We start from the raw sequence: 57,671 nt of genomic DNA on the forward strand, positions 1-57,671 counted from the left end.
ACTGATTACCCAAAAGGTAAAGGAGCTGACGGCAAATCCGGGAATGTCTGAAATTATCAATGAAACATACGCCTCTCTACAGACAGAAAAAATGGAGCGTATCTCTGCCATTGAAAAAACACTGCAAGATTTGACGAAGGAGCCCCATATCCCCGCTGTTGCAATCAAACCGGGCTTTCAAACCGCACTGGATATTCTGAATGAAGTGTTGGAGCAAAAAAGCCTGACCCGGACGGACATTGAGGTACTCGTAGAAAAAATCATCGTAGACAAAGACGGAAATGTTGACATCTATTTGAAACACGGCCTCGGCAATCTGGCGGCCTATGATTTCAAAGCCGACAAGGAAAATCTGAAGCTCACCATGATGATAGATGCAATCCGGCTTCTGGAAAAGGACGAGACAGGTTTTACCTCTGTAAAATTCCTGGCAGATAGCCTGAAAGATATGGGATATCCCATGCACAAGAAAAAGTTTGCCACCTACATGGAGCATCTGCTGGACCTGGGGCTGGTGGAAAAGACGGGAATCTACCATTATCCATACAGAATCGTGGCTTCTAAGGAGAAATTGACGTGTGTGGAAAATATGTTCATCATGCTAGGGCAGACTGGCGGTATGCCGGAAATGATTTTTGAATACATCTTAAAGAAAAACGGCATTGATCCCAGGACGGATCTGACGATTGACCAGAATATCGACTTTGGCCTCACCGCCGCCGCCTTTACGAGCAGCGACGCGGACTACACCGTCGAATTTGAGCCCTTTGCCACGGGACTGGAGCTGGAGGGGAACGGGACTGTGGTCGCCTCCCTCGGCGTGGACTCCGGCTATGTGCCTTACACGGCCTATTCGGCAAAGAAAAGTTATATTGAAAAGCATCCCGAGGTTATCCAGGGTTTTACAAATGCCATCCAGAAGGGGCTTGAATACGTAAACAGCCATTCCGCTGAGGAGATTGCCAAAACGATTAAGCCTCAGTTCAAAGAAACCGATGAAGCGACCATCGCCGCCATTGTTGAGCGCTACAAGGAGCAGGATACCTGGAAAAATGATACGATTTTTGAGGAAAGCAGCTTTGATCTTCTTCAGAATATATTGGAGGAGGCGGGTGAGCTTAAAGAAAGGGTTCCCTATGAGAAGCTGGTGACGACGGATTTCGCTGAGAAAGCCGGGAAGGTAAAAAAATAGATACAGGAAGATATATTATTGCAGGCTGTGGCTTGTCGTGAGGGGGCCGCCAGAAGTCAGCTTCCATATCCAACAGGACCCCCGCTCCCGCTCGGAGAAAAGCGCAGAGGTACTAAGCTCGTAAAGACCTCGCTGAATACCGGCGGTCTTCTACGGGGTCCTGTTGGATATGGAAGTCAGGCGCTTTTTACTTGCGAATTAAAAAACGGTGTACTAGACATAAAACTCCCCTCCCTCGCGCATTATGGTCTGCCTCCCGCCCCTTTAGCCGCCTGTATACATAACAACCACAATCACACTGTCCCCTCATACCGTTCCTTCACCTTCTGAAACGCCTCCAAAAGCTCCTGCTGCACATCCTCTGGCCCGAGCAGGAGCGCCTTGTCCCGAAAGCCCATCAGCCAGATCACAAGGTACTCCCTGTTTCTGAAACTCCGCTCAAATAACAGCCTCCCGTCCGGCTGCTCCCGGAAGCTCTCCGGGCCGTATTCCTCCATCAGCCTCCATTTGCATACAGCGTCAAACAGTATACGCGCCTTTACCGCGCCGGGAAACACAGCGCTGCTGCCGGACCCCGGAAGCGGTACAGTGCGCGCGGGAAATGTCCTCCCGGACAGGCACAGGCCGTCCATTCGGTTCAGCTTAAACATCCGGAAATCACCGCGCAGCCTGCAATATCCCCACACATACCAGCTCGACCAGCGAAAGAGCAGGTAAAACGGCTCGATCGTCCGCTCGCTTTCCCCGTTTGGCGAGAAATAGCAAAAGCAGACCTCCAGCCTGTTGTCAATTGCCTGCTGTAAAAGCTCTATCTTCGGCGCGAGGGATTCTTTATACCACGACGACAGATCAATCAGAACCGACTGTCCCCCTGTCAGAAAGTCAGAAGAGCCCGCCGACAGCTTTTCCATAAGCTGGCCATAGCGGTTTGTCCCATTGATGCTGTCCAGCCCGCGCAGCCCCGCGAGAATATCCCGCATTTCCGTACTCGTCAAAAGCGCGCGGTTGAACTTATAATTCTCCATAATCGAGATACCGCCGCCTGCTCCCTGTCTGGTCATCACAGGAATGCCGGCCTTGCACAGAGCTTCAACGTCCCGGTTAATGGTCCTTCTGGATACCTCAAACTGCTCTGCCAGCTCAGGCGCGGTCGCGGTCTCCTTTTGCAGAAGAACCGATAAAATGCCTAAAAGACGGTCAATCTTCATAGCAGCGCCGCCTCTCTGTTGCGGCAGCGTTTAAGGTATGGCACATTTTGAATGGTCTTTCTGTTTGTCAGACATCGATTGGCAGTACATAGATCACTCTTTTTAGCAAACAGGGCTGCTGACATATATGGTTACCTGATCCTTTCTATCTGTAATGTACTTTAGAAGTAACAGCTCCGGTTGTCTGAACGGTTGCCTTCAGCATTATTATAGATGATCCCCCTGGATTTACAACTGACATTCTTGCTGCCGAACGCCGATCCCGGCGTCCCGTGCGCATAAAAAACAGGCCCCAGCCCGCTAAGCGCGTTCCAAAGCCTGTTCACCGAAAATCCAAGTCATCCATTGTCAGAGGATTTCTGCATCTCAAAATAATCAGGATATAACTTTTCCATTGTCCCAATATCATCCAGCACATAATCCAAATGCCGCTTCAGCAGCCCGCGGTAGCTCTCCTTATCCCGCTGCTTCACATACTCAATCAACTGCTCATGAACCGAAACCGTCCGTTCCCGAAATGCTGATTCCAGATCCACCAACAGCCGGATCCGGTTATAATGAACCATGGTATTGGAAATAATTTCAGCCGCCAGCCGCTCACCGGCCGCCATATAGCTCACCGCATGAAAATCATTATCACACATCAGATAACGATAAGCCGACTCATGCGTCTTTGGCTGCGCTCTTAAGAGGTTCATCTCATGATTATAATCCTGCATCAGCGAAATATCCGGATCGCTGACTTTATCAAAAAAACGATCCACCATCCCCAGCTCCAGCGTCCGCCGGACAAACCACTCCTGTCTCGCCCGGTGGACGTTAATCCTGGAAATCACGGATTTGGACTGGGGAAAAATATCCACCAGTCCCTCTGCCTTAAGCTTAACCAGCGCCTCCCTGGCCGGCGTCCGGCTCACATGGTAGCGATCCGCCAGCTTCGCGGCTGAAACCGGTTCCCCCGGCTTACATGCGAACGTCATGATGTCTTTTTTAAACCGGTCATACGTCTCCTGATTAAGCGTTCTCTCCATCACGTTCTCTCCCGTAATGCGTATCAGCCACGGATTTTATGAACCAGATCCACGGCCTCCCTGGTCATCTCCTCGATCTTGTCAAACTGCCCGCTGTCGATCAGATCGCCTTTTACCATCCAGCTTCCGCCGCAGGCAACGATCTTCGGAACCGATAAATATTCCTCTAAATTCTTCGCGCTGATTCCGCCGGTCGGCATAAATTTCACCGTCGTATAGGGAGCTGCCATTGCCTTGATCATCGCCACGCCGCCGGCCTGCTCAGCCGGGAAAAACTTCAGGACCTTAAGCCCTCTCTTCACGCCCTGGGCCACCTCGGACGGAGTGATGCACCCCGGAAGAACCGGAATCTTCTTTTCGATACAGTAGTCCACAATCTCCGGATCAAAGCCGGGGCTTACAATGAACTTCGCGCCTGCCCCTACCGCGCGATCCACCTGCCCGATAGTCAGCACTGTCCCGGCTCCCACCAGCATCTGCGGGAAATTCTCGGACATGATGCGGATCGATTCCTCTGCAGCCTCGGTTCTGAATGTAACCTCCGCACACGGAAGTCCGCCCTTGCAAAGCGCCTCTGCCAGAGGCTTTGCATCCTCTGCACGGTTTAATACCACAACCGGCACCACGCCGTATCCGCTCAGCTCTTCAATAATTGTACTCATGATTTTTCTTCCTCCTGTTTTGTCTTGGGAAATGATTATGACTGCTAACTGACATGTTACTTTCTTCTCTGCCCATCATATCACGAATGGGGCGGGATTGCAAGGATAGAGTTTGTGGAATATTTTTAATTTAGGAGCGCAAAGAGGCCGCCAGGAACAGGTTCCATTGCTGGCAGGCCATAAAGTCAACAACCCCGCTGCAAGCAACGGGGCGTCAAACTTGCAGCGCTGCAGAGCAGCGGGGTATTTGACCCTCGCGGCAGTCGCCAAATGTGCATGCAAGCATGCCCACTTGGCTCGTTGCTCGCGGGAATCAATACTGCCCCGTCTCCCGCAGATATTCCTCCATCTTCATCAGCCGCGCCTCATTCTGCTCTTTATTCCTCCTGCTCACCAGCCCGGTGAGCACTTCCATGGCCATGACCATAGCGGCATAGGAATTATAAAAGGACAGGCCGTCCGTGGAGCTTAATATTACCGCCTCCGCTCCCGCGCAGAGAGGCGAGGTATATTTATCCGTCAGGGCTATGATATGGCTCCCGGCCTTTCTGGCCATCTTTGCCGCAAAAGCTGTCTCGCTGGAATAGCGTTCATATGACATGAGCACCACAGCGTCTTCTTCGGTCAGATCCACCAGCGCGTCGATCAGCGGGCGGCTGCCCTCAACCGCGTAAACGCCGGGGCGCACACAGCCCAGCATGACGTTCAGCGACATCGCAAAGCCTGCGCAGGCGCGGAATCCCACAACAAAGACCTTCGCCGCCCCTGCGAGCAGGGCGGCCGCTTTGTGATAGCTGTTATAGTCCGCCGCGGTCTGATCACGCTCAATATTGCGCAGCACATTTCCTTTGATCGCCGTTATCAGCTCCTCCTCTGACAAATCTGTATAATCCTTTATCCGCTCATAGGGAATCTGCTTCTTATCCTTCTGCCTCTCTCTCGCCAGCTCCTCCTGCAGCGCGCGCCTAAACATGCTGAAGCTCTCAAACCCCAGCTTTGCCGAGACGCGGACCACGGAAGAAGCGCTGATCTCCAATTCTTTCGCCAGCTCCGCGGAGGTCATGAAGCACGCTGTCTCCTGGTTTTTCATGATATATTCCAGCGCCAGGCGATCCTTTGCGGTCAGTTTTGCCCCGGCAATCCGTTTTCTGATCAGATTTCCGCCGCTGTCCTGCAAAGTGTTGTCCATCTTATTTTGTTCCGTCATTTTGTTCAGTATTCCTCTCACCTAACCTCAGAGTAGCAGTTCAGACAGGTCTGCGCACCTGCTGCGCTGACCGTACGAAAACGCAGCGGCAGCAGGCATCTGCCCCATCGCGAAGCGATTTTCATGGGCAGATGCCGTAACAATTCAGGTTGTCTGAACTGTCACACCCCAGATGACCTCTGAATCGTTACTCTCACACTGTCTTGACAATCCTTCTGAAACCTCCTATAATTGATTTTATAAAATCATTATTAATTTAATATGATTTATAAAAATCATTATAATCATTTTAACCTGAAAAATCAAGGGGGAATATGTACGATGGCAAGAGATATGACGCAGGGAAATATTACAAAGCACCTTCTGGTGTACGCCGTGCCGCTGGTATTCGGCAATCTGTTCCAGCAGCTTTATCACACGGTTGACTCTGTGGTTGTGGGACATTTTTACGGGAAAGACGCTCTGGCGGCGGTGGGCACGGCCGGCCCGATTATGAATATCCTGATTTTCCTGATTGTGGGCCTCTCGATGGGGGCCTCGATCCTGATGGCCGGTTATTTCGGGGCAAAGGATTATTCCGCTTTAAAGGAGGAGCTTTCCACCTCAGTTCTGGCCGGGCTGATTCTGACCGTGTTTCTGTCCGTTCTCTCGTTTCTGGGAAGCGGCCTTTTCCTCCGTCTCACACGCACGCCGGATGCCATCTTCGCGGATGCCGCCATATATCTGCGCATCATTTCCGGCGGGCTTATCTTTACCTTTTTTTACAATGTGCTCTCCGCCGCCCTGCGGGCCATCGGCGACTCCAGAGCGGCCCTTTACGTCCTGATCCTTACAACCTTTGTCAACATTTTTCTTGACATTATTCTCGTCGGCGTCCTGAAAATGGGCGTTTCCGGGGCGGCCTTCGCGACAATCATCTCCCAGGCCGTATCGGCGGCGGCGCTTCTCGCCTATATTTACGCCAAGGCGCCGATCCTGCGCCTTGCGCGGCGGGAGCTTCGCCTGAATCCTTCCTTTTTAAAGAAAACGGTCGATTTCAGCTCCGTGTCCGCAGTCCAGCAGACCATGCTTTACGTGGGACGCCTTCTGGTGCAGTCCGGCGTCAACTCCCTGGGCGTGGACGCCATCGCGGCGTTTAATGCCGTTTCCATTATTGACAGCTATGTGCTCGCGCCCGGGGACAGCCTGGCCTCCTCTTTAACGACCTTCTCCGCCCAGAACCTGGGAGGAAAACAGTATGACCGTATTCCCAGGGGCTTAAAGCAAATGCTTGTGATCGCCGAGATCTATACGCTCCTTGTCGGGATCCTCGTCCTTGCCGGAAGACGCCCTCTGCTCGGCCTCTTCTTAAAGCCAGAGGATACGGAAGCTATCCGGTACGGCTTAAGCTACATCATCCCCATGGCCTCCGTCTATTTCCTGACCGGCATAACCAACACCTTCCAGGGGTATTTCCGGGGAATCGGGCGGCTGATGATCACGCTGTTTGCAACCGTCGTCCAGATCCCGATCCGGGTCGCGGTTACATACCTGCTTCTGGGTCGCTTCGGCGTACAGGCCGTGGCCATCGGAACCGCGATCGGATGGTGCTTCATGATCCTCTACCAGCTCATCAGCTACCGGAGAGTCCGCCCGGCTGAAAGCCGCCTTTAAAAAGGCTGCCGGGACGCCGCCTGCACAGACGAACTGCCGGGACGTAAATCCCCGCGCCCTCTCCGCGCAGGCTGCGTCCCGGCAGCTCCTTTTAAATGGCAAAGTCGTCCCGTATCACCGACCACGCGGCCTCTGTGCTGAAATGGCGGCGGATATAGTCCTGGGCAGCGTCAGAAAGCGCCTCCAGCCGATCCAGATCCCCGTAGAGCGATACCACGGCTTCTGCGAAAGCCTCTGCCGTGTCTTCGATTACAAGCGCCTGTCCGACATCCGGTATGCCCTCGCTCCCCACAGAGGTCGTCACCACCGGCGCGCCGTTATAGACAGCCTCAACCACCTTTCCCTTGACCCCGGCTCCGTACCGTAGGGGCACGACCACGATCCGGCAGCTCTGATACAGGGCGGACAGTTCCTCCTCTGACACAAAGCCCTTCACCACGATCCCGTTTCCGGGACTCTCAAGCGCCCGGATCTCCTCTGTCACGCGGGAGCCGACCACATAAAAGGTCACGGTAAGCCTCTCCCGGATCCGCGGAAATACCTCTCTGGCAAACCACAGCACCGCGTCCGCATTCGGCGGGTGCGCGAAGCCCCCTACAAACAACAGTCCCTCTCTTTTTGCAAAGGCGCGGTTGACGTTCTCAAGAAATTCATCAAATACATAAGCTGTGATCGCCTTTACCGGAACCGTCTCATCCAGCGCGCGGATCGCCTGAATCTCCACGTCAGACGGGTAGTACGACACAGCCGCCTTGTGCATCAGGGAAAATTCAACGGACTTCCAGTATTCTGAATCTCTCCTCTTCTTCAAATCCCCTGTCAGCTCATACTCCCTGAATTCTCTCAGGAAATGAAGGTCATGGCCATAATAAATGATCTTCATATCCGTGTGCTCGGCAATGTAATCCACATATTTCGAGGCGATATGCGGCCGGTTTAAGTATGCAATGGCAATCTCTTTCCCGTTCCTGTCCAGCCAGTCCCAGATCCCGGCCACATATTCCCGGCCGTACAGCACCTCAACGCCCATCTGCTGCAAAACCGTGGTATACGGCTCTTCGCGCAGGAAATTATCCCCCAGGAATTTCACCGCATAGCCCATTTTCAGGAACATCTTTAAATACTGGAACGTGGTCTTTGAGCCGGCATCCTTATCAAACGTGGGAACATAGTGATCCACGACCAGAATCACCGGCTTTCCCATGCTGCGCTCCCTGGCCCGGAAGGGGTTGGGACTGCCGGTATTGACGCACTGTCTTTTAAATTCCTCACTCCACTTTTCCTTAAGCTTCCTGCTGTTTTCCACCTGATAGCGCTTTAAACCGCTTCCGTGTACGTCCGTCCCGTTCGAGACGCCCTCAAAATGGATCACCTTTGAAAGCGGCTGGTATACAACGCGGTATCCGGCCTTCCTGACCTCAAAAGCCAGATCCGAGTCCTCACAGTAAGCCGGGGCAAACCGCTCGTCAAAGCCCCCGATCTGCTTCCACAGATCCGCATCAATCAGGATCGCCGCGCCGGAAATATAATCCACATCCTTCACATAATTATATTCCGCCTTATCCGGGTCATCCATCCGCCCGTAATTCCAGCCGGAACCATCGCTCCAGATGATCCCGCCCGCCTCCTGCAGCCGCCCGTCCGGATAGACAAGCTTAGAGCCAGCCATGCCGATCGACGGATCCGACTCGATTAACGTTATAAGAGAGCTGAGCCAGCCATCCGTCACCTGCGTGTCATTGTTCAAAAACATCAGGTACCGACCCCTCGCCGCCCGGGCCGCCTGGTTGCAGTTTCTAAGGAATCCCTGGTTCGTCTCATTGCGCCGTATCACAAGGTTTTCGGCGAATTCGCCCAGATGTTTTGTCGCGTCTGAGGACACATCGTCCGCGATAATCACTTCATAGCTCACATCCGGCGTGTGCAAAAGGATGGACTGCAGACACAGATACGTATAACGGATCTGGTTGTAAACCGGGATAATGATCGAGACCGTGGGATTCTCCTCCCGCGGGAACAGGAGCTTTCCGCCCGTCAGGTATTCCTCCCCGATCTCAAAATCACCTTTCATCCGGTTTTTCCCCTCTTCGGTCGTATACATGCGGATGGATGAAACGGGATGAAGGAGCGTCCTCCTAAAGTAGCCAAGGATCTTGCGCTTTCCCGTCCCCTTCGGATACCGCTTATTAAATGCCTGCCCCAGCTTTCTACGAAGCTTAAACACAAGCGCCTCATGGCGGTTTAAATAGGAAAGCGTCTTCCCCATTTCCCCTATCTCATGGCGCAGATCGCCGATCATGGCCTCTAAGTTCGCCACATGGTTGTCTGTAAGCCGCTTCACCTCCCGCTCCCGCCTAAGCTCCGTATCCTTATCGGCGAGCATGGCCTTCAGTTCCTCAAGCCGTTTCTTTGCGCGCTCCAGCTCGCCGTCAATGGCCGCAAGCTCCCGGACATTCTTCGTTCGGACCATGAAGTCCTCCTGATACGTCCTCTGGTTCTCGCCGTGGACATACTCCTGAAAGCCCCTCTCCATCCGCTCATAGATGGAAAGCCGCTTCTCATCCGCCTCCTCCATCCCGTATGCGCGCAGGAAATCCGGAAACGAGGCGTATTCCATCAGGCTGCTGTATTGGCGGTAAAAATAGTACAGCGTCCGGTAGCGGACAAACCCGGCCGGAACCGGAAACAGGAACACCCACTCATAATCAATCGCGCGGATCCCGTCCCGTGTCGCCAGCATATTTTCAAACAGGGCGTCAATATTGGAGACGGTAAATGCCGGGCCCGCAAGCTCCTCCTCCGCCAGATCCGAAAGCTCGCCCAGCGTATTAAACACCTCCATAAAGTCCGGCGTCAGACGAAACGTTCCCTGCGCCTCGGGGCGCGTGTCATAAAGCGCGTCCATCGCCGCGCGGACCGCCTCCAGAGGAGACGAAAAGGCGGCTATATCTGTATCCGCCCCGTCCACGGAGGTTTCGCCGCAAAGCGCGCGGGCCAGCGCTTTCCCATCCCCGTTTACGGCCTCCCCCAACAGCTCCGCCAGGGTTCTCCCCTCCAGCCACGGAAAACGCGCCCGCCTCCCGTCCTCTGCGATCTCCGTTTCCACGGGCCTGACGCGCCGGCTCTGCCATGCCAGCCTCTCGTATTTTTCCTGAAATGAACGGATGTGGGCCGCGCCCTCCGGACAGAGCGCCGCCTTTTCCACCACATATGCGCCGCCCTCGCGCCTGATCTCTGTCTTTATCTGAAACCGTTCCTGGCGGGTCCGGTTGTATTTTACATAACACACCTCTGCCATGCCGTCTTTACTCCTTTTTCCACGCGACGAGAAACGAATTGGCAAACTGGCCGAACTGCCCGTCCCCGCATACCGCGTCATACGCGGCGCCCACATCCATCAACAGATACCGGGGATAATCATACAGCGCCAGCGCGCCTGTCAGATCCCCCTTCTTTGGGAGATACGCATCCGAATAGATCTCCCCCGGCAGCCGGTAATCCGGCATGGGATAATAAAAAACGCCTCCCGGGAGCAGCGCCTCAAGCTCCCGCCTCGTCATATCCACATCGTCCGCCGCGGCTCCGGCCAGGTATTTAAGCCCAAAACGGTTGCGCGCCGCCACAAGCAGCACGCCCCCCGGGGCCAGAAGGCGCATGGCCTCTTTTACCTGCCTCTCAATCGGCGCCTCCTTTTTCAGCGAGCCGATAAGCGTCACATAATCATAGCGCCTGTCCCGCCAGCTCCCGGCTGTTTTGTCTGAAATCAGGCTTTCCTGTATACACGAAAGCCTCTCTTCTCCCGGATACCTGGCTTTTACGACCTCTAAACTCTCCTCTTCCTCATCCAGCACATCCACAAAGGCGCAGCGCCTCAAAAGAAGCCCTGTCAGCGCCCCAAAATCGGCCCCAACCTGCAGAAGGCGGCCGTCCTTCCTGAAATCATACCATTCCAGAAGATTCTCCCGCAGAGGCGCCAGGGCGTAGAGATACGAAAGCCGTTTATTCTCCCGGAGCGCCCGTTTCGTATCCGTCCCGTATTTCTCAAGCAGCGCCCGAATTTCACTCCTTATGTCATCCATTTTCCTCACCATCCGCCGCCGTAACCGCTCAGACAGCCTGAACGGTCATCCGCCGCCGTTCAGCACTGTCTTTACCTCCGGCTCCATATCATAGATACCCACCGTATTCTTATTGGAAATAACCGTGATATTCGCCACATCATACAGGCGGTGATACACCACATGCTCCCCGCCCTCAAAGCCGGTACAGCTCATAGAAAGCAGGTATTCCCCGCCCTGCAGCGTCATTTTCTGCGTAAAAGCCACGTCGTAGATATCGCCCGCCTTCACAGGCTTCACCTGCGCGCCCTCAAACAGCGTATTCGTCCCCGTCAGCTCCGTCCCCTTTCGATCCTTGATCGTATAGGTAAAAATCGGGGCTTCTATGTCCGCATGAAAACGGATCCGTTCCCGGATTGTAAACACTTCCCCCTTCAGCAGAAGATTCGTCAGATTCCCCCTGGCATCCAGGAGCCCCAGGTCAAAAATCTCCGCGCGGCCGTCCCCGTACTCCTCCCGGTTCGCGTTGATCGTCAGCTTTTCACGCATCAGCCCGCCCGGCTCACTCCCTCCTGCCCCCGCGCGTCTGCCCGGAGCATCTTCACTGACGCCTTCCCTGCGGGATGCAAGCTCTTCCCGAAGCGACTCCATCTGCCCTGCCAGGATCTTTTTATAGAGATCCACCATCCGGCCGGCAGGGCCCTCGGCGATATACTCGCCCTTATTTAACAGGATTACCTTATCGCAGTATTTTATAATACTCCCCATATCGTGCGTGACCATCACGATCGTCGTGCCGTTTTTCCGTATCTCCTCCATCCGGCGGTAGCACTTGGACTGGAAAAAGACGTCGCCCACGGACAACGCCTCGTCCACGATCAGGATCTCCGGCTCCACATTGATGGCCAGCGCAAAAGCCAGGCGCACGAACATCCCGCTCGAATACGTCTTGACCGGCTGATGCACAAAGTCCCCGATCTCGGCAAAATCCAGGATATCCGCAAGCTTATCATCCATTTCCCTTTTGGAATAGCCCATCATGGTCCCGTTCATATAAATGTTTTCGATCCCTGTGTAATCCATATTAAAGCCCGCGCCCAGCTCCAGAAGGGCGGAAATCTTTCCCTTGACACTCACTTCCCCGGACGTGGGCGTCAGGACGCCGGTTATGATCTTTAAAATCGTGGACTTGCCTGATCCGTTCGTCCCGATGATCCCCACGGTCTGCCCCTTTTCCACAAAAAAGGAAAGCCCGCGCAGGGCATAGAAGTCCTTGTGATAGCTTCTGTGCCGCAGGCTCATTGACTCCTTCAGACGATCAATAGGCTTATCATAAAGCTTATAAATCTTTGTAACGTCCTTAATCTCAATTACACGTTCCGCTGACATCTGACTCTTTCCTCCGCCTCCTCAAGGCTTTTATACCCGTAAGCCCTCACGGTCGCCCCCATCACCAGGAGGGACAGATTCTTCCCCTCCTTCTCAAGGCCCCTGATAAACTCCAGGTACAGCAGAAGCGTCCCTTCCGAATATGTGTGAAGCTCCCCCTTCAGATACGTCTCAAAGGAGGTGGCAGCCCCCGTATCCTCCGAAGTATGGATCAGCCGGTTCCCGGACGCCAGGGCCGGATACCCGGACGCGTATTCCTCCATCCAGCGAACCTGGATCTCTGCAATCAGGCGGATCAGCCGCTCCTTCTCCTCTGACCGGGTCGGGAGCAGGCCGGCAATCCGCTCAAACTGCTCCGGAGCCGTGGATTCCATCATCCAGGCATACTTTTCAGCCAAAAGATTCCGCCCTTCGGCTTCTGCCCCGCGAAGATCTCTGGCGTAGCTGTCGGTTAAATCCTCCGGCCATGCGTGGAACTGGCTGCGGCGCATGATAAAAAAGGTCTGCGGGTCGTCCTGGCAGGAGGCCCGGCCTCCTTCGTTGCGCACTGACTGGAATGCCTGCCATTCTGTTTTAATAAGCGCTTCCTTTTTTTCTTCCAATGTCATATCAATCTCTCCTTGAGGCGGCCTCCCCGCGACCCCCCATGGCCCGCAGTATACTCCGCCGCCGAATGAAATAACTTTAATACGCTACCCCTCCAACACATGCCTGCCGCGAATCTCCGGATCCCGGATCCTCTTCATAATCTCCCACGTATGCGCCTCCAGAAAATCATCCCTGCTGTCCGTCAGTCCCTGCCTGCGAAGCTCCTCTGCCGTCAGGGCGCAGATCTCCTCGATCAGCTCCACCTTGCGGTCCCTAATATTCACATAGGGATTAAACCCCGCCGGATACGGCTTTCTCCACGCCTCTTCCTGACTTCCCAGACGGGAAAGTTCGCCGAGCAGCGGACGCGCCGCCTTCACGCGCTCCAGCCCCGAAAGGCCCCGGAACATCCATTTATAGTATGGCGCATACCGGCGGTTTAAAAGGTAGATCATGGACATCGCGCTCTTTAAGAATTCGCCAAGCGCGATGCAGGCCGCCGCATCGTCCCCGCGCTGCATGCACCGCGCATAATTATACTGCCCTGACTGAGCCATCACCGCCGCCCGGGCCGCGATCTTTTTTACGCGTACGTCCTCCGGATAATACTGCAAAAGCGCCTCGCGGATTGACGAAAATTCACCCGACGGATCCGAAAAGACCTCGCCGCTCACCGCCGCCGCCAGCTTCTCCTCCGGCAGGCGCAGCCACCGCGTCAGTGAGGCGGGAGGCTGTTCTGAACCGATGAAATAGCCGTAAAACGCGGATATCTCCATCACGCCCACGCGCCCGCCTCCCCGGGCGCTCGTATTTCTGGCCGGGAAACCGCCGAATTCGGCAGGAAGGGCCTCATAAGACGCCTGAAGGCGCTTTCCGATCGCCGAAAAATCCTCTGCGTTCAGCCAGAGGCAGAACCCCGGCCCAAAATCATGATCCCTTGAAATCGCGTCGTCATATCCCAGGCACTCGGAGCCTTCCCCCGCAAGCCCCGCCGCGATCCGCGGCATGTACTCCGCGTACTCTGCCTCAAGCATCGGCCGTCCGACCTCCAGATAATAACGCCTTGCAAGTTCCAGCCCATTCATCGGTTAATCTTCCTGCTCCGTCCTCTTTATGCTCTCCTCAATCAGCTCCACGTTTCTGCGCAAAATCTCGCTCGCGGCATTCTCTCCAAATATGCGAAGCGTGACGTTCAGGGCCTCTTTGATAAGGGCCAGCGCCTCCCTCTTTTCTCCCTTGCAGAACGCCAGCTCGCCGGCTGCCGATAACGCGGACGGATAGTGGGAATCCTTAAGCCCCTGTTCGCTTTTGTAGTATTCCATTGCCTCGTCGATCCGCTTTTCGGCTTCCTCCAGGCGGTCTAAGGCCATCAGGGACAGCGACATATTGACGCGCGTGGTGGCCGCCTCCGCCGCTCCCCCATCAAGGCGCGCAACCACGGAAAGGGCCTTTTCCAGATATGAAAGCGCCGTCTCGTGCTCCTCGCGCTCCTGGTAAATCTGGCTGATATTGTTATGGAGCGCGGCCATCTGGTAGCTGTCCTCTTTCCCAAGCCTGCCATACAGCGCCGCGGCCTCCTCAAACATCCCCAGCGCTTCGCCGGCATTGCCCGCCGCCCGGTTCGCCGTGGCCGCGTTCTGCAGCGTGGCCGCATGCTGGATCGTGCCTGTTAAGCCCATGTTTTTCACCAGTTCAAGCGCCCTGGCCGAAACTTTCACCGCCTCCGCCGCCCGCCCGGTCGTCCGGTAGAGGCCCTCCTGCTCATTGTAGAGAGCCAGCATGATCCCCTTTTCCCCGGCCTCCTCCGCCTCTGCGAGCCATTCGCCCAGGCGCAGCTCTGCTTTGTCAAGGTTTGCTTCCGCGTACAGTTTATCCAGTTCTTCCAGTATCTTATTTAAATCCATTTCCTTTTATCTCCTTTCCGCCAGTGGGCTCTGATTTCTCCATTATACTAAATTACAGGGATTCCCACAAGGAAAATCACGATTCTTCACCAGCGCTATTTCCACATCTGTTACTGTTCACGGCTGTGCCGTTCACAGAACATGATGCACACAAAATGGGCAGATTGCCCATTTTGGCGCCTGCTGCCCTCGGGTTTTCTGTGATCTTCGCTCACAAAAAACGCCTCGCGGAATACTACCCGTGAACAGTAACACCCATCTCCTCCTTCACACAAGCCAGAAAACTCTCCCCATACTTATTATACTTAAATTCCCCCACACCCGACACGTTCAGCATCTCCTCTTTCGTTGTCGGCTTTACGATGCACATATGAGTCAGCGTCCTGTCGGAAAATACGATATACGGCGGAACCTTCTCCCGCTTTGCGAGCTCGGTCCTGACCGCGCGGAGCTTTTCAAAGAGGCTCTCCTCCTTCTCGGTGAAGCTCTCGCGCCCGGGCTGGGACCGTTTGTTCTTTCCTTCCTTTGATGCCTCCTTGGGCGGCCGTTTCGCCTCTTTCGCGAGCTTCATGACAATCGGGCCCTCTTTCAGCGCGTCCCCGGATTTCGCGGTCAGCTTTACGATCGCATACTCATCCGTTGTAACCGCCAGATATTCCTGAATCTGCAGGTAATTTAACACCTGCCGGATCCGATATACGGGAACCTCTTTCAGCGCCCCGTAATGAGGGTTCTCATTCATCCTGTAATTCTGGATCTTGGCCGTATTGGCCCCGTGGACCGTATCCACGATCACCGTGGTCCCATACCTCTGCCGGCTGCTCTCCACGCAGCCGATCAGGGCCCGCGCGATCTCCGTTACATCCGTCTCCTCGAACTGCGTCAGGCAATTGGAGCAATTGCCGCAGTAGTTGCTCCCATACTCTCCGAAATATTTCAAAATATAATCCCGCAGGCACTCATTCGTAAAGCAGTAAAACGTCATTTTCCGCAGGCGGTCCCGGTCGCGCTCCATCACCAGAGCCCTGGCCGCCGCGTCCAGCTCCTGATTGTCCTGATTGTGAGCAATAAAAAGCTGGTTTGTGATCACATCCTGGCCGCTGTAATACAGGATACATTCCGCCGGTTCCCCGTCGCGCCCCGCCCTTCCGGCCTCCTGATAGTACGATTCGATATTCTTCGGCATGCCGTAATGAAGGACGAAGCGCACATTCGATTTATCGATCCCCATACCGAAGGCGGACGTAGCCACAATCAGCGGCGAGCGGTCATAGATAAAATCATCCTGGTTCTTCCTTCTCTCCGCGTCGCTCAAGCCGGCATGGTACCTCGTGACCGGAAAACCGTCCTTTATCAGACGCGCGCACACGTCCTCCACATGCTTTCTGGTCAGGCAGTAAATGATCCCGCTCTCGCCGCGGTGTGTTTCCAGATAACTGCGTACCGCCCCGTACCGATCCCTTACGGACATCACGCCGAAATACAGGTTTGCGCGGTCAAATCCAGTGCTCATGACCATGGGATCCTGAAGCATCAGTATATCAATGATATCGTCCCTGACCTCCTTTGTCGCCGTGGCCGTAAAGGCGCTCACGATCGGGCGCTTTTTAAGCCGTCCGATGAACTCCGTGATTTTCAAGTAGCTGGGCCTGAAATCCTGGCCCCACTGGGACACACAGTGCGCCTCGTCCACAGCCACCATCGCAATACGGCTGTTCAGGGCAAAATCCAGGAATTCTTCGGTCAAAAGGCGCTCCGGCGCGACGTAAATGATCGGGTAGCGCCCCTCGCGCGCAAAGGCGAGCGCCTTAAAATACTGCCCCGTTGTCAGGGAGCTGTTTAAATACGCCGCGTGGATCCCCGCCTGGTTTAAGCTCCCCACCTGATCCTTCATCAGCGAGATCAGGGGGGAAATCACCAGCGTAATACCGTCAAGCATAAGCGCCGGGATCTGGTAGCACAGGGATTTTCCCGCGCCTGTGGGCATGATGCCCAGCGTGTCCTGTCCCGCCAGAATATGATCGATCAGCGTCTCCTGGGCGTCGCGGAATGCGTCGTATCCAAAATATTTCTTTAAAATTTCGTATTTATCCACTACTGCGCCTCTTCAGTTATCTGCGCATTGTCTGACAGGACGCGCAGCGCCTTCTGCTTCCTCACCGTATCCTCAACCAGTTCCTCTGTCACGCCCTCGCTCTTTAAAATGTCTGACAGGCTCTCATAGCCGTATTCCTTTGCCAGCGCTTCCTTATCTTCCCCGCTGACCGTAATGCCCTCCGCCTCTGCGATGGCATCCAGCGTCATCTCCTGTTTTACCATATAAATGGCAGCCTCTTTAAGCTCCGCGCGCAGGCCCGCCTCGTCCATGCCCATCAGCCCCGCATACGACGCCAGATCATATCCATAGCCCGCCGCCATCCTGGTAATGCTGTCAATCTGAAGATCCATGGCCTCATTCACCCGATCTGTGGCGCACACGATCTCCGAGCGGTTCACCGCTTCGTCTAAAAGCTGTGAATCACGGCTGTTATCGATCTGGGACTGCTTCTGGTTCAGCAGCATCTCGCGCAGCGATTTGCGCAGGCCCTCCACGGTTTTATCCTCCGGAAAGGAAGCTGCCACAAACTCGTCCGTAAGCTCCGGCACGACGCGCTTCTTCACCGCGTTCACCGTCACCTCAAACACAACCGCGCGCCCCGCCATATCCGGATTATTCAGGTACGGATCCGGGAAGCTTAAGTTCAGATCGCGTTTTTCCCCCTTTTTCACGCCCACCAGGCCGTCCTCAAAGCCCGCGATAAAGCGCCCTGAGCCCAGGAGCAGATCAAAATTCGTGTCCGATCCCCCGTCAAAAGCTTCGCCGTCCATCAGCCCTTTATAATCGATGTTCACCGTATCGCCGAGCGCCGCCGCCTCGTCCGACTCCTCATATGTCGCGCTGCTGTTCAGGTAATTCTCGATCACCTGATCGATCTCCTCCTCCGTCACCTCCGCTTTTCCGACCGTGACCGGGATCCCCTTATAATCGCCCAGCGTAATACTTCCCTCAGCGATATACTCCTCCGTCGCGCCGTCCTCCGCGGACGTCTCTCCATCCTGCGCCCCGGACCCCCCGCCGGCTTCCGTCTCCGCGTTTTCCTCCTGCGCAGAAGGCCCGTTTTCCGTTTTGGCAGAGCAGCCCCCGCACACCAGCATCGCCGCCGTCAGGCCGCAGAGCCCGGCTTTTATAAATTTTCGCATATAATAAAATCCTCTTTTCTTTCTCCCCTGTCCTCACAAAACGGGGCTGATGCCCGGCAGCCATTCAGGCCGCCGGGACCGTTACAGATAAGCGCCGCTTCCTCCATTCTGGAAATGGGCCGTTATCCGGTAAATACCGCGCCAGTGCGTGTCTTAAAGCCTTAAAAATGCGTTCCGCCGCGGGAATGATTTCTCAGACATGCCCTGGGCCGCCCTATTTATAAAATGCCAGGAACGCCTTATATGTATGGTAAATATCCATCTTGGAGGCAACCTCAAACGGCGAGTGCATGGACAGGATCGGCACCCCGAGATCCACCACATCCACATTCAGGCCCGCCACATAAAGGGCCACGGTTCCGCCGCCTCCCGCGTCTACCGCGCCGAGCTCCCCGATCTGCCAGTACACGCCCTCCGCGTCCATCCGCTCGATGACTCTGGCCATGGTCTCCGCGCTGGCGTCGCTGCTGCCCGATTTTCCTCTCGCGCCCGTATATTTTGTCAGAACGCATCCCTTTCCCAGATAGCAGGCGTTCTTCTCCTCATACACCTGCGGGAACGTCGGATCAAACGCCGCGTTCACATCCGACGACAGGCAGAGCGAGTGTTCCAGGACACGCCGGTAATCGGCTCCCGCCGCGGCCGCCAGATCCATCACATAATGCAGCAGGAAATTGGAATTCAGCCCCGTATTTCCCACCGAACCGATCTCCTCCTTGTCCGCAAATACCGTCACGGTCGTATACTCCGGATGCTTTGTGGCAATCTCTGCGGTCATAGCCGTGTAAGCGCACACCCGGTCGTCCTGCCCATACGCGCCCACCATGCTGCGGTCAAAGCCCACATCGACTGCCTTCGCGGCCGGAACCAGCTCAATCTCCGCGCGCAGGAAATCCTTTTCCGTGATCCCGTATGTCCCGTGCAAAAGAGCCAGAATCTGAAGCTTCACCGCCTCCTTGATCTCCTCGTCCCCGCAGTCAAACGGCAGGGAGCCGAGCAGGATATTTAACTCCTCCCCCTTGATGCCGTCCTTGAGCTTGCGCTCATTCTGATCCGCAGACAGGTGCGGAAGCAGATCCGTCGCGCAGAAAACCGGATCCCCCTCTTTCTCGCCGACCGAGATCTCCACCGTCTCCCCATCCGCCTTTATCACAACGCCGTGCATCGCCAGCGGAAGGGCCACCCACTGATATTTGCGGATCCCGCCGTAATAGTGCGTCTTAAAATACGCCATCTCCGATTTCTCATACAGCGGGTTCGGCTTCAAATCAAGGCGCGGTGAATCGATATGCGCCGCATTCAGACGCAGGCCGTCCTCCAGCGGGCGCGTCCCGAACGTCGTCATAATCAGCGCCTTTTTGCGGTTCATAACATATACCTTATCCCCCGGGGCATACTTACGCCCCGGCGCCCACTCCGCATAACCGGAGCGCTCTAAAAGCGCCGCCGCCTGGGCCGTAAATTCCCGCTCCGTCTTGGCCGCGTTTAAAAACGCCTTATATCCCTCGCAGTAGGCAAACGCCTCCTCCTTCTGCTCCGGCGACTTCTTCGCAATCGTCGGGAATTTCCATGTCAGCCGTTTCTCCAGCTCCTTTGCCGTCTCTTCCATTTTAATCCTGCACCTTTATCCTTTCTGTTTGTTATTATTTTCACAATGCTGCTGTCTCCGCGCGCCGTCCGGGCCCTTACATTTTTTTCTTCTTCACCAGCGTATCGCTGTCCAGCACAAGGGTAAACGGCCCGTCATTCACAAGCTCCACCTTCATGTCCGCACCGAATTTCCCGTGTTCCACCTTCTCCACATACCCGCCGCACCGTTTCAGCACGTATTCATACATGCGGTTCGCAAATTCGGGGCTCCCGGCGCCCAGAAAGCCGGGGCGGTTTCCCTGACTGCAGTCCGCATAAAGCGTAAACTGGCTCACCACCAGAAGCGCCCCGCCCACATCCTTAAGCGACCGGTTCGTCTTGCCGTTCTCATCCTCAAAAATCCTCAGCCTGCACAGCTTATCCACCATCTTATCCGCGATCTCCTCCGTATCGCTCTCGCACACGCCGAGCAGCACAAGAAATCCCTGATCAATGGCCCCGATCACATCCCCGTCCACTGCCACGCTGGCGCCTGTCACACGCTGCAATACAATCCTCATTCCATTTTCCTCCTGTATTTTATCATAACTTCCCGGAATCAGGCGCAGCGAGATTCCGAGAGTTCATGATCCGCACATCATTGTAAAATCCCAGTGAATTCTGCGCCTGTGGTTTGCCGGCGCCGCTTTTTTCGCAGCCGTTCAGACAGCCTGAACGGCTGCCTTTTTCACCGAATCATCTCCCGCAGCCGCTCCAGCAGATGCTCCGCGTTCTCCTCTGCATAAAGCGTCTCCCTTGCAAGAATCGGATTATCTGTAATCACATTATCCACACCCAGAAGCTTGACCCGCTCCAGCTCGCTTTTGCGGTTCACAGTCCAGACATGGACCTCTTTGCCGCACTCATGCACGGTCTCCACCAGCCTGCGGCTGACCGAACTGGAAAGCAGGCTCACAAAATCCACGGCCTCATCCTGATAATAAGCCCCGTACGCCGCGGAGGCAATATATCCGGTATAGATCTCCGGCGCGGCGCTCTTGATCCTGCGCAGGTAATCAAGGCTTGTCGAGGTAACCACGCACTGGCGCGAAAGCCCGGATTCCCGGATACAGGCCGCCGCCTTCTCCGGAAGGTCGCTGGCCGCGCCCAGATTCTTCAGCTCAATATTCAGCTTAAGCCGCCCCCTGGCCGCTTCCAGCGCCTCCGAAAGCGTGGGGATCGCCGTCCCCTCGAATTCCTGTGAAAACCGCAATCCCACGTCCACCCGCGACAGCTCCGAAAGCGTCATAGACGCAACCGCCCTCGCATCTCCCGCCATGCGTTTTAATGTCCTGTCATGGAACACGATCAGCTCTCCGTCCGCCGTCTCCTGCACGTCAATCTCCGCAAAATCAGCCAATTCCTCAATCGCCGCCTCCAGCGCAGGGATCGTATTCTCCGGCGCGGAGGACGAGCTCCCGCGGTGCGCCGTAATCTCCACCTCTGAGAGCCAATCCCCGCCCGCGCCGCCGTTTCTCACCGCGTCCGCCACACAAACCGCGCTGACGGCCGTGAGAAGCGACAAAATCCCAAGCGCATTCCGCCTTGTCAGAAGCCGGCCATGCGCCGGCTCCTTCCCGGAACAATCCGGCGCGCCGGGCGCTTTTTCCTCCTGTTTTCCCCTGGCATATCCATAAAGCACGGTCAAAGCCCCGTAATGCACAGCCGAAAGCGCGATCCCGGCTGCAAAAATAAGGACAAATTCAATGCGGTCCCTGGCAGCCAAAAGAAGCGCCAGCTCGATTCTCTGATCCAGAAAATGGACCGCAAACACCGCTGTCAGAACAATCGCCGCCATATATAAAAGAACCGCCGCCGCCAGCACAAAAACATTGCTCAGCGACAAAACCAGCGCCGTATGTACATAATTTCCCCTCAAAAGCTCAAGACTGCGCTTTAAGCTGCCTTTAAAGGAGCGCTGCTCCACCATACAGCCAAACCCTACAAAAGCCGTGGGAACCGCTATGGCAATGAACAGCGCCACCACGCAGGCAGGAATCAGCCATCCCCAGCGCTCGGACATCACAGCCGTGAGAATAAACTTAAGGGGCCGTACATGGCACAAAAGCCGGTAAAGCAAAAACAGGTGGATCAGGAAGCTGTGTACCGCGGCAATCAGGAACCACGGCCAGCCCCCGCGCCTCACCTCAGCAGCCGTCTTCGACAGGCCCCCCTGGAAAATCGCCAGCACGCTCAGCCGCCTCGACTCAGCCGCCGCCTGAAACGCCGTCACCAGACAGCCCGCCTCCAGCGCCGCGCACAGCAGCAAAACAGCAACCTCCATACACAGCGAAGCGATCGCCGCCGGCTCCCCAAGAAAACTCACCAGGTTATTCACTGTCACATAGCTGTATCCGGACGCATGCAGAGAAAACCGCATCAGCGCGTCCGCCATCCGCAAAAGAAGCGGCAGCGCAAGCAGCCTGTAAGCAGCTTCAAAGAGAACAATACTCCTGCCGTTCACACGCACGATCTGCCGTGTCTCCCTCAAACGCCTCCTAAACGCCATCCGGATCCTGCTCTTTCAATGCCTCCTGCGCCGTATCCCGCTCAGCGATGCAATCCCCGGCGCTTCCTTCCAAGCCGCCCGGCGCTTCCTCTTGCGCTCCCCCGGTCAAAAGCCCGGTCCATTTGTCCGGCCGCCTCTCGTCCGGCCTGTTTTCCGCCCCGGACTGTTCGCCGCTGATCTTCATAATCGATTCATTCAGCGAAAACATCTTCCCGTCCAGCATATCCACGATCTCCGCGCAGACCTTCAGCTCCACCTCCAGGCTTCTGGGGGCGTTGCCCTCAAATTTATAATAAATCTTATGCTCCAGGCTGGCCCAGAAATCCATCGCAATCGTGCGGATCTGGATTTCCACCTTCGTCTCCACCGGCCCCTCGCTCAAATAGATCGGGATCGTAACCACCATATGGTAGCTCTTATACCCATTCGGCTTCGGGTTCTTAATATAATCCTTAATATTCAGCACCGTGATATCCGCCTGGCGCGAGATCATATCCGCAATCAGATAAATATCCGAGGTAAAAGAACAGATAATCCGGATCCCGGCAATATCGCTCAGATACTCAATCATATTTGCAATCGAAACCTCGCGCCCGTGCCGTTTCAGCTTCTTCACAATACTGTCCGGCGACTTCAGCCGCGATTTAATGTGCTCAATCGGATTATAGTGATAGATATGGACAAATTCATTGTTCATAATCTCAATCTTTGTATTGATCGCCTTCAGGGCCGAATTATACAAAAACATAATCGTCGTCCACTGATCAAGCTGATCATATGATTTGGGGATATTCAATTCCTTCCCTCTCCTTCTAAGCGTATCCCGCCGCAACTGTTCATACAGCCTAAAACATCGAACCGCTCTCCACGCTACAGTTTGATTCCCTTCAAAAGCTCGCCGAAGCCCGTCGTGGCCTCCCCGCCGCCCTGATAATCAAACACCTCGTCCTCAGGCGCTTCATCCGGCTCCACAGCCTTCATGCTCAGGCTTATCTTATGATTCTCCGTGGAAATGATCTTTACCGTCACGCGCTGCCCCTCTTTCAGCACCGCCGCCGGATGCTTGATCCGGTTCCTGCTGATCTGTGAAACATGAACCAGGCCCGACAGCCCGTTTTCCAGGCTGACAAACGCGCCGTAAGGCTTGATCGTCTCCACAACCCCGTCCATCACCGCGCCGACCTCGCATCTGGCGATGCGCTTATTCTTCTCCTCAAGCGCCTTCTCCCTGGCCGCCTCCCTGCCGGAAAGCACCAGCCGCCCCGACTCCTCGTCCGCGGTAATCACCGTGGCCTCCACAGTCTTTCCCAGCCACTCATTCAGATCCTCCACATACGAGGCATCCAGCCGGGAAGCCGGGATAAAGCCCCGCACGCCCTCCAGCTTTGCGATCACGCCGCCGTTCACCACGCCCGACACCTTCACCGGGACTATGGTTCTCGCCTCCAGCATATCCCGCAGGCGCTCCCACGCCAGCCTGTCATTCGCTTCCTTCCTCGAAAGCACCAGATTTCCCTCGCCGTCGTCCAGCCGCAGCACTGTAGCCGTGATCTCATCCCCCGGATGGATCTCCCGTTTCATATCAAAATCCGGATCATTGCTCAAATTCTCCTTGTCAATAATCCCTTCCGCGTAATATTTCAGATCCAGAAGCACCTGCGTATCCGTCACCCCGACCACGGTTCCTGTCAGGATGTCCCCTTCCTTTACCTTTTTAAATGAAGCTTCCAGTTCCTCCGCATAGTCGGCCATCGTCTCTGCCGGGATGCCTGTTGAATCTGTGGGCGTTATGTCTTCTGCTTTATGTTCTGTCATGTATCGTACCTCCTTAGCGATTTACTGAACCCATAACCTGCCGGATCGGTGGGCGGCGGTTGCGGGCAATATCTCTATTTAACCATATCCCATCTTATAATTCTATAGTTTTATGCAAAAATTTATGATATTATTATATTTATGTTGCTGCAGAGCCGTGAAAATGCCGCCGGAAGCAGGCGGTATATCCGACGAAGCCCCGCTGCGCTTTTCTCCGGGCGGGAGCGCGGTTCTGTTGGATATGGAACCTGTCCCGGGCGGCCTTCCCACGACTCCCCACGCTGATAATCGCTTACAAATCACATCCGGTTAATCTGCGAATCACAACTACATTGATCTGATCCATAACACAAAGGAGGTACTGCTAACATGAACGATATCCTTGACATACATACCCACACCATCGCCAGCGGCCACGCATACAACACGCTTTATGAGATGGTCCGCGCCGCCGCCGGCCGCGGGCTTACGCTTTTCGGCTCCTCCGATCACGCGCCGGCCATGCCCGGGAGCTGCCATGAGATGTATTTCTGCAATTTTAAAGCGATTCCGCGCGAACTTTTCGGAATACGCCTGATCATGGGGTGTGAACTGAATATTATAGATTATCAGGGAAACGTCGATTTGAAGAGGTGGCTGCAGAAGCGTCTGGATTATGGCATTGCCAGTATCCATGATCTCTGCTATGAGATTGGCACAAAGGAAGAGAATACGGCCGCTCTGATCGGGGCCATGGAAAACCCGTATGTTCAGATTATCGGCCATCCCGACAACAGCCGGATTCCGCTGGACTATGAAAGCCTTGTAAAAGCGGCAAAAGAACATCATGTCCTTCTTGAAGTCAATAACAGCTCCTTAAAGCCCGGATCGCCAAGGCCCGGCGCGCGTGAAAATTATTACACGATGCTTAAGCTCTGCCGCAGGTATAATACGGCGGTTATCCTGGGCAGCGATTCTCACTGCGCCGCCGACGCCGGATGCCATGAGCAGGCCGCCGCATTGCTTGCGGAAGTCGATTTCCCGGAAGAGCTCGTTGTAAACCGCTCCTTAAAAGCGCTGGGCGAGTACCTGGAATGTGTCAGATAAGATGAGAGGGCCATGAATGGATAATGTAAAGAAAATTAAAATTCATATTCTTGGAAGGGTGATAATCATGGAAGTGGCAAAACGGCTGGCGGTTTTGAAGAAATATTGATTCCATATATTTCCGAAGGATTAAGCTAATACCACAGCATGATGTTGGGGCCAAAAGGTCTTTTGACCCCGGTATCATAGCATTAGCTTAATCCTTCGGAACATATCTCTTCTATGCAGCCGCCTTCCTCCTGGCCGAAACCTGCATCGCCAGCACCACCCCGACGATCGCCACGCCCAGAATATCCGTCAGATTCCCCGGATAGATCAGCATCAGCCCGCCAATCACCGAAAGGATCCTCTGCCACATCGGCATATCCGCCATCATAAAGCCTTCCAGCCCGGCTGACACGCCGAACAGCCCCACAATCGAGGTCACCACAATCATCACCACCCCGGCCGCCGTTGTATCAATAAACAGCATCGCCGGATTCAGAGCAAAGATATACGGCACGATGAAGGCCGCGATGGCCAGCTTCGAGGCATTTAACGCCGTCCGCATCGGATTCGACTTCGCAATCGCCGAGCCCGCATACGCGGCCAGCGCCACAGGAGGCGTGATATCCGCCACGATTCCGAAATAGAACACAAACATATGCGCCGCGATCGGCTCGATATGCATGCCCGTCACCAGGATCGGAGCGCAGGTCGTTGCCATGATGATATAATTCGCCGTGGTCGGCACGCCCATGCCCAGCACCACGCAGGTTACCATGGTCAGAAGAAGCGCGATCAGCGTGACATTGCCCGCCACGGACACGATCGCGGAGATCAGGATCTGCCCCAGCCCTGTCATGGTAACCACGCCGGCGATGATACCCGCAATTCCGCAGGCAATCGCCACAGACAGCGTATTCTTCGCGCCGTTCTCAAGGGCTGTCACAAATCCGTCGAAATTCATCCTTGTCTCCTTGCGGATCATACTCACCGCAATGGCCACAAACGTGGCAATCACCGCGGAGCGCGACATGGTAAATCCCTTCATGACCATAACCACCAGGATAATCAGCGGGAGCAGGAGAAAGCCCTTTGTGAGGATCAGATGCCCGAACTTCGGCAGCTCCTCCTTATTAAGGCCCTTTAACCCCAGCCGTTTCGCCTCTAAGTGAACCATAATAAAGATTCCCAGGAAATATAAAAATGCCGGAAGGATCGCCTTGACCGCAATCACGCCGTACTGCACGCCGACCATCTCAGCCATCAGAAACGCGGCCGCGCCCATGATCGGCGGCATGATCTGCCCTCCTGTCGAGGCCGCCGCCTCCACCGCGCCCGCAAACTCGCCGCGGTAACCGGTCTTTTTCATCAGGGGGATCGTCACAGAACCGGTCGTCACCGTGTTCGCAACCGAGCTTCCGGACACCATCCCGCACAGGGCGCTGGAGATAACCGCCACCTTGGCCGGGCCGCCCGAGGACGCGCCTGCGATGGAGTTTGCAACCTGGATGAAAAACTCCGAGATCCCTGTCACCTCCAGAAACGCGCCGAACAAAATAAACAGCACGATATACGTGGAGCACACGCCGATCGGCGTGCCGATCACCCCGCCTGTTGTGTAGAACAGGTTATACACAATGGACTTTAAGCTCGCGCCCGTCGAAAACGCATAGATCACAAAACAGGTAGCCACGCACAGGATCGGAAGGCCCACCACCCGGCGGCACGCCTCCACCAGCACCAGTACGCCCAGCACGCCCAGGATGATCTCCACCTGGTTAATACGCGTCGCATGCTTGATAATCGCGCTGAAATTCACCACGTAATAGAAAAAGCTCCCGCTTCCGATAGCCATAAGAAGCACATCGTACCACGGCACATAATTCGTTCTCACAGCCCCGCTGCCCTTTTTGGCCGGGTACAGGAGAAATGCAAAAATAATTACCATTCCCACAAAGGACGCCCGCCTCACGCGCTCATCCCAGTTCGCAAACAGGTTCATATAAACCATCAGCAGGGAAAACGCCGCCAGAAGATATTTGATAACCACCCTCGGGACACCCTCAAATACGCGCGTATTCGATTCCCTGTCATATTTTTTCATAATCTCATCCACATCAGCCGCTGTGCCGGCAGATGTATCCGGCGCTGCGCCTGTATCAGGCCCCGCCCCGTTCAGCTTATTCTTATCACTCATCCCTACCTCCATCAATACTGCCGGAATTCACAGGTAAATTCCACAGTGGAATTCCTGCCGCATACTTCCCTCAAGCTAATCTCTTTCCCATGGACTGTAAGCATATGATCCGAAACCGTTCCCACAATATAAGACAGATGGGGCATTTCCCGGTCAAAACCGGAAACAATCATCGCCCCGTCCTCCCCGTAGGCCAGCGTCTGCCCATCCTCCAGCTCCGTCTGGACGCCCGCCCCAAAGCCGTAATAGATCGTCCGCACCACATAGATCGCGTGTCCCCGAATCTGATATACGTCAATCAAAGGGCTCTTGTTGACCGAATGGATAAAGGAAACCGAAAATTCATCCCCTTCCTCCACCCTGTACCTGGCGTATACCTCTTTTGTATCCCCATCCCGGAGCGTCAGATACCAGCCTCTGCGGCACACCGCCGAAAAAGTGAGAATAGCTGCAATAATAACAACTATTATTGCAGCTACAGCTCCTTTGCCCATATGGATTTGCAGGCGTTTTATTGCAGTACACCCGCCTCTTTAAAGTATTTCTCTGCACCCGGATGGAATTTAACGGAGATGCCGTCCACTGCATAAGCCGGATCCAGCTCCGCGCCCTTGGCATGGCCCGCTGTGATCGCATCCTTATTGTCAAAAAGACCCTTTACCAGATCATAAACCACATCCTCGCTCAGCTTGTCAGATACGATCAGGGTAGCCTTAACCGCTACAGTCACCACATCGTCATCAACGCCCTTGTACGTTCCGCCCGGAATCGTGTACTGGGTATAGAATGCATAGTCGTTCTGCAGAGCCGCTGCGTGCTCGTCGTCAATTCCAAGAAGATTGATGGAATTTGTAGTTGCAAGCTCTGTGATCGCCGTGGTCGGAGCGCCTGCTGTGCAGAAGAACGCGTCGATCTTGCCGTCCTTTAACGCGTCGGCAGAATCGCCAAAGCCTAAGTTATTTACTTCAATATCATCAAAGCTGATGCCATATGCGTTCAGAATCTGACGCGCATTGAATTCCACGCCGGAACCCGCGTCGCCCACAGACACTCTCTTACCCTTTAAATCCTCAACGGACTTGATATCCCCGGAAGAAATGATCTGGCACACCTCCGCATAGAGCGCCGCGCCTGCGGAAAAGGACTCAATCGCGCCGTCCTCCTCAAACAGATCCGTTCCCTTGGAAGCATAGTCCATAACGTCGTTCTGCACGATCGCCACATCCGCCTCACCGTCGTCAATCAGGAAAATATTCGCCTTGGAAGCGCCGGTAGACTGTACATTTAACTGAAGGCTTCCAAGCTTGCCGTTCAAAATATTCGCGATCACGCCGCCGTAGGCATAGTATGTACCTGTCGTGCCGCCGGTCGCCATCTTTAAGCTCACCGCGTCCGCTGAAGGCGCCGGAGCCGGAGCCGGAGCCGGTTCCTCCGCCTTATCCTCACTGCCCTGCGCTGCTGTCTCCGCAGCGGCCTGTGTCTCCGGAGCCGCGTTCTGTGACTGCGTACATGCTGTCAGGCTCATGGCTGCCGCCACGGCCAACGCCGCAATTGCCGTAAATCTTTTTTTCATAATCTGGTTCCTCCTCTAAAAAGATTGTTAAAACATTCACCAAAGCAATCTGTTTCATCTGCCACGGAGAATTATAACAGTCCACATTATACGCTTTCTTTTCAAAAAACGCAACCATAAATTATGAATTTTTTAAATCTTATCCATTTTCTAACACTTCAAACCTTTATTATCAGACATGATTCTACATTGTTTATTTCAATTTTGTGAAATTTATAGCTATTAGAGCACAAATTTTGTCGAAAATTATGGCTCTATACAAATTCATTGGGAATAATTTTAGTCAGGAAAAACGGCCCCTGTCCTTTTCCTGACAGGAGCCGCTCTTTGGGCAAAAAAGTAACCGTTCAGATGAGGCGCCTTCCTGCCCGTCTGAACGGTTACAAACGTATTACAGGCCCATAGCCTCTTTTACTTTGGAAATAATATGAAGTCCGATATCCTTGGAAGCGTCAACGGACTGTGCGCCGATGTGCGGAGAAACAATAAAGTTGTCGCACTCGAACAGCGGGCTTGCGAAGCTGTCATTGCCTGTTAAGCCGCTGCCGGCCAGCTCGTTCTCCATAACGTCTGTGGCATAGCCGCCAATCTTCCCGGCCTTTAACGCCTCATACATGTCCTTCTCATTCACGATACCGCCGCGGCTCATGTTCAGAACCACTGCATCGTTCTTCATGCCTTCGATGGATTTTGCATTGAACAGATCCTTTGTCTCAGGTGTCAGCGGAACATGGATGGATACGAAATCAGCAACCTTTAAAAGCTCTTCGATGGACATGCCCTTTGCATTCTCTTTCTCAAAGTCCTCGGGCTTTAAGAACGGATCGTAAGCAACGATCGTCATGCCAAACGCACGGCCCAGCTCCGCCACACGGCGTCCGATACGGCCAAAGCCCATTACGCCCAGCGTCTTGTTGCGCAGCTCGCGGCCCTCGAATTTGTACTTGTCCCACTCATGCTTTACTTTTACATCATAGTTTGCTGTAAAGGTTCCGCGGGAGATATCAAGCATCTTGGAGATCGTAAGCTCCGCCACAGCGTTGGCATTTAAGCCGGGAGCGTTGAAGATCTGGATTCCTTTTTCCTTTGCGTAATCCATATCGATATGGTTTAAGCCAACAGAGCAAACGCCGATTACCTTTAAGTTCTTGGCGGCGTCCAGAATCTCCTTGTCAATCTTCGGATCCACGCGCATGATCAGAACATCTGCCTCGCCGATATCAGCCAGAAGCTGCTCCTTGCTGGACGGAAGGTGATCCGCTGTCTTTACGTTCATGGATTTGCCGAGCTCCTCAGCGATGCCGGCGTACACTTTGTCAATAATCAGACAATTCATAATCTATATTCTCCTTTCAGGATATGTTGTCCGAAAGGGCCGCTGCCTTAAGTCTCATGCCTGCGGGCACTCTGTCCTTAATGCAGCAGCCCTTTCATTCAGATAACTGCTCTATAATTTGCTGCTACTGTATTTCACTTTTACGGATGAATACAACAGCTCAGATCATCTGTCCGTTACGAATTACCAGCAGATCCCCTGTGCCATCATAGCGTCAGCAACCTTCTGGAAACCAACGATGTTAGCGCCGGCTACCAGGTTGTAGCCTAAGCCGTATTTCTCAGCAGCGGCTGCGGAACCGTCATGGATACCTGTCATGATCTGGTGAAGCTTCGTGTCAACTTCTTCAGCAGTCCAGGAGTATCTCTCGCTGTTCTGGCTCATCTCAAGACCGGATACAAGAACGCCGCCTGCGTTTACAGCCTTGGAAGGAGCTACTACCATGTTCGGCTGATCCATTAAGAACTTCAGAGCCTCGTTGGTGGTCGGCATGTTCGCTACTTCGATGTAGTATTTGATATTGTTGGCAACGATTCTCTTTGCCTGCTCCATGTCAACATCATTCTGAGTTGCGCACGGCATGATGATGTCAACCTTCTGGCCCCACGGCTTCTCACCCGGGAAGAACTGTACGCCGAACTTGTCTGCGTAATCCTGAACCTTATTGCGGCCGGATGCTCTCATCTCAAGCATGTACTCGATCTTCTCTTCCGTCGTAACGCCGTCCGGATCGTAGATGTATCCATCCGGGCCAGACAGTGTAACAGCCTTAGCGCCTAACTCAGCCAGCTTCTTTGCAGCGCCCCATGCTACGTTGCCGAAACCTGCCAGAGCAACCGTCTTGCCTGCCAGCGTATCGTTCTCGTGCTTCATAACAGCTTCTACATAGTAAACTGCGCCGTAACCGGTTGCTTCCGGACGAATCAGGGAGCCGCCGAAGGACATTCCCTTACCTGTGATGGTTCCGTTCTCGAATGCGCCTCTGATCTTGCGGTACTGGCCGTACATGTAACCAATCTCACGAGCGCCAACGCCAAGGTCGCCGGCCGGGATATCAATGTCCGGACCGATGTGACGATATAATTCTGTCATGAAGGACTGGCAGAATCTCATAACCTCTGCATCGCTTCTGCCGTTCGGATCAAAGTCAGAACCGCCCTTTGCGCCGCCCATCGGAAGGGTTGTCAGGCTGTTTTTGAAGGTCTGCTCAAAGCCTAAGAACTTCATGATGGAAAGGTTTACAGAAGGAGCAAAACGTAAGCCTCCCTTGTACGGTCCAATCGCGCCGTTGAACTGTACACGGTAACCGCGGTTTACATGTGTCTGACCGTTGTCGTCTACCCACGGAACGCGGAATTCGATGGTTCTCTCCGGCTCAACCATTCTTTCAAGAAGAGCAACTTTCTCGTACTCCGGATGAGCGTCAACAACCGGACCTAAAGAAGATAAAACTTCCTCTGCGGTCTGAAGGAACTCCGCCTCATGCGCATTCTTCTCTTTGAGTTCAGCAAGAACTCTGTCAACATACTGGCTCATTGTTAAATACCTCCTGTTTTTATAAATGTGTTTAAAAATCTCACCGGCCTAAAAGAAATCGCTATGTAGATGTTTTTGACAAAAAATCTTTTTAATTTCATTTATTTTTGTGAAATTTTTTAATCTGCTTAGATTATATCGCATTTCGCGCTGATAAGCAAGTAAAAATCACGTTATAATTGTTATTATTTTTTGTTTATAGCAACCATGCCGGCAGCCCGGTTCCCCGGGCTGCCGGCATATATCCGCTTATTATCCCAGGAAGTTGATAAATCCTGTCAGGATGGATGCATTTACGAAGTCAATAAACAGGGAACCTACCAGCGGCACTACCATGTAAGCCGTCGGAGCCGGGCCGTGCTGGCTGGTGATAGCCTGCATGTTCGCCATAGCGTTCGGCGTAGCGCCCATACCGAAGCCGCAGAAGCCGCTCGTCATAACAGCCGCATCATAGCTCTTGCCCAGTACGTTAAATACAACAAAGTTTGCATATACAAACATCAGGATGGTCTGCGCAAGCAGCATCACTACCAGCGGAACCGCCAGCTCTGCGAGCTGCCACAGCTTCATGCCGATCATAGCCATTCCGAGGAATACGGAAAGGGCCGCGCCGCCAAGGCTGCTGATCTCCTCCATGGGGATCTCTTTGCCCTGCATGTCAGCTACGTTACGGATGATCGCGCCTACCAGCATCGCGCCGATGTAGGACGGGAATGTCATGAACTTGCCCAGTACGGCAGATACAAGGGTACCAAAACCAATCGCAATGATGAGGTACAGAAGGCCGTCGAGAATCAGCGGGGAGCTGAGTTTAGCCTCTTCCTCTGCCGCCTCCTCTGTGGAACTGCCGGAAGCTGCGGAGCCTAATTTGAATTTACGGATCTTGGAAGATGCGATCGGGCCGCCGATTACGCAGCCTGCAACCAGGCCATAGGTAGCGGATGCGATGGCAACTACGTTGGCATTGGCCACGCCAAGGCCCTCAAGAAGCGGTCCGAAGGAACCGGCTGTGCCGTGTCCGCCGACCATGGGGATGGAACCTGTCGCAAGGCCCAGTCTCGGATCCAGTCCGAATACGCCTGCAAGGCCCGCGCCGAGTACGTTCTGGAGAACAACCATCGCCGCTGCCAGCCCTAAGAAGATAACGGTCTGAACGCCGCCCTTTTTCAGCATACGGAAGGATGCGGTAAAGCCAACGCTACAGAAGAATGCGGTCATGAATACGCTCTGCAGCGTCATGTCGCCCTGAATCTCAAGGATTCCCATCCCTCTCAGGATGGTATGTAAGATAGCATAGATAAAACCGCCCACTACAGGAGCCGGGATACAGTATTTGCGAAGAATCGCAATTTTACTTACCAGGACGCGTCCCAGTAAGAGCACGAGTGCCGCAACCGCGGTTGCCTGATACAGATCAAGCTCAATAATCTTCATACACTTACCTCCAATATATTATTTGTTTACATCGGAGGTAATTATAGCTTGAAACTCTCAAAAAACTACAAAATAATTCAAGAATATATTTTAAAATAGTAACATTTTTTTAAGTTTGTTTATGAAATTTTTACTTTCTATTGAAGCTCCCGATCCACGGCCAGCATCAGGCTGTCAATAAATTTCTTGATGCTGACCTTTCCGCCGTACTTGCGTTTTCCGCGGATGTGATCCATCTCGGAGCGGATCTCCTCAAAGGGGAACAGAGTGCTCGAGTAGGCGGTAAAGGTCTCGTTCATGAAATCCTCGATCCCCAGATGCGCCAGGTTTGACATCCCGACCGCGATCGCCCGGCGGATCCGCTGCTCCATATTTTTGGGCGCGTCGCTTAAGATATCGCAGAGCTGGCCGATGCTCACCTGGGAAATGGAACGGCTGTTGCTGTGAAGATACTGGCAGATGCGCAGGATATCATCCCCGCCTTTCTCCCCCGACATTCCCAGACGGTTCAGGATATAGAGCACCTTTTTGGCGTAGCCGTTCTCCGGCCTCTTCTCCTTCTGTTCCTCCGACATCTCGGCCACAAACATTTTCCTGATATTGGACAGGGTCCGTTCGTTCATGATCTGTCTGGTTACGTTGCGGATCACGGACTTTACTTCAATGATATTGATCGGCTTGCTGATAAAAAAATCCATGCCCGCGTCGTATGCCTTTCCGATCAGCTCCTTGGCCGATACCTGGGAAATCATGATGCATTTGGCCTTGCAGCCGCGCTCCTTTAATTCCCGGACAAGCGCCACCCCGTCCTTTTCCGGCATCAGAAAATCCACTAAGATAATATCCGGGTTTTTGGACAATATCTCATCCACATCCGCGGGCGTCTCCCCGGAGCTCCCGCAGACCGTTCCCAGATCGTTATCTTCAATGATATCCTCCAGGATGCTGATCACCGAAACATCATCTTCAACAATATAAATATCCATACTTATGGCTCCTCCAATACTGCGGCAGGTATCTCAATCCGGAATTCAGCTCCTTTTCCCATAGTTGATTTCACACAGATGCTGCCTTTAAATTGTTCCTCTACTGCATTTTTAACCCCGCACAGCCCGACGCCGCGGTAGATGTTGCCTGTCCGCTCGTCGAACTTTGTGGAATATCCCATTTTAAATATATTCGGAAGATGGCGTCCGGATATGCCCGGGCCGTCGTCCAGCACCCGGAACACAAACCGGTCCTCCTCCCTCTTTTCTATAATGTGAATCGTACCGCTCTTTTTCTTTGTCTCAATCGCCTCAATGGCGTTATTTACCAGATTCTTGAGCACTGCCATAAGGGTATAGTGCTCTCTTGTGGTAAAATTATCCCGGCAGTCAAACAAAAGCCGCACATCCAGCCGCTTCCCGGCCAGCAGGCGGTACGTCGAGGCCTCCAGAATCTGCAGGATATCCTGAAAGCTCATGCTCTCTTCATTATATTCCTCGCCGATCGCCTGCTCCACACCCTGGATAATACGGATATAATCCTTTTTGATCTCATGCACGTCGCGGGCAATCTCCAGCCCCATCTGCTGCATCTGCCCCGGAAGCTCCAGCTTTAATATCTGCTCATACAGACGGTAGGCGTTGCTCATCACCCGCTCGATCTCCTCTGAATTCTTATGCATCAGGTAAATCTCGGTCTTAAGCCCTGTTGTCATGAGAAACAGCCTCTGATAACGGTTCTCATGCTCTGATTTGGCCAGAAGCGCGCGGTACTGCCGCTCTCCCAAGAGCGCGGCGGCCACGAATACGGTCCTGGCCGCCGCGATCACCATGAGCTGGTTAATCACGTCGAGATCCGGCAGGCTCTTAAGCTCCAGAAACTCCCTTAAACACACCTCGAACACATTTGACCCGAAATCGCAGAAAAACGCGGCGGCAATCAGGCCCTCAAGCTGGACGATATGCTTATTGCGGATCTGGAGCTTGAAAAGCAGGCCGTAGCACACGTAAAAGAGCGCCCCCGGCAGCACGGAAAGGACGGCGCTCCCGGCGGGAATCCCCTGAAGGACGCAGATACACCACCGGAAGACAAACACGAGGCAGGCCGTTGTCCCGCACAGCGTCCGGGTGTGGATCTGGTTTCCCACTGTGAGAATCAAAACGGGAAGGAGGATCACGGAGATCGAGATCCGGAAGTTATTGACAAAGGCATTCCAGTAAAGCTGGGAGGTCAGGGCAATGATGATCCCGATCCCGAGAATTCGTTTAAAGGATTTTCCTGGCACTGCGGTCTGTTTCCTTTCTGCTGCGTTCCGGGACCTTCAGCGTCCTTCTCATATGGGCCGCAAAGGCGCGGAGCCGTTCATGGATCCCCGGCAGCTTCATCGCGGCCCCGGGGGCGTTGGCTGTCTCCATCAGCGCAAAGCGGGGCGGAAGATAAAAGGTTTTATTCATATTCAGCGCCGCGATTAGCTGCTCTGCCACGATGTCGCTGCCCGAATAGCCGGATACCACGACGGCGAACAGCGCCTTGTCGTAGAACCGGATGATCCGAAACAGCGCTGTCAGGCGGTTGATAAAGGCTGTTAGGTTGGCGGAAAGGGCGTCATTATAATTCGGGCACAGCATCAGGATCGCGTCCGCCTTCTTGACGGCCGGATAAACGTCCTCCACCATAACGCCGCCGTAAAAGCAGCTCTCATTTTCCCCGAAGTGCAGGCACATCTTATAGGGACAGCCGGAGCAGTCCGAAACCGTACCGTTTCGCAGCCCGATCTCTGTAATCTGAAAATCCGTCAGAAATCCCTTAAGCTCCCCCCACAGGGCGAACGTATTGGAATTCGGATGGCTGGAGGCGTGAAGCACCAGCAGAGACGGCCGCTCTGACACCGGGCGCTTAAATTCAAGGATCTCGTCCGTCAGGATCGCGGCGCTCTTTTTGTAGGCGCTCAGCAGATCCGTATCCATATTCCGGGCCACAATGGAGAAATTGGACAGGGTCTTCGTCCCCTCCACCAATGGGCGGCCCACAAAGGCGCAGCCCGCGCGGTTGGCTGTAAAGACCAGCTCGCGGGCCACGGATTTCGTGTACAGATCGCTCCTTCCGTCCACCAGCGCGCCCCCCACGCATCCCTCGAGGGCGTTCGTATGCTCCCGCAGGAAACGGAGCATACGGATATATTCCAGGTTAATTCCCGTCTTCCCGAGAGAGAGGGCGAACAGCAGCGGTTCCTCCTCCTGTTCGTCCGCGCCCCGTTTACTGCGTTCCCGCAAAAAAGCCCGGAGCTCTTCCTCCTTCTCCACCCGTCTCCATTCACGGCCGTCCAGCGCGCTCCCCAGGACCTCCTCAAAGCGGCTGCCCGGGGCCGCAGCCTCCTCCCGGGGCGCTATCACTGTAAGCCGCCGCCCGGGTGTGCGGGCGGCTGTCTGTTCTGTCATGATTGATTGTGTTACCGCTTCTTCCATTCTCATTTCCCATGTACACGCGGCCTATACGATCGTCTTTAAGTGCTCCTGCGCGGTTACAATGCGCTCGTACAGCGCCTCCGGAAGCGGCAGGATTTCCGTCTCGAGCCCATACGGCGTATAGCGGTTTTTCACGCCCATGAAAATTCCCCCCAGGAATACGGAGCCGCAGTGCCACTCGCCGCGCAGCGTCAGGATCAGGGAAATGGCGCCCGATGAATACGCAGGGGCGATAAACGGCTTAAAGCCAATGGCCCGCATGTGAAGGTTTGCCGTCACGGTTAAGTGTGTCAGCTCCTTTGACAGCTCATCATTGTAGCGCTCAATGGAATCCGCTACCACCAGATCCTCCCCGTGCGGCCCAAAGGAACGGCCCTCGGTCAGAAACTGCTTAAAGCGCCCGTCGCGCTTGGCGTAGTAGGCCGCCCGGGCGTTCATGACGCCGAGCCCGAAGCCCTGAACCTGCTCCGGGCGAAGGCCCTGGTAATCGAGGACGCCGTTTTCATCCTTATTGCTCTCGAGCCACGCCGTCTTGGCAAGCGGATCCACGGGATCTGAGACAACGGCAAATAGCCCTTTAAAGCCGTCCCTCCTGGCCTGCCTTGCATACAGGGCCACGATCTTGGAATTATTCTCAAACTGGTACATCCGGACATCCTTTACCTGGGAGCCCACGGGAGGAATCCCCTTGGACGCCACAAAGACAAAGACATCGCACTGAAACAGGTTCTCAGGCGCCACGATATCCACCTCGGGCAGGGCGTCGTACGCCCACGGATAGGCGATCTGGTTCTCCTCAAACTCCCACCGCGCCGTCACCTTTTCCGAGATATCGCAGATGCCGATGGAGCTGATACAATCTCCGCCCAGAAGGTGGAGGCCCGTCAGAAGCGTGCTCCCCACATCGCCGATGGCAAGGACGTGCACGCGCTTTTTCTCCTTAAGCGGCCGCCCGCCCACGATCTCCTGAAATTTCGGATGGCGCAGATTCACCGCGCGCAGGAGGCCCGCCCTGATCACACTTAGCAGATACGGATCCGCCTCCTGCCCGGCGGCCGCTCCTGAAAGCTTATGGCTGCTCAGCCACGACACATCCTCCTTATCCTGGAACAGGAGATCCGGGCTGTTTACTTTAAACGAAGCGCGGCAGCTCCCCGCCTCCCTGTCGAACAGCCAGACAAGCGGGCATACATCCTTTGGCTGCTCCGCCTTTTCATATGGCAGATCCTCTGTCGGGGAGCAGCAGAGCTGCTCTCCGATTCTATAATAAAACATGCGCTGTTTCCTCCTTTATTATTCCTACTTCTCTTATCTTGCGCCCCAGCCCGGCTCCCTGGTCCTGTAAAGCATCTGGAGATCATTTTCCAGATAAACGGACGCGGCCAGGTTGGGATCGTAGTTTACGCAGTCCCCCTTATCCGGGCACAGGGGCAGGATCACAGCCTCCGGCAGACGGCTTAAGGTCAGGTTTCTGGCAAACTGCGCCCTGTATTCCGCCTCCAGCGCCAGCATGATATCCCTGGAATTGCGGATACAGCACGCGGAAAACTCAAACATGGCCTCGCGGCTGCAGTCCCTGATGGGCGGGAGCGTATACGGCAGAATCATGTTAATGGACGGCGTTAAGCCCGCCACCTTCACCGTATCGCGGCGGACCGTATCTCCGCCGATAAAGGGATACAGGGTCGATTCCACGAACCAGTAGCGCAGGTTGGGGATAAAGTACACACTGTCCACATCCACGCCTCTGGTGGCCATGGTATCGCGGCCGTAGCCGGAGATCATGCCCAAAATTACCTTCCGGATCTCGACGCCCTCTTCCTTCATCATCGGCTCCAGGGTGTCAAAGCGGCCTCCGCGGTGGAGAAGGTCGTCCACCAGGATCACAGGCCGGTCAAAGGATTTGATAGCCTTGATCTGGCTCGGCAGAGGCGAATAGCGGTGGAACGCCTCGATGGTATCTTTTTTCAGCTCCGGATCAAATACTTTATCCGTGTGAAGCGTCTTGGTAACCGTGTTTGGCACCACCTGTCCCCGCAGGATCTTTCCAAACGGCACGCACATATAGCGCCCGAGCTGGCGCGGATGAACCGGCTCCCTGGGCACCTCGTTTAAGGCTGTGATCTTATCCACCAGGCGGTGGTAGATGACGCTCGCCGAGAGGGAAAGCACAAGCTGGCCCGGATAGAGCCCGGTCATGGCCATCTGCAGCTCGTGGTGGGCTTTGCGCACCGCCTTCAGCACTCTCTCATTGCTGGAGAAGGGCTCCTTTAAGGTCGTCTCAAGATTCTGGACCAGCACAAGCGGGGCATGCATATCCACCAGGTATAAAAGGCCGTCGCTCTCGCACTCCGGCGCTTTGACAAAGCCCTGCCGCCGGATCGCGGACAGAACCCGTTCCGGGCATTCCCCGTCGCCGGCCATGAAAAGGGCGTAGCCGCACTTAAACGCAAAGGAGCGCGCGATGGCTTCCGTCAGAAGAAGCTGCTCCGCGTTGTAGATCATGGGATCCCGCTCCACATAGATACCGGAAATCAGGAGAATCTCGCCGTATGTGTGGCGGCGCACCTGATCCGCCAGCTCAACCTTCTTTAACACAGCGAACAGCTCATCCGGGCCTAAGTAACGGATGCGGGCAATACCCACCAGGCGGTTTTCGTCTACCGTGTTGCGCAGAAGCAGCAGCCGGTCGCCTGATGAGCGGATCGCGCTTATGCGCTTCTCCCTGTCGTCGTCCCCCTTTAACACACTCTCCCCGATCTCCTCCAGAAGCGCGTCGCCCGCTTCCTCCACCTCCTCAAAGGCAATGGCGCGGGCCCGGAAAATAGGCTTATACTCCGGCTCCCTTAAATACAGGCCGTTAAAATAGATATACTCCTGCACGGACGGGTCGATTAAGTTCGATATATCGCGGTTTAAGTCGATATTTTCACGGATCTTTGAGGAGCTGATATCTTCCAGATGGCCCGGAAGCTCCAGCTCGCACACCTTTCCTGTGATCCGCTCCATGATCTTCGGGTTGTATTTGTTGTCTGATTTCTTATCGCCCACGCGGCGGAAGGCGATGTGGTTCATGCTGTGGATCGAGTTCTCGCACGGCTCCTTTTTGTAGGAGGAGGCATTGGCAATCACATCGCTGCCCACCACCATGTAGACCTCCCTGCCCGCAAAGACCTCCTTAAGCCGCTTTAAATCAGCGGGGTTTGCGATATTGACCGGAATATCGTCCGGGAAAAGGCTGACATGGAATTCGTCCGCCACGGACATATTCACAATCTGACGGCGGATCAGGTGCGGCTGCGCCTTTTTGGACCAGGAGAATTCATCCACGGCCAGATACACCTCATAGCCCATGTCGCGGATCTCGCGCACGATCTCCTTGTGCGACAACGTGAACGGGTCAAAGGTGCCCGGGAAAAACGCGACCTTGTTTCTCCCGCTGATGGCAAACTCTCCCTGCGTCATGCGGTACTGGGTGATAAAGCGGCAGATGTTCGACAGCGCCGCCGCCCGGTAAAATGCCGTCAGCTCCTCGCCCTTATTCTCATTGAGAAGGAACAGGATTTTCTTAAAGCTCAAGGCAAAGATGTCGTTCTTCTGCAGGCAGTCAAGCCGCGAGGAGCCGAACACGGTCTGCCCCAGCACAAGCAGCGCTTCCTGGCGCACCGTCTCGCGGTAGTTGGCCAGGCCGCCGAGCAGCATGCCCAGAAGCTGGCCGCGGCGCTTCTCCCAGCGCTCCTGTGAATCGTTAAAGCGCTCTCTGTAGCACGGGTAGCACTCCAGGAGGATACCCACTGTATCCAGGGCCACGGACACAATCCGGTCATTGGGGCTGGCCATCAGGCCGCGCAGATAGGTCAGTATCTCCTCAAGCTGCTCCGGCGGAAGCCACAGGGCCGCCTCGCCCAGATACTGCGGGATATATTTGGAAAATTCATACTCGCCGACCTCTAAGCCCTTTAAGAGCTCGACCGCGATCTCATTTCTCTGATCCGGCGTGAGAAGGCCGATGATCCGCAATAGGGCATGCCCCGCGTCGTGGCGCACGATCACATTCTCGCTGACCTTTATAAGGTTCGAGAAATGGGCCGCGATATGGAGGATGTGCTCGTGCTTGCCATAGTCAATCTGATCCACCAGAAGCTTGATATTTACAGCCTTGATGATCCACGGCGTGGCGGATTTTAAGTTGTCAAGGAAGATATCGGACACCACGTCATGCTCGTAGAGCGCTTCCTGCTCTTTTTCTGTCTCATACCCCAGATTGGTCAGAACGCGGTACTTAAGGAATGTCATAGTGGTATTGCCCTTTACATCCGTCCCGCTCACGCGCTCCGCGATCGCTTTGCAGCAGGGATGCTCCGGCTTAAAGGCTGTGATCAGCTTAAAGGCGCGCCATGCGGCAATCCGCACCTCTTCCTCCTCGTTTCCGCTCTCAAAGAGGGCAAACTGCGCCACATTTTCCAGATCCGCGTCGTCAAATTTTTCAAACGGCATGAAATGCACGGAGTCAAGCAGCACAAACGCCTCGCCCGCCTCCCGCTCGCCCGGCTCCTCATACCGCCGGAGGAAGGCGTCCAGAAACTGCCTTAAATCCGCGGCCCCGGCATGCTCCACAACGGAGTCAAGCACATTTTTTAAATTGTAGCGGATCCGGCGTTTCTGCTGCATGGTGAGCTTGTGATCCGGACGGATGATCATATCCAGATACGTGTTCCACAGCTCCATCACCTTTTCCTCTGCGATATCCGGCATGCCGACCGGGCGCTCCTTGCGGTAGCCCGCGTTAAACTGCGCGATCACATTTCCCAGAAGCCGCGCGGCCTGGGCCCGGATATCGCCCTCGCGGTGCATCAGAAGCTCATAGAGAAAGCTTAATGTCTGCTCCTTCTGCTTGTCGTTCGTATAGGTAAAATACTCGGTGAAGATATTTAAATACGCGCGGACGTTCTTCCAGCTCTTCTCGCTCCTGGCAGCCTCCAGCAGGTTTCCGAACTGGCGTTCCGCTCCCATCTGATGCATGACGTCAATGTTGTGCTCGATGCCCATAAACACCAGGGACTCCACGGTCCGGGCCGCGTCGCGCAGGGAGATATCCGCCGGCGGCTCCGGCTTTGCCGGCCTGCCGTCCAGATTCACGTCCACTCCCAGGGAGCGCATGTAGTCCTCAAAATCGTGCAGCCTGGAATAGACAAAGCGGTAACGGTTATGCTTGGCCTCATCCACATTGTCAAGCTTGGACAGGATCACATTAAACGCCTCGTCCAGGTTGGAGATAAAGGTGATCTCCCGCCCGTCCTCCCCGCGGCTCTGCTTCACACGGAAATCGGCGTAGATCAGGACCAGGGACTCTACAGATAAATTCTCCGGCTCCAGATCCCACGTCGAGTGGTTGGCCGCGATGTGGCCGATGTACTCCATGGAATGGCTGTTAAACCACTGATTCGTATAATAATAGTGGAGATACGGCACGCGCTCATTGGGCTTGCACCCGAATTTGCCGATGTCATGCCCCGCCGCCGCGCCGGAGGTCAGGGTTAAATCAATGGGAACGCCGGCCGCGTACAGCCCTCTGGCCACGGTCATGGCCACATGATGCACGCCGGCGATGTGCTCCAGGGTCCGAAACGGCGTCACCTCCGCATTTAAGCGCATCATCTCATATACATATTCCCGCACAAAAATCTTCTTAAACTTTTTGTATTCCTCAAAGGACTCAAAGCGCTCCGCCTCCTCATCCGGCAAAAAGCCGAAATCATAGAGGGAGTCATATTTAAAAAGCCCCCGCTCCATATCGAAGAAATACTGGAGCACAGCCAGATAAAACTCCGCGCCCGACGCAAATCTGGCGTTTGCCTTCGTGAACTCCGGATCCGGGTACAGGATATGGCATACGTACTGATACGTAAACTTCATCCAGCCATCCTCCGGCTCCCGCCCCAAAAGCGCCAGCGGTTCCGCGCAGATCTCGTAAATCGTCCTGCAGGACACCCTTTTTTTCATCGGGATCAGGCGGGGAAGCTGTTCCTCCCAGTGTTCCCTGTTCATGAGCATCTGGATATGCTTCTTGCTCAAGCCGGAGCGATCCAGGAAGTCCTTCCCGGAAAGCCGCTCCGCCAGATCAGCGATGATCTGGCGTATCTGTTTCTTACTCATCCCACTCCTCCTCAGACGGCCGGAAAGCGAACATCCGGCCATAATATTTGTATTATTATACCACCGAGGCGGGCGCTCGCCAACTGTTTCTTGATTTCACTGTCCGCTATTCATACGTCACCCGCATAATAATCCCCTGCGGATAATCCCCGTACTTTCTGCCGAAAATATTCACTCCCCCCGCATATTTTGCATCTTCCTTCACCTCAATTTTCAGAGAAATGAAATGAGATGCGGCCAGACCCAAATCGTTGATTGTAATATCCGTGTTGCGGAGCTGTTCGTCTAAGTAGCTGCCCTCTTTTTTCACGGAAAAGGTTTTTAAAAGCCCGTACTGCGAGGAGCCGTTGGACCAGCCTGCGGGGGTGAGCTTTCCCCTTCTCGCGCCGAAGTCCCCGGGGCAGCGCCAGGTAACGGTTTCCCTGTTGTTGATGGAAATGGTGATATCCGACGGCCAGTCCTCGAGAAAGCCCGGCGCTTCGGAGCACATCTCGGCGCTGAAGGATATTTCCTTTAAGTCCAGCAGGGGGTTTATGAGGTTCGGAAAGCGGTATTCGATAAAGCCCTTTGTAAACCAGATGAGCTGCGCCCGGATCCTGCGCGGGGAGTAAAAGGTGACAACCGAATCAAAAGCACCTATGACGCCCTTTTCGTCCGCGATCCCGCATGTCGGCGCAACCTCGCAGTTAAAATAGTTGCCGATCGGCATTTCGATGGATACCGTCTTGTTGGACGAGTCCACCTCTTCATTAAACGCAGTCAGGCGGAAGGAGGTGAAGCTGCAGATACACACCCGCATAGAACCGTGCACCCCGGACTGGTTTTCCGTGATCACCAGCCTCGCCTCCTCCAGGGCCTTGATGTGCAGGGAGGTGGACGAAAGCGGCAGCTCTAAAAGCGCGGCGATCTCCTTTAAGGAGCGCGGCGTGTTTTTCAGTATGTTCAGTATTTTCAGGCGCACAGGGGAGGAAAGCGCCTTTCCGATCCGGGTGATCCAATCGTGGTGGGCCGGGTCGCCCAGATACAGTGAAATGTTTCGGTCCTGACTGATTCGGATATTATGTTTGGTTCGTTCTGACATCATGCGCCTCCTTTTTCGCAGCCATCCGGCGGGCTTTAAACCTGCGTTTTCACAATCATGGCAATATTTTTTCCTGCATGAAATTTTGCATTAACGCATCGCCTCTCTGACTTAAAGAAGCGCCCTTTGATGGTTTAGCCCGTCGTTTTGTTACATGTTTTATGAAATAAATATACAACAAAGCCAAAATGATGGCAATATTTTTGGCAAAATAATAGAAAAAAATAACAAAACAGATTTTGGTTATTGTCATTTTGGACAAACTGGTGTAACATCAACCATGTAATAAATATTGTTCGGGTTTACCGTTAAGGAGGAAACGTATTATGAAACGATTAATCACAGTTGCTATGTCCGGTTTGATGGCCCTGTCACTGACAGCCTGCGGAGGATCCGCCCAGGAGCCCGCCGCCGCGAAGCCGGAAACGCAGGCAGAGCAGGCCGGCGGTTCCGCAGGGGATGACAAGAGCGGCGGCAGCACGGCAGAGGGCGGCGACGCAGCGGGCGCCTCAGGCAATATCCTGGAGGGCAAGAAGGTCGGATTCTCCCAGACAGACAGCATGTCATCCTGGAGAACAACCGAGACGGACAGCATTAAGGAATACATCGAGGGCGCGGGCGGCGAATTCATTGTTAAGGATGCAGGCGGCGATATCGCCACACAGGAATCCGATATCCGCGATCTGGTGGCGGCAGGGGTTGATTTCCTTGTAGTTGCGCCGCTTGAGGACAACGGCCTTCAGGGCGCGCTCCAGGAAGCCATGGACTCGGAGATTCCCGTCATCCTGGTTGACCGCGCGATCGCCGGCGAGGCGGGAACCTACTACACCACGGCCATCATGTCTGATTTCGTCTGGGAAGGCGAGCAGTGCGCAAAGGCCCTGATGGAAGCTCTGCCGGACGGCGGAAATGTGGTTATCATCAACGGCGGCTATGACTCCTCCACTTCCACGGATCGCCAGAAGGGCTTTGTGGATGCGCTTGACACCTCCAAGTACGCCATCGTCGGCGAGCAGGACGGCGAGTGGCTGATGGATAAGGCGCAGTCTGTTATGGAGAACATCCTCCAGGCGCAGGGCGGCGAGAATATTGACGCCGTGTTCGCCGTTACGGACGATATGGTTCAGGGCGCGATGAACGCAATTACAGCCGCCGGCCTGACCCCCGGACAGGATATCCTCACTCTGGGCATCGACGGCACAAGGGCCGCCCTCGAGGCCGTAGAGGATGGAACACAGTTAGCCTCCTGTACATGCACGCCGTACTTTGGCGGGATTGTCCTTGACACCATCACCAAACTCATCAATGGCGAAGAGGTTCCGGAGCATATTGTAAATGAGGACACGCTTTATACGAAGGACAACGTAAACGTAGATCTTGGATTCTAATGACCCTGAAGTTTAAAATACGCGGGTAATCTAAAGGAACGCTGCAAAATGATTACTTTGCAGCGTTCTTTTTATACCTGTTTTCAGAAAGGAGCAGACTATGTCAGAGGTTTTGCTGGAGATTAAGGGCCTTGAAAAAACGTTTCCCGGAGTCCGGGCGTTAAAGGGCGTGAATCTTACGGTAGGCAAGGGGGAGGTCCATTCCCTGATGGGGGAAAACGGCGCCGGGAAATCGACACTCATCAAGGTATTGACAGGGATTTACCAGAAAAACGGAGGAACCATCCATTTTGACGGAAAAGAGATTGACTGCAAAACTCCGATCGAAGCAAACGAGGCAGGCATCTCCACCATTTACCAGGAATTAAACCTGGTGCTTTTTCAGACCGTTTATGAAAACCTGTTTCTGGGGCGGGAGCCGAAGAACAAGTTCGGATCCATTGACCGTGGCCAGATGGCGGGCGAGGCGTCGCGCATCCTCAAAGAGCTGGGGATTGACATTGACGTGACAAAGCCGCTGAGCAACTTCTCCACAGCCATCCAGCAGATGGTCGCCATCGCAAGGGCTGTCAGCATCAATGCCAAGCTTGTAATCATGGACGAGCCGACCTCATCGCTCGACAGGCAGGAAGTCTCTGTTTTATTCCGCATCATCCGGCAGCTGAAGGCAAAAGGCATCAGCGTGATCTTCATCAGCCACAAGCTGGATGAGATATTTGAAATCTGCGACCGCCTGACGGTTTTTAAGGACGGGGAATATGTAGGCGATTATGATATCGCTGATCTGAACCAGTTTAAGCTCATCTCCCTCATGGTCGGCAAGGATACCGTGACCTTAGAGCGCAATAAGGATGCGTATAGGTTTGCCTCAGAGCAGACCGTGGCGCAGGCCAGCGGGATTTACCAGGGGATGAGGCTCAATGGGATCAATGTTGACATCAAGCGCGGAGAGGTGCTGGGACTGGCGGGCCTTCTCGGCTCGGGACGAAGCGAGCTTGCCCAGGTGCTCTTTGGGACGCGCATACCGGACAAAGGGGACGTATTCTGGTTCGGCGAGCCGGCGCATATCCATAAGCCGGCGGACGCCATCAAAAAGGGCATGGGCTTCTGCACCGAGGACCGGAAGGTGGAAGGCATCATCCCGCATCTGTCAGTAAAGGAAAATATGACAATCGCGCTGCTTCCCAGGCTTCAGAAATTTGGCTTTGTGAAGAAAAAGGAGCAGGATGAGATTGTTAAGAAATATATTGAGCGCTTAAAGATCAAAACGCCAAACCCGGAGCAGGCCATCTGCAACCTAAGCGGCGGAAACCAGCAGAAGGTTCTTCTCGCCCGCTGGATGTGCATGAATCCCAAGCTCATGATCCTCGACGAGCCCACGCGCGGCATCGACGTAGGGGCCAAGGCCGAGATCGAGACGCTGATCCAGGAGCTCTCAGACAACGGGATCTCGGTTCTCATGATCTCGTCCGAGATCGCGGAGCTTGAGCGAAACTGCGACCGGGTGGTGGTCATGAGGGAAGGCCGGGCCGTCGGCGAGGTCATCAATGAGGACATCAACCAGAATAAGATTATGGAACTGATTGCAAAGGGAAGTGAAAGCGAGGGGAATACGCATGAGTAGAACAAAAGAAGATAATCTTGCTCTGATAAAGAAATACAGCGCGATCGCAATGCTGATTTTTTTCATATTGTTTAACTCTGTATTTACGCCGAACTTTTTCAGAATCGGAAATTTAAACAACATCATCACACAGATCTGCCCCACTATCCTCTGCGGCATGGGCATGACGCTCGTCATCTCAACAGGGGGCATTGACATTGCGGTCGGCTCTGTGATGGCGCTGGCCGGCGTTATGACCGCCCAGTTCATGCCTGGTATGGGCCTGTTTCCGGCCCTGATCCTCGCTGTGCTCGCCTCGGTCTTTGCAGGCTGCATCAGCGGCTTCTTTGTCGGGAGGCTTAAGCTCCAGGCCATGGTTATCACGCTCGGCATGCAGCTCGCGGTGCGCGGCGTTTCCCAGGTGCTCTGCGGCGGGCGCGATATCTACTTTAATAAGCTGGGGGAGGTCGGGAAGCAGCTCTCCGTGTGGGGCTCCTATAAAATCGGCGGCGTGATCCCTGTGCAGATTGTCCCCATCGTCCTCTCCGTCGCTGCCATATGGATCCTCGCGGAAAAGACTGTGCTCGGCCGTCAGATCCAGGCCGTGGGCGACAGCATGAAATCCAGCTCCCTGGCCGGAATCAATACAGCCATTACATTAATGTTCGTATACGGGCTGAGCGGCTTTCTGGCCGCGTTTGCCGGAATCTTCCAGGCGGCCAAGGTAACGGTGGCAGCCGGAAGCTCCCTGGGGCAGCTCGCCGAGCTGGACGCCATCGCGGCGGTCGTGATCGGCGGAACCCCTATGACCGGCGGCAAGGCGCATGTGCTCGGAACCGTGGTCGGCGCGCTCATCATGCAGATGATCACACTGACCTGCGTCATGAATAACATACCGGATCAGTACGCGCAGGTATTTAAGGCGCTCATCATCGTGGTTGCGGTATTTATCCAGAGAGAACAGGCCAAGTAGGAGGTGAAAGCGGTATGAAGACAGCAAAAAAGATCTATGATTCCTTTTATTCCAAAAGCACGGTTTTAGCATTTTTACTCCTGGTCATCGTCGCCAGCATCGTCTTTCGGGATAAAAATTTCCTGACATCGGCAAATGTATTCAACATTTTGCTCAAGGCGGCGAAAAACGGCGGCTTCCTGGCTCTCGGCATGACCTTTGTCATCCTCTGCGCGGAAATCGATCTGTCCGTGGGCGCGGTATTTGCCTTAAGCGGCGTTGTGATGGGCCTTGTCGGACAGGTAAATCCTGTGCTCGGCATCGCGGCCGGCATTCTCACCGGCGTTGTCTCCGGCTATCTGATCGGCTTTATGGTCGCCAAGATGCGCATTTCCTCGTGGATCGCCTCTCTGGCCATGATGTTTGCCTTAAGGGGCATGATCCTCATCCTGGCCAAGCAGTCCGTGAGCATCCCGGCCGGCATCATGACCTTCGCAGGGGCCAAGATCCTTCCCGGCTTCCTGGGCATGAAATCAGGTATTTCCATCCTGATTCCCATCCTGTTCCTGCTCACCTTCCTCTGCATGTACGCAGCCAAATATACGAAATTCGGCATGCGGCTCTACGCCGTCGGAGGAAACGGCGAGGCGGCCCGCATGATGGGCATTGACGTAGACCGCATCAAGATCGGCGCGTTCGTCTGCTCCGGCGCGATCGCCTCCCTCTCCGGCGTGCTCTTAGCCTCCAGCAGCGGAAGCGCTACCTTAAGCGCCGGCAACGTCTATGAGACATACGCCATTGCCATGTGCGCCATCGGCGGCGTCAAGCTCTCCGGCGGCGAAGGGAAATTCTCCGGAACCTTTTTCGGTATTTTAATCTACTTTATTATAAATACCATTTTTACCTATCTCCCTTCCGGAATTTCGGTACACTGGCAGTCGATCATCATGGGCCTTCTTGTGCTGGTTTCCGTGGGAGTCCAGTCCGAGGTGTTCCAGAGCCTTAAATTAAAGAAGAAGGCAGGTGACGCGGTATGATCCAATTGACAAGCCGATGGGCAAAAGACGTGGATAAAGACCACGCGCTCCCCGAATATCCCCGGCCGAACCTGGTTCGGGAAAGCTATTTCAACTTAAACGGAGAATGGGAATACTGCATCAGCCATTCCACGCACACAGAACACTACGACGGAACCATCCTCGTTCCCTTCTCTCCAGAGACGCTTCTCTCCGGAGTGCAGAAAATCGTACAGCCCGAGGATTACCTCCATTACCGCAAGCTCTTCCGGCTCCCGGAGGGCTTTGTAAAGGGACGCGTCCTGCTCCACTTCGGGGCCGTTGACCAGGAGTGCGAGGTGTTCCTGAATAAAAAACGCCTCGGCGGGCACAAGGGCGGCTACGTGAGCTTTTCCTTTGACATCACGGACGCGCTCTCTGAGGGCGACAATGTCCTCACCTTACGCGTAACGGACAAGACCGAAAAATCCCCCCATGCAAGGGGCAAGCAAAAGCTTGTAAAGCGCGGCAAATACGGCTCCCTCTTCTACACGCCCCAGAGCGGTATCTGGAAAACCGTATGGATCGAGAGCGTGCCAAAGCAGTATGTACGGGCGCTAAAAATCATGCCGCTGTTTGACGAGGAAGCGGTAGCGGTCACGGTGTTTGGAAATACGCCGGGCGAGGGCCGGAGCGCGGCCGGCGTCCATGTCCCTGAAGACGGTTCTGGCGGCTGCGCGGCCGGCGGCCATGATTTTGACGGCTGCGCGGCCGGCGGCTCTGATTTTGACGGCCGCGTGTCGATTACGGTTCTGGATCAGGGAAAGGCCGTCGCAAAGGCAGAGGCATCGGCGGGCCGGCGGGTGCGGATCCCGCTTCCGGGCTTCACATCCTGGAGCCCGAAAAACCCGCATCTGTATGATCTCCGGATCTCGTACGGCGAGGATCAGGTTTCCTCCTACTTCGGGATGAGGAAATACTCTGTCGGCCGGGATAAGGAGGGCATCCTGCGCTTCTTCCTGAACAATAAGCCGTACTTTTTCAACGGCGTCCTGGATCAGGGCTACTGGCCGGAAAGCCTGCTCACGCCTCCTACGGACGAGGCGCTTAAGTACGATATTATCAAGCTCAAGGAATACGGGTATAATACCATCCGCAAGCACATCAAGGTGGAGCCGGAGCGCTTTTATTACCACTGTGACCGAATCGGGATGGCGGTGTGGCAGGATATGCCAAACGGCGGCGGGGACTATAACATGGTCTTTGTCACTTACCTGACCAATGCCTTTGACTGGTTCGCCAGAGGAGTGAAAGACTGCCATTACCGCCTGTTTAAGAGGGAAGATAAGGAGGGACGCAGGCAGTATTATAAGGATCTCAAGGGCATGATCCGCGAGCTTTATAATTATCCGTGCATCGCGGTCTGGGTTCCCTTTAACGAGGGCTGGGGCCAGTTCGACGCCCGCAGGGCCACCAAGCTCATCCGCCGGCTGGATCCCTCGAGGCTGATCAACGAAGCCTGCGGCTGGTTCGACCAGAAGGGCGGCGATATGTACAGCATCCATAATTATGTGCATAAGCTCGCCGTGGAGCCGCAGCCCGACCGCGTCGTGGCTCTGACCGAATACGGCGGGTATGCCTACCCCATGGAAGGGCACCTCGCGTGCGAGAAGGAATTCGGGTATCAGAACTACCGTTCAAAGGAAGAGCTCACGGCCAATTATAAACGGCTGTGGGAGGAGGAAATCCTTCCGAATGTCGAACACGGGCTCAGCAGCGCGATCTATACGCAGACGAGCGATATCGAGGAGGAGATCAACGGCGTCATGACGTACGACCGGGATGAGGATAAGCTGCTCTCAGATGAGGTCGGGAAGCTGAATGAGCGGCTGTATGAATTGTTCCGCGAGGCGGCGGGAGAAGAGGCGGACGCTTAAGGGGGCCGCGATGTCCCGTATGAATGTGTGCAGTTGCGCTTCGGCTCAGAAAAAATACCAGTCTTCTGAGCCAAAGCGCGGTTGTGCCGGAGCTTCTATCGTATTTATATACAGATTTGGGGGACTGTACTGAGAGAGCCATTTTGTGGCTCTCTTTTGCTGTTTAGAATCTGTAATCGGCAAAGCTGCCAAAAGAGCATAGGCTTCAGGCTGTGCATGTGCTACAAAAGTGATTCGATAACCATTTATAACCGGATAACGTAACAGTTCAGATAACCTGAACTGTTACGGCATATGCCAATGAAAATCGCTTCGCGATGGGGCGGATGCCTGCTGCCGCTGCGTTTTCGTACGGTCAGCGCAGCAGGTGCGCAGACTTATCTGAACTGTTACCGGATAACATCAGAAGGCAACTGTCAGGAAAAATTTAACATTGACAAACCCACAGACATTCTGCATAATATAAATAATAATGATTATTACTATTATATAAGGAACCATTGCCTATGAAAACGTTAAAATACAGCCGTCAGAGGGAGTTTATCAAAACAAGCCTGATGGGACGTCAGGATCACCCGACTGCGGATGCCCTGTATACTGCCATCCGGAAGCAGTGCCCTACGATCAGCCTTGGAACCGTGTACCGGAATCTGAACCTCCTGGTCGAGCTGGGGGAGATACAGAAGATTTCCTGCGGCGGCGGGACAGATCATTTTGATTATAATACATCCCCGCATTATCATTTTGTGTGCAAAAGGTGCGGACAGATCGCGGATATCCCCATGAAAACCATCTGCAATCTGGAGGCCATGGCGGGACAGTATGTCTCCGGGAGGATTGACGGGCATACGATCTGCTTTTATGGGGTGTGCGGGGAGTGTGAGGAGGGGAAAAAAGGAAACGATGAGATTGCCGGCCGATAGTACAGCGTGTTTGAAAATTGCTTTCTGGTAGCTGTGCGTGCTGCTTTGTGGGAGTTTTGCGCCAAATGAACGCGGCGCAGCGGACTGCGTTAAGTAAATCTGGCACAAATATACCGCGAAGTGGGGCGTGCAGATGCCAGGAATGAATTTTCAAACACGCTCTAGAGCGCCAGATTGCCAGTAAACATAATCTTGCAGTAATCCTCCTTTTTGCTGTGCATAACCGCCAGCCCCTCCCTGAGCTGTTCCGATATAAAGTGATGGGAAATCAACCGCGCGGGAGCGGCACGGCGCTTTTCCAGCCTTTTTATTGCATAATTCCAGTCATCTGTGCCTCTTTTGTAAATGAGGAATTCCATGTGCCCATAACGGTTAGAGCGTGTTTGAAAAATCATTCCCGCCATCTGCACGCCCCACTTTGCGGCATATTTGTGCCAAATTCACTTAACGCAGCCCACTGCGCCGCGTTCATTTGGCCCAAATCTCCCACAAAGCGGAACGCACATCTGGCAGAAAGCATTTTTCAAACACGCTCTAGCTGATTTCTGAGAATTCTCCAATAACTGTCCTTTTCAAATGTCATATCCGAACAGGGATTGCCCGCAAATACCACATTTCCTGCCGGTCCCGTTCTGGCGGGAGCCTGCTTAGCCGTAATTTCGGCAGGCAATTTCTGTCGGATTTCTGCGTATGTTCCACCAGACCGGATGATATATAAAGCGAATACACAATAAAATAGAGAAATGGCGCCAGGCCCTGTCCAAACACACAGCCTGGCATCATTTTATTTTTCTAACCGTTCCTTACCTTTGCCGCGCAGGCGCCCGGGCAGGCCCTGTAAAAAATGATAATAATTACTAATTTATATAAAGACATTTTTATAAAATCGTATTGACAAGCAGATAAAACTGTGGTATTTTAATATCAGTAATCATTCTTGATTTAAAGATTACACCCGAACATGTTTCTGACACATTTTCAATAAAAAAGGAGAGAATTATAATGAAAAAATTCGTATGTACCGTATGTGGCTATGTTCATGAAGGCGACGCAGCTCCGGAGAAATGTCCGGTATGTAACGCGCCTGCTTCCAAGTTCCAGGAGCAGTCTTCTGAGATGAGCTGGGCCGCTGAACACGTGGTAGGCGTTGCGCAGGGCGTGAGCGAGGATATCCTGGCGGATTTAAGAGCCAACTACGAGGGAGAGTGCAAGGAAGTCGGCATGTACCTGGCTATGGCGAGAGTCGCTCACAGAGAAGGCTATCCGGAGATCGGTTTATACTGGGAGAAGGCCGCTTACGAAGAGGCGGAGCATGCCGCAAAGTTCGCTGAGCTCCTCGGCGAGGTTGTTACGGACAGCACGAAGAAGAACCTTGAGATGCGCGTAGAGGCTGAGAACGGCGCTACAGCCGGTAAGTTTGACCTCGCAAAGCGTGCGAAAGCCGCTAACCTGGATGCGATCCATGACACCGTTCATGAGATGGCAAGGGATGAGGCGAGACACGGCAAGGCGTTTGCAGGTCTGCTGAAGAGATACTTTGGCTAATTAATACGCCTGTTTTTAAAGGATTCTGAAGATAAAGGGAATGAATCAGAGATGGTTTGTTCCCTTTTTGATTGTTCTTTTGTTGTACCTTGCCATTTAGGATAAATTCCTATTTTCAAGCTCTTTTTGACATTTCCAATTTTACATCTTACTGCAGCTCTATAATAACTTGTCTGGAATCCTCTGCTGCTTTAATAATGCTGTCAAATCAGAATATCCAAAAACATAGGCAGCAGTATTTTTATTTATTCAGAAAAACCTTTGTGTAACCAATTACTTATGATCTTATTTCCATTTTGAGGATAGGCAGATCCCGTCTTTCGTGATATGCTTCTTTTATCACATTCAACAGGAGGATGAACATTATGGAATTAACGATAACACATTTTCTGATTGTCTGCCCGCTGGTTTTTGTCGCGGGCCTGATAGACGCCATCGCGGGGGGCGGCGGGCTGATTTCCCTGCCTGCTTATATCATATCCGGGCTTCCGGTGCATTTTGCGATTGGCACGAACAAGATGAGCTCCAGTATGGGGACTGCGATCGCCGCATGGAGATTTGCTAAAAACGGATATATTGTCTGGAAACCGGCCCTTATCTGCTCGGCCTGCGCCCTGTTTGCCTCCGCGACGGGAGCGCGCCTGGGGCTTTTGCTGGATGACGCTGTGTTTAAAAAGCTGCTTCTCATCATTCTGCCTTTAACTGCCTTTTACATATTCCGGTGTAAATCGCTGGAAACGGATCAGGAGCCCTGGCCGCAGCAGAAAACGCTGCTGTTCAGTATAGGGATCACCTTCGTGATTGGGGTATACGACGGCTTTTACGGCCCCGGTACCGGTACCTTTTTAATCCTTCTCCTGACCGGGGTGGCGCATATGAAGCTCAAAGAAGCAAACGGGATCGCAAAGGCTATCAATCTCACGACAAATATTTCCAGTTTGTCTGTGCTTTTACTGTACGGAAAGGTGATCCTTCCTCTGGGGCTTTCGGCAGGTCTGTTCAGTATCGCCGGAAATTATATCGGAACCCGCTTTTTTGACCGGGGCGGCGCAAGACTTGTACGGCCTGTCATCCTGCTTGTGCTTGTGATCTTCTTTATCAAGGTCCTGACAGAAGTATTATAGGAAAGCCGAGGGAGGATCCTCTGATCCCTGAGGCTGAGTTTGACTCTGCTGTTTCCCGTTGAGCGTGTTTGAAACATGCTTTCCCGGACAACATACAGATATGCCGGCCGCGCCTGATCTGAATCGGAGCGCGGCCGGCATATCTGCTTTCTAAAACTTTGCTGTAATTATGTTTTCAGTTTTAATTAACGAATAACTGCGTCCAGTAATGTACCCCTGAGCTGCTCTGTACATGGCCTACGCCGATTGATGTAAAGGCGCTGTCCAGAATATTGGCCCTGTGCCCTGCGCTGTTCATCCAGTCATTCATCACCTGCTGCGGCGTCGCCTGCCCGTATGCGATATTTTCCCCTGACTTACGGTAGTTTGCCCCGGCCTGCGTAAGCGCTGTGCTGAAGCTGCTGCCGTCGGGCCTTGTATGGGAAAAGGAGCGCTGTATCTCATTGGCGCGGACTGCCGCTGCGGACGCGGCGCGCGTATCGATGGACAGAGGCGATAAGCCGGCTTTCGCGCGCTCTGCATTGACCAGTTCCACAACCTCAAGCGCGAAGCTGTCCATGCCGCTCTCTTCATTCTCATCCGGCTTCTGCGGCTGATCGGGCTGCTCCGGTTTTTCCGGCTTATTCGGCTGGCCCGGCTTTTCTGTGTCTCCCGGCTTATTCGGCTGGCCCGGCTTTTCTGCGTCCCCCGGCTTCTCCGGCTTCACGCCCTGATCCGGGGCTTCCGGCTGGCCCGGAAGCCCCGTCCCCGGGTTTCCATTATTCCCGGGCGCATAATTCGGAAGGATGATACCTGTTAAGTGATTGGTTTCCGGCGCGCCGCCGATCTCCCCCGCACAGTCCGCAAACCCGCATCCCGCGCTGTTTTTGCCAAACGGCAGGCTCCCGAATGAAAATCCAAAGGGCGCGATATCGCCCTCCGCGCAGCCATTTGAGCCGCAGTTATTCTGACCGCCGCAGCCTCTCTGATCTGCGCAGTCATTCTGGCCTGCGCAGTCATCCGCTCCCCGCACATTTCCCACAGCCAGGCAGCTCCCGTCTCCATAGCTTCCCAACCCGCCGCAATTTCCATTATACCCGCCAAATCCATTACAGCTTCCGCCCGCCGCCAGACCTGTCATGGGAATGCTGAATGTTGTAAATGCGGCAGCCGCAATCGCACAAAATGACCATCTCTTCATTACATTATCCTCCTATGTTACATAAATATTACATATCTGTTACAAAGTGATTGTATCATATTTCCATAGGAAAAAATACAGGGAATGGCTGGCACGATATCCTGCGATTTACAGATCAGGGATAATCCGCATGTTCCGGCTGTCTGCTGCCTGTGCCCGCATAAAAACACCTCGCATCCGGATAGTGTATGAACCAAACCATGATACCAGGGTCAAAAGGCCTGAAATCCGATGCAGGCTCGCTTGGATGAGGATTTTTGAACCCGGGCCCGCCAAAAACATGAAAAAGGAGCCCGATCAGGGCGGATTTTGAATGTTTTTGAGGATTGCGGGAGCACAAAGTGCGGAGCAATCCGGTATCAAAGGGGTCAAAAGACCTTTGGACCCCGACATCATGCCATAGACAGGAATCGCGGATGTGGTTACGGACAGCGGGATGAATGTACGCCGAATACAGCCGGCATGGCCCCGCCACACCGGCTGTATCGATGTTTTCCACACACTCCTTATTCCTGCAGATTCAAAAGCGTTATCACAATATTCTCCGCCCCTGTCTCTGTCTTGCGCTTCACGATATCTTCGATCTGCGCCCGCTGCGGATCCGTGATGCTGGCTGCATTGATCACCACATCCACCTTCCCGTCCGTGATGCTGACCACCGGATCGGCGAAGCCCTTGGCCATCAGCAGGGTTTCCGCCGCATTCTCCTTTTCCGCGATGGCGGTCAGATTCATCATGCTCTGGACAGCCGCCTCTCTGGACGCTGCGTCCACGCTCTCGTTGTTGATGATCTCATTGAGCGTTTCCTTGCTCTTGGCCCGGATCTGCTCGCGGCTGAGCTGAACATTGGCGATGTACTCTGTCACGCTGGTTCCGCCTGTCAGGATCGCCTCCCCGGGGTTATCCATCACAGCGCTTCCTTCGCCTGCGTCTGAACCTGTCAGAGCCGCGTCTCCCTCCTGCGGATCGTCCAGGCTCGCGATCTCCGTGTATTCGCCTCCATTTGCCGACGCGTCCTCAGCCTGCGCTCCGTATGTACCGCCGTCTGCCGCATCCTGCGAAAGCTGCGCCCCGCCTGATACCATCTGGTTCTCTGCCAGGATATCCTCGTCGGAGATCTCCATAGCGCCCGCCTCATATACCTCGCCGCCGGCCACTTCCTTCTTTCCCGAATAATTTAAGTATCCGGCAGCCGCAATCATGATGGCAAGTGTCGTAATAATAATCTGGTTTCTGCGAAAGAGTCGTTTCATCTTCATACGCTGCATGCTCCTTTATTCCACCCGCTTTAATACTTTTATTTTATGTGCGGGAATGCCAAATAATGCTACCATTGCCTCAGAAATTTCCGCTTTGACCTGCGCGCTCCCTCCCCCCTGGGCGCTTATGACGATGCCGGCGATCTCCGGCAGAAGCTCCTTTTCAATCACCGGATCGCCGCCGGAGCCATCGCTTTTCGCAAGAAGCGCGCTCTCCTTTATATCCTCCGTGAGCGCCGTCCGCGTTCCCCCCGCGCTGTCCTTTTCCTCCGTGGACGAGCGGCTTTTATCCTTATCCACATGGATCACCTTTTCCTTGGAAGAGCGGAGTGTTATCATGACGTCCACCTCCCCGACTCCGTCCACATGGCGCAGTATTTCCCGCACGCGCTCCTCTAATTCCTGCTCATAGAGCCGCTCCGCATCCTGGCTTCCCCGCGCCGCGCCTCCGGACGGGCCGGATACGCCCTCCATGGCCCCGTCTCCCCCTGTCTCCTCCTCCGGATCGCCGATTGGCGCCAAAGCAGCCGCCTCCCTGGCTTTTCTCTCCCCGCTGCCCGCCGGGACGGACAGGATCAGAAGAAACAGCCCGCACACCAGAAGGAACAGCCACCGTTCCTTTCCCTGAACCCATTCCTTCTTAATTTTCAAGCCTGATTTCCACATAGTTTTCCTCCACCTGATAATAATCCGCTATCTCCCGGCGAAGCCTGAAGACGGCCTCCATATCGTTTATCCGCATGGCCGGAGCGCCCGCCGCCTGCCCGAAAGGCCCGTCCCCCTCCCCGTTTTCCACGGCGGCGTTTTCCCCTTCCGTTTTATTTTCCCGGCCGGACGCGCCCTG

The 57,671-nt window shown here is 54.3% G+C and carries 43 protein-coding genes and 5 pseudogenes (1 of these 48 running past the window's edge); 13 read left to right on the forward strand and 35 right to left on the reverse strand.

The window, feature by feature from the left end:
• Positions 1–604 precede the first annotated feature (604 nt).
• Positions 605–1,192 (forward strand): annotated as a pseudogene (locus tag NFS31_RS27605) (ABC transporter substrate-binding protein); the annotation flags it as partial.
• A gap of 293 nt (positions 1,193–1,485) precedes the next feature.
• Here the strand turns inward: NFS31_RS27605 and NFS31_RS09750 are convergent.
• The 4 genes from NFS31_RS09750 to NFS31_RS09765 all read right to left on the reverse strand — a co-directional run bounded on the left by NFS31_RS09750 (position 1,486) and on the right by NFS31_RS09765 (position 5,300).
• A complete protein-coding gene (locus NFS31_RS09750) occupies positions 1,486–2,400 on the reverse strand; it encodes a helix-turn-helix transcriptional regulator (RefSeq protein ID WP_251494143.1) in 915 nt (304 codons plus the stop codon).
• A 338-nt stretch (positions 2,401–2,738) separates the two neighbouring features.
• Complete coding sequence (locus NFS31_RS09755; RefSeq protein WP_251494147.1) at positions 2,739–3,431, reverse strand: GntR family transcriptional regulator; 693 nt, start codon at positions 3,429–3,431, stop codon at positions 2,739–2,741.
• Between the two features lie 23 nt (positions 3,432–3,454).
• On the reverse strand, positions 3,455–4,093 hold the full coding sequence (locus NFS31_RS09760) for a bifunctional 4-hydroxy-2-oxoglutarate aldolase/2-dehydro-3-deoxy-phosphogluconate aldolase (protein WP_251494151.1): 639 nt from the start codon (positions 4,091–4,093) through the stop codon (positions 3,455–3,457).
• A gap of 313 nt (positions 4,094–4,406) precedes the next feature.
• On the reverse strand, positions 4,407–5,300 hold the full coding sequence (locus tag NFS31_RS09765) for a MurR/RpiR family transcriptional regulator (RefSeq protein WP_251494153.1): 894 nt from the start codon (positions 5,298–5,300) through the stop codon (positions 4,407–4,409).
• Positions 5,301–5,621: 321 nt separating this feature from the next.
• Here NFS31_RS09765 and NFS31_RS09770 point away from each other — a divergent pair, with 321 nt between their 5' ends.
• On the forward strand, positions 5,622–6,953 hold the full coding sequence (locus NFS31_RS09770; RefSeq protein ID WP_251494156.1) for an MATE family efflux transporter: 1,332 nt from the start codon (positions 5,622–5,624) through the stop codon (positions 6,951–6,953).
• A 91-nt stretch (positions 6,954–7,044) separates the two neighbouring features.
• Here NFS31_RS09770 and NFS31_RS09775 read toward each other — a convergent pair whose 3' ends face one another.
• The 13 genes and pseudogenes from NFS31_RS09775 to NFS31_RS09835 form a co-directional block, all read right to left on the reverse strand.
• A complete protein-coding gene (locus NFS31_RS09775; RefSeq protein WP_251494158.1) occupies positions 7,045–10,251 on the reverse strand; it encodes a glycosyltransferase in 3,207 nt (1,068 codons plus the stop codon).
• Positions 10,252–10,258: 7 nt separating this feature from the next.
• Complete coding sequence (locus NFS31_RS09780; RefSeq protein ID WP_251494161.1) at positions 10,259–11,032, reverse strand: class I SAM-dependent methyltransferase; 774 nt, start codon at positions 11,030–11,032, stop codon at positions 10,259–10,261.
• Positions 11,033–11,077: 45 nt separating this feature from the next.
• Entirely contained in the window at positions 11,078–12,400 is a 1,323-nt protein-coding gene (locus NFS31_RS09785; RefSeq protein WP_251494164.1) for an ABC transporter ATP-binding protein, read from the reverse strand.
• Positions 12,382–13,008: a DUF4125 family protein gene (locus tag NFS31_RS09790; RefSeq protein WP_251494168.1), complete on the reverse strand. Its 627-nt coding sequence runs from the start codon at positions 13,006–13,008 to the stop codon at positions 12,382–12,384. The genes NFS31_RS09785 and NFS31_RS09790 overlap by 19 nt, the downstream gene beginning before the upstream one ends.
• An 84-nt stretch (positions 13,009–13,092) precedes the next feature.
• Positions 13,093–14,073 (reverse strand): DUF4037 domain-containing protein, encoded by a 981-nt coding sequence (locus NFS31_RS09795; RefSeq protein ID WP_251494171.1) that lies wholly within the window; start codon positions 14,071–14,073, stop codon positions 13,093–13,095.
• Positions 14,074–14,076: 3 nt separating this feature from the next.
• Positions 14,077–14,892: a tetratricopeptide repeat protein gene (locus tag NFS31_RS09800; RefSeq protein ID WP_251494174.1), complete on the reverse strand. Its 816-nt coding sequence runs from the start codon at positions 14,890–14,892 to the stop codon at positions 14,077–14,079.
• Between the two features lie 235 nt (positions 14,893–15,127).
• Complete coding sequence (gene recQ, locus NFS31_RS09805; protein WP_251494177.1) at positions 15,128–16,987, reverse strand: DNA helicase RecQ; 1,860 nt, start codon at positions 16,985–16,987, stop codon at positions 15,128–15,130.
• Positions 16,987–18,132, reverse strand: a complete 1,146-nt coding sequence (gene tig / locus NFS31_RS09810) for a trigger factor (RefSeq protein ID WP_251494180.1) — start codon at positions 18,130–18,132, stop codon at positions 16,987–16,989. The genes recQ and tig overlap by 1 nt, the downstream gene beginning before the upstream one ends.
• A 214-nt stretch (positions 18,133–18,346) precedes the next feature.
• On the reverse strand, positions 18,347–19,747 hold the full coding sequence (locus tag NFS31_RS09815) for an aminopeptidase (RefSeq protein WP_416389448.1): 1,401 nt from the start codon (positions 19,745–19,747) through the stop codon (positions 18,347–18,349).
• Positions 19,748–19,817: 70 nt separating this feature from the next.
• A complete protein-coding gene (gene dtd / locus NFS31_RS09820) occupies positions 19,818–20,282 on the reverse strand; it encodes a D-aminoacyl-tRNA deacylase (RefSeq protein ID WP_251494186.1) in 465 nt (154 codons plus the stop codon).
• Positions 20,283–20,449: 167 nt separating this feature from the next.
• Positions 20,450–22,252, reverse strand: coding sequence for a glycerophosphodiester phosphodiesterase family protein (locus NFS31_RS09825; RefSeq protein WP_251494189.1), 1,803 nt, complete (start codon positions 22,250–22,252; stop codon positions 20,450–20,452).
• Positions 22,253–22,433: 181 nt separating this feature from the next.
• Positions 22,434–23,018 (reverse strand): annotated as a pseudogene (locus tag NFS31_RS09830) (GTP pyrophosphokinase); the annotation flags it as partial.
• Positions 23,019–23,140: 122 nt separating this feature from the next.
• Entirely contained in the window at positions 23,141–24,085 is a 945-nt protein-coding gene (locus NFS31_RS09835) for a 30S ribosomal protein S1 (protein ID WP_251494192.1), read from the reverse strand.
• Positions 24,086–24,454: 369 nt separating this feature from the next.
• Here NFS31_RS09835 and NFS31_RS09840 point away from each other — a divergent pair, with 369 nt between their 5' ends.
• Positions 24,455–25,171 carry a phosphatase gene (locus NFS31_RS09840; RefSeq protein WP_251494194.1) on the forward strand — a complete coding sequence of 239 codons (717 nt, stop codon included), beginning with the start codon at positions 24,455–24,457 and terminating at the stop codon, positions 25,169–25,171.
• A 220-nt stretch (positions 25,172–25,391) separates the two neighbouring features.
• Here NFS31_RS09840 and NFS31_RS09845 read toward each other — a convergent pair whose 3' ends face one another.
• The 12 genes from NFS31_RS09845 to NFS31_RS09900 form a co-directional block, all read right to left on the reverse strand.
• A complete protein-coding gene (locus NFS31_RS09845) occupies positions 25,392–27,353 on the reverse strand; it encodes a TRAP transporter permease (protein WP_331482581.1) in 1,962 nt (653 codons plus the stop codon).
• 11 nt (positions 27,354–27,364) lie between these two features.
• Positions 27,365–27,847 carry a DUF1850 domain-containing protein gene (locus NFS31_RS09850; protein WP_251494196.1) on the reverse strand — a complete coding sequence of 161 codons (483 nt, stop codon included), beginning with the start codon at positions 27,845–27,847 and terminating at the stop codon, positions 27,365–27,367.
• Between the two features lie 17 nt (positions 27,848–27,864).
• Positions 27,865–28,926 (reverse strand): TAXI family TRAP transporter solute-binding subunit, encoded by a 1,062-nt coding sequence (locus NFS31_RS09855; RefSeq protein ID WP_251494199.1) that lies wholly within the window; start codon positions 28,924–28,926, stop codon positions 27,865–27,867.
• 391 nt (positions 28,927–29,317) lie between these two features.
• Positions 29,318–30,262, reverse strand: a complete 945-nt coding sequence (locus NFS31_RS09860; protein ID WP_160228358.1) for a D-2-hydroxyacid dehydrogenase — start codon at positions 30,260–30,262, stop codon at positions 29,318–29,320.
• 183 nt (positions 30,263–30,445) lie between these two features.
• On the reverse strand, positions 30,446–31,798 hold the full coding sequence (gdhA, locus tag NFS31_RS09865; RefSeq protein WP_251494202.1) for an NADP-specific glutamate dehydrogenase: 1,353 nt from the start codon (positions 31,796–31,798) through the stop codon (positions 30,446–30,448).
• Between the two features lie 252 nt (positions 31,799–32,050).
• The gene (gene gltS / locus NFS31_RS09870; RefSeq protein WP_251494204.1) at positions 32,051–33,232 is read right to left on the reverse strand and encodes a sodium/glutamate symporter; all 1,182 of its coding nucleotides are present in this window, start codon (positions 33,230–33,232) and stop codon (positions 32,051–32,053) included.
• Between the two features lie 137 nt (positions 33,233–33,369).
• Entirely contained in the window at positions 33,370–34,218 is an 849-nt protein-coding gene (locus NFS31_RS09875; RefSeq protein WP_251494207.1) for a DNA-binding domain-containing protein, read from the reverse strand.
• Between the two features lie 2 nt (positions 34,219–34,220).
• Positions 34,221–35,504, reverse strand: a complete 1,284-nt coding sequence (locus NFS31_RS09880) for a sensor histidine kinase (protein ID WP_251494210.1) — start codon at positions 35,502–35,504, stop codon at positions 34,221–34,223.
• Complete coding sequence (locus NFS31_RS09885; protein WP_251494213.1) at positions 35,485–36,684, reverse strand: flavodoxin family protein; 1,200 nt, start codon at positions 36,682–36,684, stop codon at positions 35,485–35,487. The genes NFS31_RS09880 and NFS31_RS09885 overlap by 20 nt, the downstream gene beginning before the upstream one ends.
• Positions 36,685–36,708: 24 nt before the next feature.
• Positions 36,709–37,959, reverse strand: a complete 1,251-nt coding sequence (locus NFS31_RS09890; RefSeq protein ID WP_251494216.1) for a Rossmann-fold NAD(P)-binding domain-containing protein — start codon at positions 37,957–37,959, stop codon at positions 36,709–36,711.
• A gap of 33 nt (positions 37,960–37,992) precedes the next feature.
• Complete coding sequence (locus NFS31_RS09895; protein WP_251494219.1) at positions 37,993–42,840, reverse strand: nicotinate-nicotinamide nucleotide adenylyltransferase; 4,848 nt, start codon at positions 42,838–42,840, stop codon at positions 37,993–37,995.
• A gap of 106 nt (positions 42,841–42,946) precedes the next feature.
• Positions 42,947–43,921, reverse strand: a complete 975-nt coding sequence (locus NFS31_RS09900; protein ID WP_251494222.1) for an ArsR/SmtB family transcription factor — start codon at positions 43,919–43,921, stop codon at positions 42,947–42,949.
• A gap of 326 nt (positions 43,922–44,247) precedes the next feature.
• On the opposite strand from NFS31_RS09900, the gene NFS31_RS09905 reads away from it, so the two are divergent.
• The 6 genes from NFS31_RS09905 (at position 44,248) to NFS31_RS09930 (ending at position 51,719) form a co-directional block, all read left to right on the forward strand.
• Positions 44,248–45,309 (forward strand): ABC transporter substrate-binding protein, encoded by a 1,062-nt coding sequence (locus NFS31_RS09905; protein ID WP_251494225.1) that lies wholly within the window; start codon positions 44,248–44,250, stop codon positions 45,307–45,309.
• A 100-nt stretch (positions 45,310–45,409) separates the two neighbouring features.
• Positions 45,410–46,933, forward strand: a complete 1,524-nt coding sequence (locus NFS31_RS09910) for a sugar ABC transporter ATP-binding protein (RefSeq protein ID WP_251494228.1) — start codon at positions 45,410–45,412, stop codon at positions 46,931–46,933.
• Positions 46,926–47,885, forward strand: a complete 960-nt coding sequence (locus NFS31_RS09915; RefSeq protein WP_251494231.1) for an ABC transporter permease — start codon at positions 46,926–46,928, stop codon at positions 47,883–47,885. Before NFS31_RS09910 ends, NFS31_RS09915 begins: the two co-directional genes overlap by 8 nt.
• A 14-nt stretch (positions 47,886–47,899) precedes the next feature.
• Positions 47,900–48,901 carry an ABC transporter permease gene (locus NFS31_RS09920; protein ID WP_251494234.1) on the forward strand — a complete coding sequence of 334 codons (1,002 nt, stop codon included), beginning with the start codon at positions 47,900–47,902 and terminating at the stop codon, positions 48,899–48,901.
• Entirely contained in the window at positions 48,898–50,796 is a 1,899-nt protein-coding gene (locus NFS31_RS09925; RefSeq protein ID WP_251494239.1) for a glycoside hydrolase family 2 protein, read from the forward strand. The genes NFS31_RS09920 and NFS31_RS09925 overlap by 4 nt, the downstream gene beginning before the upstream one ends.
• 506 nt (positions 50,797–51,302) lie before the next feature.
• Positions 51,303–51,719 carry a Fur family transcriptional regulator gene (locus NFS31_RS09930; protein WP_251494243.1) on the forward strand — a complete coding sequence of 139 codons (417 nt, stop codon included), beginning with the start codon at positions 51,303–51,305 and terminating at the stop codon, positions 51,717–51,719.
• A 13-nt stretch (positions 51,720–51,732) separates the two neighbouring features.
• Here NFS31_RS09930 and NFS31_RS28290 read toward each other — a convergent pair.
• Positions 51,733–51,873, reverse strand: a pseudogene (locus NFS31_RS28290) (DUF6783 domain-containing protein); the annotation flags it as partial.
• On the opposite strand from NFS31_RS28290, the gene NFS31_RS27615 reads away from it, so the two are divergent.
• On the forward strand, positions 51,853–51,903 hold the full coding sequence (locus NFS31_RS27615) for a hypothetical protein (RefSeq protein WP_334303075.1): 51 nt from the start codon (positions 51,853–51,855) through the stop codon (positions 51,901–51,903). The pseudogene NFS31_RS28290 and the gene NFS31_RS27615 overlap by 21 nt on opposite strands.
• Here NFS31_RS27615 and NFS31_RS27065 read toward each other — a convergent pair.
• A pseudogene (locus NFS31_RS27065) lies at positions 51,881–52,186 on the reverse strand (DUF6783 domain-containing protein); the annotation flags it as partial. The gene NFS31_RS27615 and the pseudogene NFS31_RS27065 overlap by 23 nt on opposite strands.
• Here NFS31_RS27065 and NFS31_RS27620 point away from each other — a divergent pair.
• The 3 genes and pseudogenes from NFS31_RS27620 to NFS31_RS09945 all read left to right on the forward strand — a co-directional run.
• Positions 52,163–52,261, forward strand: a pseudogene (locus NFS31_RS27620) (DUF6783 domain-containing protein); the annotation flags it as partial. The pseudogenes NFS31_RS27065 and NFS31_RS27620 sit on opposite strands and share 24 nt — an antisense overlap.
• A gap of 460 nt (positions 52,262–52,721) precedes the next feature.
• Positions 52,722–53,264 carry an NADH peroxidase gene (locus NFS31_RS09940; RefSeq protein WP_251494249.1) on the forward strand — a complete coding sequence of 181 codons (543 nt, stop codon included), beginning with the start codon at positions 52,722–52,724 and terminating at the stop codon, positions 53,262–53,264.
• A gap of 365 nt (positions 53,265–53,629) precedes the next feature.
• On the forward strand, positions 53,630–54,388 hold the full coding sequence (locus tag NFS31_RS09945) for a sulfite exporter TauE/SafE family protein (protein WP_251494252.1): 759 nt from the start codon (positions 53,630–53,632) through the stop codon (positions 54,386–54,388).
• A 181-nt stretch (positions 54,389–54,569) separates the two neighbouring features.
• Here the strand turns inward: NFS31_RS09945 and NFS31_RS28295 are convergent, their stop codons facing one another.
• From NFS31_RS28295 to NFS31_RS09965, 4 genes are all read right to left on the reverse strand, one after another.
• Entirely contained in the window at positions 54,570–55,568 is a 999-nt protein-coding gene (locus tag NFS31_RS28295) for a CAP domain-containing protein (protein ID WP_251494255.1), read from the reverse strand.
• A gap of 506 nt (positions 55,569–56,074) precedes the next feature.
• Positions 56,075–56,827: a SpoIIIAH-like family protein gene (locus tag NFS31_RS09955; RefSeq protein ID WP_251494258.1), complete on the reverse strand. Its 753-nt coding sequence runs from the start codon at positions 56,825–56,827 to the stop codon at positions 56,075–56,077.
• Between the two features lie 15 nt (positions 56,828–56,842).
• On the reverse strand, positions 56,843–57,493 hold the full coding sequence (locus NFS31_RS09960) for a stage III sporulation protein AG (protein ID WP_251494260.1): 651 nt from the start codon (positions 57,491–57,493) through the stop codon (positions 56,843–56,845).
• On the reverse strand, positions 57,468–57,671 hold the end of the coding sequence (locus tag NFS31_RS09965) for a stage III sporulation protein AF (RefSeq protein ID WP_251494263.1). The gene runs 567 nt beyond the window's last position; 204 of the gene's 771 nt are visible here — the last part of the coding sequence; its start codon lies beyond the right edge, outside the window; its stop codon occupies positions 57,468–57,470. The genes NFS31_RS09960 and NFS31_RS09965 overlap by 26 nt, the downstream gene beginning before the upstream one ends.

The sequence above is a fragment of the Otoolea muris genome, from assembly GCF_943193115.1.
Lineage (GTDB): Bacteria > Bacillota > Clostridia > Lachnospirales > Lachnospiraceae > Otoolea > Otoolea muris.

What these genes read in the sequence shown, in the direction of transcription:
- NFS31_RS09750 (WP_251494143.1), bottom strand. Translation starts at nt 2,400, where the DNA reads ATGAAGATTGACCGTCTTTTAGGCATTTTATCGGTTCTTCTGCAAAAG.
- NFS31_RS09755 (WP_251494147.1), bottom strand. Translation starts at nt 3,431, where the DNA reads ATGGAGAGAACGCTTAATCAGGAGACGTATGACCGGTTTAAAAAAGAC.
- NFS31_RS09760 (WP_251494151.1), bottom strand. Translation starts at nt 4,093, where the DNA reads ATGAGTACAATTATTGAAGAGCTGAGCGGATACGGCGTGGTGCCGGTT.
- NFS31_RS09765 (WP_251494153.1), bottom strand. Translation starts at nt 5,300, where the DNA reads ATGACGGAACAAAATAAGATGGACAACACTTTGCAGGACAGCGGCGGA.
- NFS31_RS09770 (WP_251494156.1), top strand. Translation starts at nt 5,622, where the DNA reads ATGGCAAGAGATATGACGCAGGGAAATATTACAAAGCACCTTCTGGTG.
- NFS31_RS09775 (WP_251494158.1), bottom strand. Translation starts at nt 10,251, where the DNA reads ATGGCAGAGGTGTGTTATGTAAAATACAACCGGACCCGCCAGGAACGG.
- NFS31_RS09780 (WP_251494161.1), bottom strand. Translation starts at nt 11,032, where the DNA reads ATGGATGACATAAGGAGTGAAATTCGGGCGCTGCTTGAGAAATACGGG.
- NFS31_RS09785 (WP_251494164.1), bottom strand. Translation starts at nt 12,400, where the DNA reads ATGTCAGCGGAACGTGTAATTGAGATTAAGGACGTTACAAAGATTTAT.
- NFS31_RS09790 (WP_251494168.1), bottom strand. Translation starts at nt 13,008, where the DNA reads ATGACATTGGAAGAAAAAAAGGAAGCGCTTATTAAAACAGAATGGCAG.
- NFS31_RS09795 (WP_251494171.1), bottom strand. Translation starts at nt 14,073, where the DNA reads ATGAATGGGCTGGAACTTGCAAGGCGTTATTATCTGGAGGTCGGACGG.
- NFS31_RS09800 (WP_251494174.1), bottom strand. Translation starts at nt 14,892, where the DNA reads ATGGATTTAAATAAGATACTGGAAGAACTGGATAAACTGTACGCGGAA.
- tig (WP_251494180.1), bottom strand. Translation starts at nt 18,132, where the DNA reads ATGCGAAAATTTATAAAAGCCGGGCTCTGCGGCCTGACGGCGGCGATG.
- dtd (WP_251494186.1), bottom strand. Translation starts at nt 20,282, where the DNA reads ATGAGGATTGTATTGCAGCGTGTGACAGGCGCCAGCGTGGCAGTGGAC.
- NFS31_RS09835 (WP_251494192.1), bottom strand. Translation starts at nt 24,085, where the DNA reads ATGACAGAACATAAAGCAGAAGACATAACGCCCACAGATTCAACAGGC.
- NFS31_RS09840 (WP_251494194.1), top strand. Translation starts at nt 24,455, where the DNA reads ATGAACGATATCCTTGACATACATACCCACACCATCGCCAGCGGCCAC.
- NFS31_RS09845 (WP_331482581.1), bottom strand. Translation starts at nt 27,353, where the DNA reads ATGAGTGATAAGAATAAGCTGAACGGGGCGGGGCCTGATACAGGCGCA.
- NFS31_RS09850 (WP_251494196.1), bottom strand. Translation starts at nt 27,847, where the DNA reads ATGGGCAAAGGAGCTGTAGCTGCAATAATAGTTGTTATTATTGCAGCT.
- NFS31_RS09855 (WP_251494199.1), bottom strand. Translation starts at nt 28,926, where the DNA reads ATGAAAAAAAGATTTACGGCAATTGCGGCGTTGGCCGTGGCGGCAGCC.
- NFS31_RS09860 (WP_160228358.1), bottom strand. Translation starts at nt 30,262, where the DNA reads ATGAATTGTCTGATTATTGACAAAGTGTACGCCGGCATCGCTGAGGAG.
- gdhA (WP_251494202.1), bottom strand. Translation starts at nt 31,798, where the DNA reads ATGAGCCAGTATGTTGACAGAGTTCTTGCTGAACTCAAAGAGAAGAAT.
- gltS (WP_251494204.1), bottom strand. Translation starts at nt 33,232, where the DNA reads ATGAAGATTATTGAGCTTGATCTGTATCAGGCAACCGCGGTTGCGGCA.
- NFS31_RS09875 (WP_251494207.1), bottom strand. Translation starts at nt 34,218, where the DNA reads ATGGATATTTATATTGTTGAAGATGATGTTTCGGTGATCAGCATCCTG.
- NFS31_RS09885 (WP_251494213.1), bottom strand. Translation starts at nt 36,684, where the DNA reads ATGGAAGAAGCGGTAACACAATCAATCATGACAGAACAGACAGCCGCC.
- NFS31_RS09890 (WP_251494216.1), bottom strand. Translation starts at nt 37,959, where the DNA reads ATGTTTTATTATAGAATCGGAGAGCAGCTCTGCTGCTCCCCGACAGAG.
- NFS31_RS09895 (WP_251494219.1), bottom strand. Translation starts at nt 42,840, where the DNA reads ATGAGTAAGAAACAGATACGCCAGATCATCGCTGATCTGGCGGAGCGG.
- NFS31_RS09900 (WP_251494222.1), bottom strand. Translation starts at nt 43,921, where the DNA reads ATGTCAGAACGAACCAAACATAATATCCGAATCAGTCAGGACCGAAAC.
- NFS31_RS09905 (WP_251494225.1), top strand. Translation starts at nt 44,248, where the DNA reads ATGAAACGATTAATCACAGTTGCTATGTCCGGTTTGATGGCCCTGTCA.
- NFS31_RS09910 (WP_251494228.1), top strand. Translation starts at nt 45,410, where the DNA reads ATGTCAGAGGTTTTGCTGGAGATTAAGGGCCTTGAAAAAACGTTTCCC.
- NFS31_RS09915 (WP_251494231.1), top strand. Translation starts at nt 46,926, where the DNA reads ATGAGTAGAACAAAAGAAGATAATCTTGCTCTGATAAAGAAATACAGC.
- NFS31_RS09920 (WP_251494234.1), top strand. Translation starts at nt 47,900, where the DNA reads ATGAAGACAGCAAAAAAGATCTATGATTCCTTTTATTCCAAAAGCACG.
- NFS31_RS09925 (WP_251494239.1), top strand. Translation starts at nt 48,898, where the DNA reads ATGATCCAATTGACAAGCCGATGGGCAAAAGACGTGGATAAAGACCAC.
- NFS31_RS09930 (WP_251494243.1), top strand. Translation starts at nt 51,303, where the DNA reads ATGAAAACGTTAAAATACAGCCGTCAGAGGGAGTTTATCAAAACAAGC.
- NFS31_RS09940 (WP_251494249.1), top strand. Translation starts at nt 52,722, where the DNA reads ATGAAAAAATTCGTATGTACCGTATGTGGCTATGTTCATGAAGGCGAC.
- NFS31_RS09945 (WP_251494252.1), top strand. Translation starts at nt 53,630, where the DNA reads ATGGAATTAACGATAACACATTTTCTGATTGTCTGCCCGCTGGTTTTT.
- NFS31_RS28295 (WP_251494255.1), bottom strand. Translation starts at nt 55,568, where the DNA reads ATGAAGAGATGGTCATTTTGTGCGATTGCGGCTGCCGCATTTACAACA.
- NFS31_RS09955 (WP_251494258.1), bottom strand. Translation starts at nt 56,827, where the DNA reads ATGAAGATGAAACGACTCTTTCGCAGAAACCAGATTATTATTACGACA.
- NFS31_RS09960 (WP_251494260.1), bottom strand. Translation starts at nt 57,493, where the DNA reads ATGTGGAAATCAGGCTTGAAAATTAAGAAGGAATGGGTTCAGGGAAAG.